This is a genomic window from Shewanella sp. 5_MG-2023 (genome assembly GCF_030547465.1).
In the GTDB taxonomy this organism is placed as follows: Bacteria; Pseudomonadota; Gammaproteobacteria; order Enterobacterales; family Shewanellaceae; genus Shewanella.
Genome location: NZ_JAUORC010000029.1, coordinates 1 through 57671, shown reverse-complemented (window position 1 = coordinate 57671; position 57671 = coordinate 1). Strand labels below are relative to the sequence as shown.

General features: G+C 41.5%; 52 protein-coding genes and 1 pseudogene (1 of these 53 running past the window's edge). 42 read left to right on the top strand and 11 right to left on the bottom strand.

Annotated elements, in window-relative coordinates:
* On the top strand, window positions 1–282 hold the 3' end of the coding sequence (locus Q4557_RS16400; protein ID WP_303413999.1) for a DUF2982 domain-containing protein. The gene continues 411 nt to the left of window position 1, outside the view; only the last 282 of its 693 coding nucleotides appear in the window; its start codon lies off the left edge, out of view; the stop codon is at window positions 280–282.
* A gap of 170 nt (window positions 283–452) precedes the next feature.
* Here Q4557_RS16400 and Q4557_RS16395 read toward each other — a convergent pair whose 3' ends face one another.
* From Q4557_RS16395 to galE, 3 genes are all read right to left on the bottom strand, one after another.
* The gene (locus Q4557_RS16395) at window positions 453–881 is read right to left on the bottom strand and encodes a polymer-forming cytoskeletal protein (RefSeq protein ID WP_102437747.1); all 429 of its coding nucleotides are present in this window, start codon (window positions 879–881) and stop codon (window positions 453–455) included.
* 196 nt (window positions 882–1077) lie between these two features.
* Window positions 1078–1572, bottom strand: a complete 495-nt coding sequence (gene napF, locus Q4557_RS16390) for a ferredoxin-type protein NapF (RefSeq protein WP_102437745.1) — start codon at window positions 1570–1572, stop codon at window positions 1078–1080.
* Between the two features lie 119 nt (window positions 1573–1691).
* Entirely contained in the window at window positions 1692–2705 is a 1014-nt protein-coding gene (galE, locus tag Q4557_RS16385; RefSeq protein WP_303413993.1) for a UDP-glucose 4-epimerase GalE, read from the bottom strand.
* A gap of 407 nt (window positions 2706–3112) precedes the next feature.
* Between galE and phhA the strand changes: the two genes are divergently transcribed.
* The 6 genes from phhA (at window position 3113) to Q4557_RS16355 (ending at window position 8758) form a co-directional block, all read left to right on the top strand.
* The gene (phhA, locus tag Q4557_RS16380; protein ID WP_102437741.1) at window positions 3113–3916 is read left to right on the top strand and encodes a phenylalanine 4-monooxygenase; all 804 of its coding nucleotides are present in this window, start codon (window positions 3113–3115) and stop codon (window positions 3914–3916) included.
* A gap of 82 nt (window positions 3917–3998) precedes the next feature.
* Entirely contained in the window at window positions 3999–4337 is a 339-nt protein-coding gene (locus Q4557_RS16375; protein ID WP_102475682.1) for a 4a-hydroxytetrahydrobiopterin dehydratase, read from the top strand.
* A gap of 203 nt (window positions 4338–4540) precedes the next feature.
* Entirely contained in the window at window positions 4541–6079 is a 1539-nt protein-coding gene (tyrR, locus tag Q4557_RS16370; RefSeq protein WP_303413989.1) for a transcriptional regulator TyrR, read from the top strand.
* Window positions 6080–6441: 362 nt separating this feature from the next.
* Window positions 6442–7428: a fumarylacetoacetate hydrolase family protein gene (locus Q4557_RS16365; protein ID WP_076539825.1), complete on the top strand. Its 987-nt coding sequence runs from the start codon at window positions 6442–6444 to the stop codon at window positions 7426–7428.
* A 95-nt stretch (window positions 7429–7523) separates the two neighbouring features.
* The gene (gene maiA, locus Q4557_RS16360; RefSeq protein ID WP_303413987.1) at window positions 7524–8174 is read left to right on the top strand and encodes a maleylacetoacetate isomerase; all 651 of its coding nucleotides are present in this window, start codon (window positions 7524–7526) and stop codon (window positions 8172–8174) included.
* Window positions 8175–8206: 32 nt separating this feature from the next.
* Window positions 8207–8758: a nucleotidyltransferase family protein gene (locus tag Q4557_RS16355; RefSeq protein WP_102437731.1), complete on the top strand. Its 552-nt coding sequence runs from the start codon at window positions 8207–8209 to the stop codon at window positions 8756–8758.
* Window positions 8759–8858: 100 nt separating this feature from the next.
* On the opposite strand, the gene Q4557_RS16350 is transcribed toward Q4557_RS16355, so the two are convergent.
* Both Q4557_RS16350 and Q4557_RS16345 read right to left on the bottom strand, forming a co-directional pair.
* Window positions 8859–9104 carry a hypothetical protein gene (locus tag Q4557_RS16350; RefSeq protein ID WP_241903501.1) on the bottom strand — a complete coding sequence of 82 codons (246 nt, stop codon included), beginning with the start codon at window positions 9102–9104 and terminating at the stop codon, window positions 8859–8861.
* 39 nt (window positions 9105–9143) lie between these two features.
* Window positions 9144–10244, bottom strand: a complete 1101-nt coding sequence (locus Q4557_RS16345) for a hypothetical protein (protein ID WP_303413984.1) — start codon at window positions 10242–10244, stop codon at window positions 9144–9146.
* Window positions 10245–10685: 441 nt separating this feature from the next.
* Between Q4557_RS16345 and ompW the strand changes: the two genes are divergently transcribed.
* Window positions 10686–11330 carry an outer membrane protein OmpW gene (gene ompW, locus Q4557_RS16340; protein ID WP_102437727.1) on the top strand — a complete coding sequence of 215 codons (645 nt, stop codon included), beginning with the start codon at window positions 10686–10688 and terminating at the stop codon, window positions 11328–11330.
* Window positions 11331–11405: 75 nt separating this feature from the next.
* Here the strand turns inward: ompW and Q4557_RS16335 are convergent, their stop codons facing one another.
* Window positions 11406–12146, bottom strand: a complete 741-nt coding sequence (locus Q4557_RS16335) for an SDR family oxidoreductase (RefSeq protein ID WP_102532226.1) — start codon at window positions 12144–12146, stop codon at window positions 11406–11408.
* A gap of 126 nt (window positions 12147–12272) precedes the next feature.
* On the opposite strand from Q4557_RS16335, the gene Q4557_RS16330 reads away from it, so the two are divergent.
* From Q4557_RS16330 to Q4557_RS16240, 19 genes are all read left to right on the top strand, one after another.
* Window positions 12273–12683: a YbaY family lipoprotein gene (locus tag Q4557_RS16330; protein WP_102475679.1), complete on the top strand. Its 411-nt coding sequence runs from the start codon at window positions 12273–12275 to the stop codon at window positions 12681–12683.
* A gap of 49 nt (window positions 12684–12732) precedes the next feature.
* Window positions 12733–13677 carry a homoserine O-succinyltransferase gene (gene metA / locus Q4557_RS16325; protein WP_102532228.1) on the top strand — a complete coding sequence of 315 codons (945 nt, stop codon included), beginning with the start codon at window positions 12733–12735 and terminating at the stop codon, window positions 13675–13677.
* Window positions 13678–14062: 385 nt separating this feature from the next.
* Entirely contained in the window at window positions 14063–15265 is a 1203-nt protein-coding gene (locus Q4557_RS16320) for a thiolase family protein (protein ID WP_303413979.1), read from the top strand.
* 210 nt (window positions 15266–15475) lie between these two features.
* Entirely contained in the window at window positions 15476–16969 is a 1494-nt protein-coding gene (locus Q4557_RS16315; protein WP_102519013.1) for a CoA-acylating methylmalonate-semialdehyde dehydrogenase, read from the top strand.
* A gap of 242 nt (window positions 16970–17211) precedes the next feature.
* Window positions 17212–18369, top strand: a complete 1158-nt coding sequence (locus tag Q4557_RS16310; RefSeq protein ID WP_303413973.1) for an acyl-CoA dehydrogenase family protein — start codon at window positions 17212–17214, stop codon at window positions 18367–18369.
* A 141-nt stretch (window positions 18370–18510) separates the two neighbouring features.
* Window positions 18511–19626 carry an enoyl-CoA hydratase/isomerase family protein gene (locus Q4557_RS16305; protein WP_102532230.1) on the top strand — a complete coding sequence of 372 codons (1116 nt, stop codon included), beginning with the start codon at window positions 18511–18513 and terminating at the stop codon, window positions 19624–19626.
* A 42-nt stretch (window positions 19627–19668) separates the two neighbouring features.
* The gene (gene mmsB, locus Q4557_RS16300) at window positions 19669–20577 is read left to right on the top strand and encodes a 3-hydroxyisobutyrate dehydrogenase (protein ID WP_303413969.1); all 909 of its coding nucleotides are present in this window, start codon (window positions 19669–19671) and stop codon (window positions 20575–20577) included.
* 87 nt (window positions 20578–20664) lie between these two features.
* The gene (locus Q4557_RS16295) at window positions 20665–21423 is read left to right on the top strand and encodes an SDR family oxidoreductase (protein WP_076539852.1); all 759 of its coding nucleotides are present in this window, start codon (window positions 20665–20667) and stop codon (window positions 21421–21423) included.
* Window positions 21424–21847: 424 nt separating this feature from the next.
* Window positions 21848–22048, top strand: a complete 201-nt coding sequence (locus tag Q4557_RS16290; RefSeq protein ID WP_102437762.1) for a hypothetical protein — start codon at window positions 21848–21850, stop codon at window positions 22046–22048.
* 190 nt (window positions 22049–22238) lie between these two features.
* Window positions 22239–23189, top strand: coding sequence for a M14 family metallocarboxypeptidase (locus tag Q4557_RS16285; RefSeq protein ID WP_241904128.1), 951 nt, complete (start codon window positions 22239–22241; stop codon window positions 23187–23189).
* A 121-nt stretch (window positions 23190–23310) separates the two neighbouring features.
* On the top strand, window positions 23311–23655 hold the full coding sequence (locus Q4557_RS16280) for a hypothetical protein (RefSeq protein WP_102437760.1): 345 nt from the start codon (window positions 23311–23313) through the stop codon (window positions 23653–23655).
* Window positions 23656–23821: 166 nt separating this feature from the next.
* On the top strand, window positions 23822–25414 hold the full coding sequence (locus Q4557_RS16275; protein ID WP_102437707.1) for an ABC-F family ATPase: 1593 nt from the start codon (window positions 23822–23824) through the stop codon (window positions 25412–25414).
* Between the two features lie 283 nt (window positions 25415–25697).
* Window positions 25698–27593 (top strand): methyl-accepting chemotaxis protein, encoded by a 1896-nt coding sequence (locus Q4557_RS16270; protein WP_368506497.1) that lies wholly within the window; start codon window positions 25698–25700, stop codon window positions 27591–27593.
* A 199-nt stretch (window positions 27594–27792) separates the two neighbouring features.
* Window positions 27793–28623 carry a class I SAM-dependent methyltransferase gene (locus Q4557_RS16265; protein WP_102475671.1) on the top strand — a complete coding sequence of 277 codons (831 nt, stop codon included), beginning with the start codon at window positions 27793–27795 and terminating at the stop codon, window positions 28621–28623.
* Entirely contained in the window at window positions 28624–29025 is a 402-nt protein-coding gene (locus Q4557_RS16260) for a hypothetical protein (RefSeq protein ID WP_102475670.1), read from the top strand. It abuts the gene before it with no gap.
* Between the two features lie 311 nt (window positions 29026–29336).
* Window positions 29337–30233: a virulence protein gene (locus tag Q4557_RS16255; protein ID WP_241900939.1), complete on the top strand. Its 897-nt coding sequence runs from the start codon at window positions 29337–29339 to the stop codon at window positions 30231–30233.
* 5 nt (window positions 30234–30238) lie between these two features.
* Window positions 30239–31153 carry an alpha/beta fold hydrolase gene (locus tag Q4557_RS16250; protein WP_102437699.1) on the top strand — a complete coding sequence of 305 codons (915 nt, stop codon included), beginning with the start codon at window positions 30239–30241 and terminating at the stop codon, window positions 31151–31153.
* Entirely contained in the window at window positions 31150–32565 is a 1416-nt protein-coding gene (locus Q4557_RS16245) for a DUF4056 domain-containing protein (RefSeq protein ID WP_198589253.1), read from the top strand. The genes Q4557_RS16250 and Q4557_RS16245 overlap by 4 nt, the downstream gene beginning before the upstream one ends.
* Complete coding sequence (locus tag Q4557_RS16240; protein ID WP_303413966.1) at window positions 32552–33859, top strand: BamA/TamA family outer membrane protein; 1308 nt, start codon at window positions 32552–32554, stop codon at window positions 33857–33859. The genes Q4557_RS16245 and Q4557_RS16240 overlap by 14 nt, the downstream gene beginning before the upstream one ends.
* A 15-nt stretch (window positions 33860–33874) precedes the next feature.
* Here Q4557_RS16240 and Q4557_RS16235 read toward each other — a convergent pair whose 3' ends face one another.
* Window positions 33875–34423 carry a DUF1415 domain-containing protein gene (locus Q4557_RS16235; protein ID WP_102437695.1) on the bottom strand — a complete coding sequence of 183 codons (549 nt, stop codon included), beginning with the start codon at window positions 34421–34423 and terminating at the stop codon, window positions 33875–33877.
* A gap of 24 nt (window positions 34424–34447) precedes the next feature.
* Entirely contained in the window at window positions 34448–35047 is a 600-nt protein-coding gene (locus Q4557_RS16230; protein ID WP_102437693.1) for a LysE family translocator, read from the bottom strand.
* Window positions 35048–35392: 345 nt separating this feature from the next.
* Between Q4557_RS16230 and Q4557_RS16225 the strand changes: the two genes are divergently transcribed.
* Window positions 35393–35974, top strand: a complete 582-nt coding sequence (locus Q4557_RS16225; protein ID WP_303413963.1) for a DUF4136 domain-containing protein — start codon at window positions 35393–35395, stop codon at window positions 35972–35974.
* A gap of 153 nt (window positions 35975–36127) precedes the next feature.
* Here Q4557_RS16225 and Q4557_RS16220 read toward each other — a convergent pair whose 3' ends face one another.
* Window positions 36128–36946: a DUF2797 domain-containing protein gene (locus tag Q4557_RS16220; protein ID WP_303413961.1), complete on the bottom strand. Its 819-nt coding sequence runs from the start codon at window positions 36944–36946 to the stop codon at window positions 36128–36130.
* 229 nt (window positions 36947–37175) lie between these two features.
* A complete protein-coding gene (locus Q4557_RS16215; RefSeq protein WP_303413959.1) occupies window positions 37176–37682 on the bottom strand; it encodes a glycine cleavage system protein R in 507 nt (168 codons plus the stop codon).
* A 253-nt stretch (window positions 37683–37935) separates the two neighbouring features.
* Between Q4557_RS16215 and Q4557_RS16210 the strand changes: the two genes are divergently transcribed.
* The 7 genes and pseudogenes from Q4557_RS16210 (at window position 37936) to Q4557_RS16180 (ending at window position 47187) form a co-directional block, all read left to right on the top strand.
* Window positions 37936–40191, top strand: a complete 2256-nt coding sequence (locus Q4557_RS16210) for an ABC transporter permease subunit (RefSeq protein WP_102475668.1) — start codon at window positions 37936–37938, stop codon at window positions 40189–40191.
* Between the two features lie 58 nt (window positions 40192–40249).
* Complete coding sequence (gene pstA, locus Q4557_RS16205; RefSeq protein ID WP_102437683.1) at window positions 40250–41908, top strand: phosphate ABC transporter permease PstA; 1659 nt, start codon at window positions 40250–40252, stop codon at window positions 41906–41908.
* Window positions 41909–41936: 28 nt separating this feature from the next.
* The gene (pstB, locus tag Q4557_RS16200) at window positions 41937–42755 is read left to right on the top strand and encodes a phosphate ABC transporter ATP-binding protein PstB (RefSeq protein ID WP_102437681.1); all 819 of its coding nucleotides are present in this window, start codon (window positions 41937–41939) and stop codon (window positions 42753–42755) included.
* A 77-nt stretch (window positions 42756–42832) separates the two neighbouring features.
* Window positions 42833–43543 carry a phosphate signaling complex protein PhoU gene (gene phoU / locus Q4557_RS16195; protein WP_102437679.1) on the top strand — a complete coding sequence of 237 codons (711 nt, stop codon included), beginning with the start codon at window positions 42833–42835 and terminating at the stop codon, window positions 43541–43543.
* A 208-nt stretch (window positions 43544–43751) separates the two neighbouring features.
* A pseudogene (locus tag Q4557_RS16190) lies at window positions 43752–44315 on the top strand (DUF502 domain-containing protein); the annotation flags it as partial.
* 370 nt (window positions 44316–44685) lie between these two features.
* Complete coding sequence (locus Q4557_RS16185) at window positions 44686–46656, top strand: BCCT family transporter (RefSeq protein WP_102437675.1); 1971 nt, start codon at window positions 44686–44688, stop codon at window positions 46654–46656.
* 174 nt (window positions 46657–46830) lie between these two features.
* The gene (locus tag Q4557_RS16180) at window positions 46831–47187 is read left to right on the top strand and encodes a YajD family HNH nuclease (RefSeq protein WP_076539886.1); all 357 of its coding nucleotides are present in this window, start codon (window positions 46831–46833) and stop codon (window positions 47185–47187) included.
* Window positions 47188–47273: 86 nt separating this feature from the next.
* On the opposite strand, the gene Q4557_RS16175 is transcribed toward Q4557_RS16180, so the two are convergent.
* On the bottom strand, window positions 47274–47504 hold the full coding sequence (locus Q4557_RS16175; protein ID WP_102437673.1) for a DUF1289 domain-containing protein: 231 nt from the start codon (window positions 47502–47504) through the stop codon (window positions 47274–47276).
* 229 nt (window positions 47505–47733) lie between these two features.
* On the opposite strand from Q4557_RS16175, the gene Q4557_RS16170 reads away from it, so the two are divergent.
* The 7 genes from Q4557_RS16170 (at window position 47734) to megL (ending at window position 57090) form a co-directional block, all read left to right on the top strand.
* On the top strand, window positions 47734–49020 hold the full coding sequence (locus tag Q4557_RS16170) for a chemotaxis protein (RefSeq protein WP_368506496.1): 1287 nt from the start codon (window positions 47734–47736) through the stop codon (window positions 49018–49020).
* Window positions 49021–49096: 76 nt separating this feature from the next.
* Window positions 49097–50407 (top strand): methyltransferase, encoded by a 1311-nt coding sequence (locus Q4557_RS16165; RefSeq protein WP_102476875.1) that lies wholly within the window; start codon window positions 49097–49099, stop codon window positions 50405–50407.
* 253 nt (window positions 50408–50660) lie between these two features.
* Window positions 50661–51710: a 3-oxoacyl-ACP synthase III gene (locus Q4557_RS16160; RefSeq protein WP_076539890.1), complete on the top strand. Its 1050-nt coding sequence runs from the start codon at window positions 50661–50663 to the stop codon at window positions 51708–51710.
* Window positions 51711–51758: 48 nt separating this feature from the next.
* On the top strand, window positions 51759–52643 hold the full coding sequence (locus Q4557_RS16155; RefSeq protein ID WP_102437671.1) for an alpha/beta fold hydrolase: 885 nt from the start codon (window positions 51759–51761) through the stop codon (window positions 52641–52643).
* Window positions 52644–52712: 69 nt separating this feature from the next.
* Complete coding sequence (gene oleC, locus Q4557_RS16150) at window positions 52713–54428, top strand: olefin beta-lactone synthetase (RefSeq protein WP_303413950.1); 1716 nt, start codon at window positions 52713–52715, stop codon at window positions 54426–54428.
* A 66-nt stretch (window positions 54429–54494) separates the two neighbouring features.
* Complete coding sequence (oleD, locus tag Q4557_RS16145; protein ID WP_303413948.1) at window positions 54495–55544, top strand: 2-alkyl-3-oxoalkanoate reductase; 1050 nt, start codon at window positions 54495–54497, stop codon at window positions 55542–55544.
* Between the two features lie 376 nt (window positions 55545–55920).
* Window positions 55921–57090, top strand: a complete 1170-nt coding sequence (megL, locus tag Q4557_RS16140) for a methionine gamma-lyase (RefSeq protein WP_102437665.1) — start codon at window positions 55921–55923, stop codon at window positions 57088–57090.
* Window positions 57091–57671: the final 581 nt, after the last annotated feature.

The following is a 57671-nucleotide window of genomic DNA, read 5'->3' as shown; positions in this document are numbered from 1 at the left end:
GCCACCGGGTTATTGACTGAGCAGCGGCCGTTACTCATGACAGCAGCGACTCAAGATGAAGACTTACAAAGCCTTGAAACCTATGTCGGCGCTGAATTTACCCCATTAGTGGTTAATGGTGAGCGTTATCGTGGCGTATTAGCCATGTTTGGCCATCGCTGCCAAACCTTAGATGCTCAACTCGGGTTTCACCTGTATTTATCTATTGATAGCCTAGATAGAGCGCCAGTGGAGTTTGTCAGCTTACTGCGGCAATGGCAGCAGCAATCTATTAAGCCCTAAAGCGATTATTTGTAGATATTGCTAACTTATAGCCAAAGCGCTAATTAAAAGTGCTTACAAAAAGAGATGTGTTTAATTATTAAATAATAACTTATTGAACGAATGCCAAACGTCGATGTTTGGCATTCGTTTTAAATATTCATGAAGGATAAGCCAAACGCTGAAATTGACTATGCCGATACAGCAGCAGTGAGTTGAGGCTTTTCTTTTTCAGTTTCAACAGTGGAAACCAATTTTTCATTATTTTCTAATGCTTTGCTTTGTTTATCGTAAGCTTTTCGATAACCAAGGAACTGACCGTTATCTAAAATTTCCATACGCTTACTGTACACTTCACCATCAAAAGTTCCGGTATTGGTAATGGTGAGTTTTTCGCAATTAATATTACCTGTCATTAAGCCAGAAACCGTCGCTTCCACACAAACAACACCACCGGTGACAACCCCAGTAGCTTCAACCGTTATGTTACCAGAAGCGCGAATTTCGCCATCAACTTTCCCTGCAATAAGTACGTCGCCGTTAACTTTGATATTACCGCTTAATTCACAATCATTGGCAATAAAACTCAGGTTACTTGTGGGACTTTTTTTACTAAACATATTCGCTCTCTTTATGCATTTTTGACCGCAATGACCAGGATAATTATGCGGTTAAATTTATTTTGTTGTTAGTATTTAACATTTAATATAGCGACAATTAATCGCAAAAAAAACAATTAAATTTTGACTATTAAGACTTTTCTGACTACCAAGACTTATTGACACAGTTTATTGATACAGCTTAGCTAAAACAGCATTAACTCGTAACGTTAAGCTCAATGACACTGATAGAAGCTGATGGGCAGGGGGCAACACAAGCGCCGCAGCCTGTACAAGCCTCAAGATCAATCATAGGTTTGGGGACTTGGCCAATGGCCATCTTAAAGCTTATTGCTGCGGGATCGCAGGCATCTTTACAGCTTTGACACCATACGCCTTGATAGGTTAAACAGCTGTCATTGACGCCGGCTTTTATGTTCCAAGGCGTGAGTTGAGAAAGATCAAAAATGGGCTCTTTGCATACTGTGGCGCATTGCTGACAGAATGTGCACTCGTCGTTTGTGAATGATATTTCAGGAAAACCACCATCACCTTTAATGATTACCTTAGTTTCGCAGGCATCGATGCAAGCATTACAGCGAGTACATTCGTCAGTGAACTCAATATCAGACTTAACCCAAGGCGGTCTTTGGGCATCAATTTTACGTCTGCGAAATAGGTTTCTGCGGCTGTGATTGACTGACTGACTCATACTTCTTCCACTATTTTTGGCTAACAATAACAAGGCTAACATTAATGAGACTAAAGTTAGCCAGTAAATATCTACAGGGCTTAAATAAATAGGCTCAAAAAGCTATGTCAACTAACCCCTTAACTTCGGTAGCCGTCAGGATTTTTAGATTGCCAATGCCAGCTAGATTCAACCATGGTTTCAAGGGACAGCTCAGCGTGCCAATCTAATGCCGTTTTCGCCTGAGACACGTCAGCAAAGTATGCCGCAAGATCGCCCTCTCTACGAGCACTAAAGCAATAGGGTATCGCTTTACCGGTTATTTGCTCAAAGGTATTAATAATTTCGATAACGCTGTACCCACGGCCTGTGCCTAAATTGTAGGTGGCAATGCCTGAATTACTGTTGAGCTTAGCTAATGCTTTTAGGTGGCCTTGGGCTAAATCAACCACATGGATGTAATCTCGTACACCTGTGCCGTCAGGGGTAAGATAATCATTACCAAACACCTGTAATTCTTTTAGCTTGCCCACAGCCACTTGGCATATATAAGGCATAAGATTATTCGGAATATCGCTAGGATCTTCACCGATCAGTCCGCTTGGGTGAGCACCAACTGGGTTGAAGTAGCGTAAAATAGTGATATCCCATTGATTATCAGCAGTATGTAAGTCAGCCAGTAGTTGTTCCACCATCAGCTTTGACTGACCATAAGGGTTCGTGGCTCCGGTTGAATCGGTTTCTTTAATAGGCAAGCCATCAGGGATGCCGTATACCGTAGCTGAAGAGCTAAAAACTAACTTTTTCACCTGATGTTCCGCCATGACTTGGCACAAAATTATTGTGCCGGTGACATTAGTTTCATAATACTGCAATGGCTTACACACTGAATCAGCCACCGCTTTTAAACCAGCAAAATGAATTACTGATTCAATGACATGATCAGTAAATATTTTATGTAATAGCGCTTTATTTAGCACACTGCCTTGATAAAAAATGCAGCTTTTACCGGTAATTTGTTCAATGCGAGATAAGGCGATGACATTGGCGTTGGATAAATTATCGACAATGATAACCTGTTGATTAGCATTTAACAGTTCAACTACAGTGTGGCTTCCTATATATCCGGCTCCGCCAGTGACTAAAATTGCCATGAAATGTCCTTAACTGTGGATGACATAAAATTGAATGCAAAAATGACAGTCTACTTAAAAGTTTAACTATAGCGCCAAAGTAAAGCGAGTTAATTGCTTGGATTTTATTCTACTTAAGTTATCAAGCTCACTAAAAAAGGTATCAAGCTTTAACCTGTTTAAAGCTTAAAAGTTTTATCCATTGACTTAAGACAGAATCGGGAGATGAGTTGTTGGCCACTTTGTCATTTAAAGGTGGCAGTTTATATGACTAATTTTATTAAGTTAAGTTTAGTAGAAACTGCTAATGTAGCGTTTTGTTTACGAATTGTACTGTCAAATCACTGAAGAATAAAACCCCAAGCAGTTAACAAAATGTGATCCTTAGCACACTATGAAGGGAGTGAAGTTTACGTAAAGTGGCACTTATGAGCAAAGTAACAAATTACACCGCGAAGATCCCTGATAGTCAGGGTTACATCCAATATACCGATGAAGAACATGACATTTGGCATCAGTTATATCAGCGCCAAGTGAACAATATGCCAGGCAGAGCTTGCGAGGCATATATGCATGGCCTTGATGCTTTAGCTATGCCCACGAATCGGGTACCGCAATTAAAAGAAATCGATAAGGTGTTACTTGCATCTACAGGCTGGCAAACTTCAGGAGTGCCGGCACTTATTTCATTCGGTAAATTTTTTGAATTGTTGGCCAATAAGCAGTTTCCTGTGGCGACCTTTATTCGCTCAAAAGAAGAGTTCGACTACCTACAAGAACCTGATATTTTTCATGAAATATTTGGTCATTGCCCGTTATTAACCAATCCGTCATTTGCACATTTTTCGCATATTTATGGCCAATTAGGTTTGGCGGCATCTAAAGAAGAACGGGTGTTTTTAGCGAGATTATATTGGTTTACGGTCGAGTTTGGTTTAATGAAAGCCAAAGATGATCAACTTAATATCTATGGTGGCGGTATATTAAGCTCGCCAGGTGAAACCTTATACGCATTAAGTGATAAACCGGAGCGTAAGCCTTTTGAGCTACTGGATGTGCTGAGAACCCCATATCGAATAGATATTATGCAGCCGATTTATTACGTTATCGACAATATCGACTTTTTAGATGAAATCACTCGAATGGATATTATGGCTGAAGTCGCTAAAGCACGGCAGCTAGGTTTGTTTGCGGCTAAATTTGCCCCAAAACCCAACCCAATAGCCGTTTAGGGACTCGTTAAAACTAGTCATTCATTTATACATTAATAATATAAACACCAGATTAAACTAGTGTGATAATACAGGAGCTGTTATGTCAGATTTATCCGAACTAAAATGTGAGGCTTGCCAAATAGATGCCCCAAAAGTAACCGAGCAAGAGCTGGTTGAATTTAGTCAAATGGTACCCCAGTGGACCGTTAAAAACCGTGATGGTATTAATCAATTAGAGCGAGTTTTTAAGTTTAAAAACTTCAAACTGGCGATGGAATTCACCAATAAACTCGCTGATGTTGCTGAAGCTGATTTTCACCATCCGGGGATCTTAACTGAATGGGGCAAAGTGACAGTGACTTGGTGGTCACATTCCATTAAAGGTCTTCATAAGAATGATTTCATTATGGCGGCGAAAACCGACCAGTTAATTAACTAAAATCTTAGTTAATTATATCAGCAGGTTACGTTAACGTAACCTGTTTTAGCACGTCCTCTGTTACAATTATGCTGTAAACAACACTTGCCACGCGCCCGATAACCTTTTAACGTATCGCTCACAAATTAAGAAGGGCACCCTGACATGGTCAGAATCGAGTCCTCGGATATTCCAGAAAACAATATAATAGGGAATAGTTGTTTATGCGTTTGGAAGTCAGTTGTTTAGATCGTATCGGCCTTGCGAAAGATATTCTAGAAGTGCTAGAAAACTATGGCATTAACTTAATTGCAATTGATGCCAGCAATAGAGGCTTTTTGTACCTACAGTTTGCCGAAATTGGCTTTGAAACCTTAAGTGAATTAATGCCTTTAATTCGCAAAGTAGAAAGCGTCCATGATGTTCGTACCGTATCGTTTATGCCCTCCGAGCAAGAACATTACGCGCTCAAAACCTTATTACAAACCCTGCCAGACTCCGTTTTTTCAATTAATGCTAAAGGCCGTATTCGTATTGTTAATGAATCCGCATTATTAACCTTTAATATGCAAGAGCATGAAGTGATTGATGAATCGCTTAATCATTGGGTGCAAGGATTTAACTTTTCTCGCTGGTTAACTGAAGCCCCTGTATTAGCGCAAGCCACTCGGGTGCAAATTGGTAATAATGAATATTTAGCCGAAATGCTGCCTATCTATTTACCTGATGAAAACAATGCCAGTATTTTAGCGGGCGCGGTGGTGTCGCTAAAATCACCAGCCCGTGTCGGTAAGCAATTTAATGCGCTGCAAAATCAAACCACAGGCTTTGATAATGTGTTGGCCGTTAGCGATAAAATGAAAGATGTGCTTAAACAAGCCAAACGTATGGCCCAACTGGATGCACCGTTATTAATAACTGGTGAAACGGGTACTGGTAAAGAGTTGATGGCCAAAGCGAGCCATGATGCCAGTATGCGCCGAGAGCACGCCTTTATTGCTATTAACTGCGCTGCATTACCAGATAGCGTGGCAGAAGAAGAATTGTTTGGCTTTGTGTCAAATGGCCAAGTGGTAAAACGTGGCTTGTTTGAAGAGGCGAAAGGTGGCACTGTTTTCTTAGATGAAATTGCCGAAATGTCAAAAGCTGCTCAAGTAAAACTATTGCGTTTACTACAAGATGGCACTTTTAGACGCATTGGCGGCGATGAAGAAGTGCGCGCTGATGTACGTATAATTTGTTCTACCCAAAAGAACTTGGCAGAACTGTGCCAATCAGGTGAATTCAGAGAAGATCTTTACTATCGCATTCATGTACTTAGTTATCACATGCCGTCGCTCCGTGAACGTAAAGTGGATGTTATTCCGCTCACTGAAATGTTTTTAGAGCATTATAGCCAGCAGTTATCGAGTCCATTACGACGTATTTCAGCATCATGTCGGGACTACTTGTTCACCTATGCCTGGCCAGGTAATGTGCGTCAGCTTAAAAACGCTATTTTTAGAGCTGTATCGATGTGGGATGGCTCGGCAGAACTAACCGTTGAGCAACTTAAGTTACCTTCTTATGCTGAAGGCTTTGGCTACTTTGATGAAGAGTTTGAAGGCAGCTTAGATCAAGCCATGAAAGAATATGAGGCAAGCTTATTAAGGCGCTTATATCCAGCTTATCCAAGTACCCGTCAATTAGCTAAAAAGCTGGGGGTTTCTCATACCGCTATTGCTAACAAGCTGCGCGACTACAAAATATCTAAAAAACGTTAATTAATCGTAGCGGTTATTTTTAGTGTAACGATTTCATGCCATCAAAATGTCAGTAAGCCACTGGCATTTTGAGGTTTACCAGCCTGAGATCCGCATTTTGATACTGGGATCTCATTCTGTATTGAAACCTTTACAATTTAACTCTCAAGCAAACAAAGTGTGATTTATCTCACGCTATATTAATTCGGTTAAGCTTAGGGTATTTGTATCGTTAACAACGCTATTTTAGTTGTTATTACTCAGCATAGGCGCTTTACAGGTAGCATATTTGATTTAATCGAATTGCCAAGCCAGTTAGCACGTCTTGTAATCACATTGTCTTGAGTAGTAGCAACATTATTTGTACCCATCTAGGAGTCAAAATGAAACTTGCAAGTTATAACAACGGTCGCCGTGATGGCCAACTGATGTTGGTCAGTAAAGATTTAACCAAAGCCGTTGCCGTACCTGCTATTGCGCATACTATGCAGCAATTATTAGATGCTTGGGATTTATTAAACCCGCAATTACAAGAATTATATGAAGCATTAAATGCCGGTATGATGGACAACGCCGTTGATTTTGATGAAGCTAAATGTTTATCGCCATTGCCTCGTGCATATCAATGGGCTGATGGCAGTGCATACGTCAACCACGTTGAATTGGTTCGTAAAGCGCGCGGCGCAGAAATGCCAGCAACGTTTTGGACTGATCCATTAGTATATCAAGGTGGCTCAGATTGCTTTATCGCGCCAAAAGCCGATATTGAAATGGCCAGTGAAGAGTACGGTATTGATTTCGAGTCAGAAATCGCAGTGGTCACTGACGACGTTAAAATGGGCGTAGATGCAGATAACGCTGCCCAGCACATCAAATTATTGATGCTAGTGAATGACGTATCGTTACGTAATCTTATACCTGGGGAGTTAGCGAAAGGGTTTGGCTTTTTCCAATCAAAGCCTTCAAGTGCGTTTTCGCCAGTGGCGATTACCCCTGATGAATTAGGTGACAGATGGCAAGATAGCAAAGTGCACTTACCATTGGTAACTCATTTAAATGGTGATTTATTTGGTCGTCCTAATGCGGGCGTAGATATGACGTTTAACTTTAGTCAATTGGTCGCTCATGTTGCTAAGACCCGTCCATTGGCAGCGGGAGCTGTGATTGGTTCTGGTACTATTTCAAATTATGATCGCAGTGCCGGTTCTAGCTGTTTAGCTGAAAAACGCATGCTAGAAATCATTGCAGACGGTAAAGCTTCAACGCCATTTATGCGTTTTGGCGATACAGTAAGAATTGAAATGTTTGATGATCAAGATAACTCAATCTTTGGTTCTATCGATCAAAAAGTGGTTGAATACAAAGCTTAAATAAGTGTTTGCTGTGATAAAAAGCAATAGCGTCTAACGTTATTGCTTTTTTTATATCATCAATGCTAACTCAGTTAATTTGATAAGGATATACAATGAAATTATATGGTTATTGGCGCTCCAGTGCGGCATATCGGGTGCGTATCGCGCTTAATCTTAAGCAGCTGGATGCAGAGCAAATTTCAGTGCATTTAGTCAAAAATGGCGGTGAGCAGCATAGTGATATGTTTGCCCAATTGAACCCACAGCATTTGGTTCCGGCATTGGTTGATGAAGATGACCATGGAGAGTTTAATTTAACCCAGTCATTGGCAATTATTGAGTATTTAGAAGAGCAATATCCGCAATATAGTTTATTGCCACAAGGCGCTAAAAATAGAGCCGTAGTGCGTGCCATGGCGCAATTGATCGCTTGTGAAGTTCACCCACTGGACAACTTACGGGTATTACAGTATCTCGTTAAAGACATGGGCGTATCTGAAGAAGACAAAATGAACTGGTATCATCATTGGATCCATTTAGGTTTTGCGGCGCTAGAAAAGCAATTAGCTGTTCACTCTGGTAAATTTAGTTTTCGCGACAGTCCAAGCTTGGCAGATATTTGTCTTATCCCTCAGGTTTACAATGCCTATCGCTTCAACGTAGATTTATCTGCATACCCTAATATTGTGCGGATTTGGCACACATGTCAGGCTCACCCAGCCTTTGCTGCAGCTGCGCCTGAGCAGCAAGATGATGCCAGTTAACCCAGCATTTTTTAGATAAGCTCGAGTAAAATATGGACTATGAAGCTCAGTTAAAAAATTGGATTGTAGCAGACAAGATGCGCATTAGTGCCTTGCAGCAAGTTGCAGCGCTTTTTACTGAGCTTAATATTACAGATTGGTACATTGCTGCAGGGTTTGTGCGTAATTTAGTGTGGGATAAACAGCATCAAATAGCGCCCAGTGCGTTAACTGATATTGATGTGATTTATTATTGCAGCAAACAAACCTGTGCCTATCGTGATAAGTTAATCGAAAAAGCATTATCTGAGCGGATAAAACTGCCTTGGTCGGTGAAAAACCAAGCCAGAATGCATAAAAGGAATCATCACCCAGCCTATACATCAACCCTTGATGCGATGTGTTATTGGCCTGAGCAACAAACAGCGGTAGCGGTAAAACTGGATAATGATGGCAAGTTAGTGCTAAAGGCATTATTTGGTTATGAAAACCTATTTAGCCTATCGGTGAGCTATAACCCCAATGCCGATAAACATGTGTTTATGGAGCGTGTTGCCAGTAAACCTTGGTTTAAGCAATATCCTAAGCTTTCACTTGAGCTCTAACCCCCCCGTAACCCCTTGTCATTTATCACTAGTCAATTAGCTCTTGAGTTTAAGTTATAGCCTTTAGCTGCACCTTTTATGTCATTTTTATGTCATTTTTTTATGTCAGCTTTAACACTTGTGAATGTTTTGCAGTGGCATTTTCATGGAAAATATCATCAAGATAACCTGCAAGCTCTGTTTCTTTAAGCTCAGGTGGAATGATGACCTCATGGATGCGCGATCTAAGCCCGGTGCCTGAATCACGAAACAGTAGCCATTGGGGCTGATCACTTTGTCTATCTTGGCGCTTAATTGACAAGGACTTACCAAACACATCAAATTTTATAAATTTTTCATTCATCATCTTGTCCTCTTGGCGGTGGTTTAGCTAATCGGCATAGAGTTAAATATTTTGAAATAAAAACTCTATGGTAAAGGTTAGCATCACTTGATTGATGCGCACTTCATCATCTTCTTTAGTCCAAGTATATTCAGGCGTGATGGCAAAAAACAACCAATCTCGGACAAAGTTTTGTCGGTAAGTTAAGCCAATTTTTGCACTATCAATATATTTATAGGGCTGGTCGACGCCGTGTATGTGGGCTTGATAACTAATGGCTTGTTTATCACTGATATATTGATATAACTGCAGACCTGAGCCTAGCTCCCAACCATTATCGTTAGTTTCATATTGGAACGCAGCACTCCAGCGCAATAAAAAATCATCGTTAAAAGAGTGTTCAATATCGAATTCAGTAGACTCACCAGTGAGATTTTTCTCTTGATACAGCTTTTGGGTGATGCGGCTGATGGTATTTTCTGAAATAGGATAGGTATAGCGATAACGAGCTTCTATTTTAGGCTTAAAACTGAGCTTTATATTAAAACTACTTCTATTTCGAGCTAGCCAGTCATAGCGTAAGCTAAATTCCCTGTCGTTGTTATCGTCAGGGCTGCGTATAAATGAAAATGGATCATCTTCTCCAGTTGAATCAAAAATGAGTTTTAGCTTTTTAGTGACTCCAGGTAAATTTACCCGCGCATTGACGTTAGCATGATATTTAAAACCTTCTTTTTCATAATAGGAAAAATCATTATACCAACGGACAATCGTGCCAGCTCTGGCATCATCTTCAATGCGATCATCGACAAAGAAGCTGTCAAACCAAATGGCCGGTTGGCAGAATTTGGTGTTGAGATAATCAAAAGCCTTATCAATTTTCTCATCAGTTTGTGAACGGCTATAACAAGCTGATGGCTCGACTTCATCATCTGACTGGGTTTCATTCAAAGGTGATTTTTTGTCGGTGATGGTCTTTTCAGAGGTAGGCTTATCATCAGAGATGGGCTCATTATCAAAGATAGCTTTAGCGATGTCCTTGGGCTGTGATGCAGCTAAATCAGCTGCAATAAACAGCGTGAGGCTAAACAGTGATGTTATCCATATTTGTGTCATTGAAAGATAATTACAGCCTATAAACAAAGGTAAAGGTATTTTGTTCAAGGGTAGCACCTTTGTAACAACAATTGAGGGGGTTTATCTTTTAATCATTGGCAGCGGCGTTTATTTTATGAGTCTTTTTATAGACAGGCTTTAATAGGCAGAATTTTTATAGGATTGCTTAACAAGCAATACCGCTATTAAATGTTACAAAAAGGTAAATAGTTATTGCTTAGTTAATATCAGGCTCATGCTTTGCTCATGAAAGTACCTGGTTAAAAAACCAACGTTTTCATCAGTTAAACTGGCATTTTAAAAGCTTCTTAGTAGACAAAGTTCAAGCTAAATGTGATCTAAGTCAATAAAGCGTTATACCTAGTTTGATGTAAATAGCTTTGTTGATCTGGATCAAGATTGTTAAGGGTTTTATCTGGCAGTGTAGCGGCAATTGTTAAAGGTGTTTATCGAAAGCGCTAATTATGTTGTACACATGGAGTTGTCATAATGAATAAAAAAATAGCCCTTAGCCTAGTTGCTGCCAGTTTATTATCTGCAGGTGTTTCTTCAGCTGCGGTTGCTCATCAAGCTGGTGATTTTATCTTTCGTGTTGGTGCGGTAGCGGTTGTGCCAAATGAGTCTAGTCCAGTTGTTGCTAATGTTGCAGAGTTTACAGTCGATGATAATACCCAAGTCGGCTTAAACTTTGGTTACATGCTAACTGATAATTGGGGTTTAGAATTATTGGCAGCAACTCCTTTTAGTCATGATGTTTCTCTTGGTGAGTTAGGTAAAATTGCTGAAACTAAGCATTTACCACCAACCTTAGTGGCGCAGTATTACTTTGGTAATGGCCAATCTAAATTACGTCCTTACATTGGTGTTGGTGTTAACTTTACTAACTTTTTTGATAACGAGTTTACCAATGACTTAGACGGCGCATTAACTGATTTAAGCATGAGTAACTCTTGGGGCTTAGCGGCACAAGTTGGGCTTGATTATCAATTTAATGATAACTGGTTAGTAAATGCATCGGTTTGGTACGCTGATATCTCAACGGATGTTAAATTCAATTTAGGTGAAGATGCTATTTCAGTTGAAACTGATATTGACCCATGGGTATACATGGTCAGCATTGGTTACACCTTCTAATATTTGAAAAATATTTAGAGCAAAAAAACAGGAGCTAGGCTCCTGTTTTTTTATGTGAGCTAATAACGGAATAAGCTACTTTTTCTTTTTAACCTTCCAATGGCGAGTATTATAAATAAACTCAGGTAAAAGTAAGGTTAACCAAGCCACTAAGCGCCAGCGTTTAGTGACATAGACTTTGCGCTTGCCTTTTTGCATCGCGCTGACAATTTGTTTAGCCACTTTTGGCAATGGCGGCAACCACAGTTTACTTTTCTGCATTGCAGCTTTATCCAATAGGCCTAGCTGAATATCGGTAATAGTGATTGGTAACTTTAATCGCTGCGCATGCATGCTTAAGCCTTCAAGGTAATTTTCTGCAAAGGCTTTTGATGCATGATAGGCCACACTTGGGCCGCCACGTAAACCGGCAATAGAGTTGATTGCAGCAATTTGACCATAGCCTTGCTCGCGCATTAATCGAAAGGTGGTATTACAAATTGCGGCAAAACCACGCACATTGACGTCAATGATATCTTGTTCGATTTCCCAAGGCAGTGCTTCACTGTAGCCATTAAGTCCAGTATTCACTAACACTAAATGCGCGCCTTCAAGGCTTAACCATACTTTTTCAAGCTGGCTGATAATGGCTGTTGGATTTTCAATATCTAACGGTAGCACATCAACTTTTGTCGGTAAGCTTGCGGCAAACTCGGCCATGGCATCGGGATCTTGTACAAATAGCACTAGAGAAACTTTCTGCTCGGCTAATTGACGGGCGATTTCTTTACTAAGGTGTGAGCTAGCGCCCACTATTATTGCGTTTGCTGTAGTCATGTGCTTTTAGACGACGAAATGATGGCCTATGATAAAAACAACTGCGAGGGATAACAAGCAAGAATATTATTCAATATGAGACGTATAGACTTCTAGAAGTCTTAATGTATTATAAGGACAGGATATATGAACATCATCAAAGCATTTATCAGCAAAGCATGTATTTCTTTAATGCTGCTAGGCGGATTATTCGGCTGCAGCTCTGTAGATCATTTAGTGTCTATAAGTGGTGATGTGAGTTATCGCGAGCGCATGGCATTGCCAGACAACGCAATACTCACCGTGCAAGTGAAGGATGTGTCTTTGCAAGATACCAAAGCGATTGTTATCGCTGAAAAAGTGTACCAACAAGTGAACGCGCCGCAAGCATTTGAGTTTCAAATAGCTGCAGACCAATTTATTGCTGGTCATAGTTACTCAATTGGGGCGCGAATAGAAGTAAATGGCAAGCTGTGGTTTATCAATACGCAAGCGTATAGCATTGATGTCAATGAGACACAGCCCATAAATGTGATTGTTAATAAAGTCGGTGGCTAGTCGTTTCATGGCTATGCACTGGGTTATTTTGTATTAAAAAGGTGCTCCTATGCCGGTTAGAATTCCAGATGATTTACCTGCAGCTGAAATCTTAGAGTCTGAAAATATCTTTGTAATGTCGGAAACTCGCGCTGCAAATCAAGATATTCGACCTATGCGGGTATTAATTCTAAATTTAATGCCCAATAAAATTGAAACCGAAACCCAGCTATTGCGCTTATTAGGTAATACCCCGCTGCAAGTGGATGTTGACCTATTGCGTATTCATGACAAAGCATCTAAGCATACTTCTGTCGATCATATGAATGCTTTTTATCGGGATTTTGAAGCGGTTAAAACGAACAATTATGATGGGTTAATTATTACCGGTGCGCCACTTGGGCAGCTGGATTTTGAAGATGTGGTGTATTGGGATCACATTAAAGAAATTATTGATTGGTCTCAAGAACATGTTACTTCAGTATTGTTTCTATGCTGGGCGGCGCATGCAGGTTTGTTTCATTTATATGGTATTAATCGCAGTTTACTTGAGCAAAAGCGTTCGGGGGTGTTTAACCATAGTCGTACCAACGAGCCGCATCCATTACTACGCGGTTTTGATGATGAGTTTTTTGCGCCGCATTCACGTTATGCTGAAGTGAATATTAACGATTTACACCAACATTCTGATGTTGAAGTGCTAGCTGAATCTGCTGAAGCTGGGGCCTATATTGTGCTTAGCCGCAATAATCGTAACCTGTTTGTGATGGGGCATCCTGAGTATCAAAAACCTACTTTAAATGATGAATATCAGCGAGATGTTGGCTTAGGTATCAACCCTAATATACCGAGCAACTACTATCGTGATAATGATCCAAGCCAAGAGCCCATTGCTCGCTGGCACAGTCATGGCAGTTTGTTAGTGAGCAACTGGCTTAACTACTATGTTTACCAGCTTACGCCTTATGATTTATCAGATATGAGCGCAAGAACGCCGTGGGAATTGAAAAGCTAATCACAGATTGATTAAGGTGTTTAAACAAAATATGGCGTAAATTCGGCCAAACATCATGCTACAAGTATTAATAAAAAGGGCGATATCGTTTTCGATATCGCCCTTTTTTATGGCAAATCTCCTCAAAAACACCTTGATAATTTAACGCTGGCTATGACTTTTTTAGTGGGATTTATTACATTTTAGCTATTTTAAATCAGGGCTTTACGCTTGATGTAAATCTTCAGTGACACTCATAAAATATTCACTATTGATAATCACATTCAAACCACTTGCTTTACGTTAGCGTAAACGTCAGAGTGTAACTATTATTTTATAGTTGAACTAGATCACATTTTTGCTGATTTTGTCCGCTTACTTACCAGCAGTTTAGACCGGAGAAGTTATGAGTACAGACCAATCACCCCAAGATATTGTCATTGTTGCAGCTAAACGCACCGCAATGGGGGGCTTTCAAGGCGCACTATCAGCCGTACCAGCGCCAACCTTAGCGGCCAATGCAATTAAAGGCTTAGTCAATCAAACTCAAATCAATACTGATTTAATTGATGAAGTGTTTATGGGTTGTGTATTACCGGCAGGCTTAGGTCAAGCGCCAGCAAGACAAGCGACATTGGGCGCTGACCTACCTTTGAGTGTTGGCGCAACAACCGTGAATAAGGTTTGTGGTTCAGGCATGAAAACCGTGATGTTAGCTCATGATGCAATTAAGTCTGGCAGCAGCGAAGTGGTTATTGCTGGTGGTATGGAAAGTATGAGTCAAGCGCCATATTTACTTGATAAAGCGCGCGGCGGTATGCGTATGGGGCATGGCAAAGTGTTAGACCATATGTTTCTTGATGGATTAGAAGATGCCTACACTGGCGGCGCTATGGGCACATTCGCGCAAAAAACTGCAGATGATTTCGGCCTCACCCGAGAGCAAATGGATAACTTTGCCTTAAGCTCACTTGAAAAAGCCAATAAAGCGATTGATTCAGGTGCGTTTAAAGCTGAAATTGTGCCAATTACCATTGCAAATCGCCGTGGAGATGTGACCGTTGATACCGATGAGCAACCTGGCAATGCCCGCCCTGAAAAAATCCCGACATTGCGCCCCGCATTTACTAAAGACGGCACCATTACCGCCGCCAACTCAAGCTCGATTTCTGATGGCGCCGCAGCAGTAATGCTAATGACCCGAGAAAAGGCAGCGTCATTAGGTTTGGAAGTGATGGCCACGATTAAAGGCCATAGCACTCACTCACAAGAGCCATCAATGTTTACCACAGCGCCAGTGGGCGCGATGAACAAATTATTCGACAAGGTTAACTGGGCAAAAACAGATGTTGATTTATTTGAAATCAACGAAGCCTTTGCCATGGTGACCATGTTAGCAATCCAAGAGCTACAACTTGATGCCAATAAAGTGAACATCTATGGCGGAGCGTGTGCATTAGGTCATCCAATTGGTTGTTCTGGCGCCCGTGTATTAGTGACCCTCATCCATGCGCTACAAGCTAAAGGTTTGGCTAAAGGCACCGCTAAAGGTGTGGCGTCATTATGTATTGGCGGCGGCGAAGCAACTGCTATGGCGATTGAAGTTTAACCTCGTTGTAATTGATTAAGATTTAACAAGACTCGTTGTTAATTGCGTCACTTTTGATGTTGGCGTTATTAACAACAAATAAGCACCAGTAAAGGCTATGGCAAATAATCATCATAGAGTGATGCTAACAATAACAGCTTGGTTGGTGCTTATTATTACTCAAGAGCTTTGGGGCTCAACAATAATCTGTAACAGGATTTAGGAAGCAAGATGACCATACAAGTTAAACATTATATTGCCGGTGAATTCACCGAAGGTACAGGTAGTCAAAACATTGATGTTACTAACCCAGCTAACAACAGCGTTATTGCCAATATTAACGCTGCTACGGTTGCAGAAGTTAATCAAGCCATAGACAGTGCAAAACAAGCATTCACTACGTGGAAAGAAGTACCTGTGTCAGAGCGTGCTCGCGTAATGCTCCGTTATCAACACCTTTTAAAAGAGCATCACGATGAAATCGCCACTATTCTGGCCCAAGAAACCGGTAAAACCTTTGAAGATGCAAAAGGTGATGTTTGGCGTGGTATTGAAGTGGCAGAGCATGCTTGTAATATCGCCTCAATGTTAATGGGCGAAACCGTTGAGAATGTGGCGCGTAATATTGATACTTATAGCTACACCCAGCCATTAGGGGTGTGTGCGGGTATTACCCCGTTTAACTTCCCGGCGATGATCCCGTTATGGATGTTCCCGTTAGCGATTGCTTGCGGTAATACCTTTATTTTAAAGCCTTCAGAACAAGATCCAATGACGCCGCAGCGTTTAGTTGAATTGTTTGTTGAAGCGGGCGCGCCCAAAGGCGTGCTGCAGCTTATTCATGGTGATAAAACCGCGGTGGATATTTTGTTGGCAGATCCTGACATTAAAGCGATTTCATTTGTTGGTTCTGTGGCTGTAGGGCAATACATTTACAAAACGGCTACTGATAACTTAAAGCGTGTTCAAGCCTTTGCTGGCGCGAAAAACCACTGCGTGATCATGCCTGATGCTAATAAGCAGCAAGTGATCAATAACATGGTTGGCGCATCAGTTGGCGCTGCTGGTCAACGTTGTATGGCGATTTCAGTGGCAGTATTTGTTGGCGCTGCTAAAGAGTGGATCCCAGAGCTTAAAGAAGCACTAGCAAAAGTACGCCCAGGTTTATGGAATGATGACAATGCCGCCTATGGCCCAGTTATTAGCCCCGCTGCCAAAGAGCGTGTACTTAAGCTTATTGCCCAAGGTAAAGCTGAAGGCGCGGACTGTTTACTCGATGGTAGCGACTTTACGGTTGAGGGCTATGAGTCAGGTAACTGGATTGGTCCAACCATGTTCGACAAAGTCACTACCGATATGAGCATTTATAAAGAAGAGATCTTCGGTCCTGTTTTGTGCTGCATGGAAGCTGACAACCTTGATGACGCCATTGAGTTAGTCAATAACAGTCCATATGGTAACGGCACTTCAATTTTTACCGCATCCGGCGGTGCAGCGCGTAAGTATCAACACCACATCGAAGTGGGCCAAGTGGGCATTAACGTGCCAATTCCTGTGCCATTACCATTCTTCTCATTTACCGGTTGGAAAGGCAGTTTCTATGGCGATCAGCACGCTTACGGTAAACAAGCGGTGCGTTTTTACACTGAAACTAAAACCATCACTTCACGATGGTTTGATGACGAAGTGGTGAGTGGCCCGAATATGAGCATCAATCTTAAGTAAATGTACTGGTCTTCTGATGGGAGAAGACCAGTTAATTATTCAGACAAGCAAACCACAAGACTCACTTAATGATCACTGTGCGTGTAACCAAATAGCGTGTAACTAAAATGCGGTTAGCTATAAGCATTTAGTAAAAATCAGTTTGCAAAAGTCACTCAGTTTTTGCAAACACGCTCACATAAAAGCACAGGATTGTTTAGCCATAAAATGACCTAAAGAGTCATAGTAAAAGGATTAACACCATGGACTTTAATTTAACCGAAGACCAACGCCAATTCGCAGAATTAGCCCGTCAATTTGCCGCAGATGAGCTGGCACCCTTTGCCGCAAAATGGGATGAAGAGCATTACTTTCCAAAGGATGTAATTCACAAGGCTGGCGAGCTAGGTTTTTGCTCTTTGTATTCGCCTGAGTCAGAAGGTGGAATGGGGCTAAGCCGATTAGATTCGTCGATTATTTTTGAAGAGTTATCACAAGGCTGCACAGCAACTACCGCCATGTTGACTATTCATAATATGGCCACATGGATGGTCACCACTTGGGGTAGTGAAACATTGCGCCAGCAGTGGTCTGAAGGTCTAACCACAGGTCGATTACTCGCATCATATTGTCTAACAGAGCCGGGTGCAGGCAGTGACGCTGCATCACTTGCGACTAAAGCGGTTCGTGATGGTGATGATTACATCATTAATGGCTCAAAAGTGTTTATTTCTGGTGCGGGTGAAACTGAGCTATTAGTAGTGATGTGCCGTACAGGCGAAGCGGGCGCAAAAGGTATTTCAGCTATAGCTATTCCAGCAGATACTGCTGGTGTAAGCTATGGTAAAGCCGAAGACAAAATGGGCTGGAATGCCCAGCCAACACGTTCAATAACCTTTGAAAATGTCCGCGTGCCAGTGGCTAATTTACTCGGTGAAGAAGGCCAAGGTTTCACTTTTGCCATGAAGGGCCTCGATGGCGGTCGTATTAATATCGCCACTTGTTCTATCGGTACAGCGCAAGCTGCGCTGAGCCGTGCCACAGAATACATGAATGAACGTAAGCAGTTTGGTAAGCCCATTGCGGCATTTCAAGGATTACAGTTTAAGTTAGCTGATATGGCGACAGAGTTAGTCGCTGCAAGGCAGTTGGTGCGCTTAGCTGCTTTCAAATTAGATTCAAAAGATCCAGAAGCCACAGCTTACTGCGCAATGGCAAAACGATTTGCTACCGACATTGGTTTTCAAGTGTGTGATAACGCCCTGCAACTTCACGGCGGTTATGGCTATATTCGTGAGTACCCATTAGAGCGTCATTTTAGAGATGTGCGGGTACATCAAATTCTTGAAGGCACTAATGAAATCATGCGCTTAATTATTGCTCGTCGTTTGCTAGATGAAAATGCGCACGCTATTTTGTAACAGTTACTAGCCAAGCGCTTTATGTTGGCTAATGAAATTAGCCAACATGGGTATTTACCCTAGTCGCAATGATAGCTTGGATTACCGGAAAATAAGCCTTAATAAGCTGTAAAACAATATACTGAATTGGAATAATAGCTAATGACTCAAGATGTAATATTTCAAACTCTAGGGACCCTGTCTGGTAAATCAATTGGGGTGGTAACCCTTAATATTGAAAAGGCCTTAAATGCCTTGAATTTAGACATGGTCAATGCCATGACCAAGCAGCTGCTTGCTTGGCAGCAAAATGATGATATTGCTTTTGTTGTGCTTGATGGCGCAGGGGATAAAGCCTTTTGCGCTGGCGGTGATGTCAGGGCGATTTACCATGCATCGATTGCTAATCCTAATACCATGACTGCAGAAGCATGCGATTTTTTCACCCAAGAGTATCAATTAGATTATTTACTACATCAGTTTGGTAAACCAGTGCTGGTGTGGGGCGATGGCATTGTTATGGGCGGCGGTTTAGGGCTAATGGCGGGTGGCAGTCACCGAGTGGTGACAGAGCGAAGCCGCATTGCCATGCCTGAAATATCCATAGGTTTGTACCCTGATGTAGGCGGCAGTTATTTCTTAAATCGTATGCCGGGTAAATTAGGCTTATTTTTAGGCTTAACCGCTTATAACATGAACGCCGCCGATGCTTTGCATGTTGGACTGGGCAATCACTTTTTAGCAAGCGATGATAAACAGCCGTTATTTGATGCCCTTGCTGACGTCAGTTGGAGCGATGATGCTGAGTTAAATCATCAGCAGCTAAGTATGGTGTTAAATACCCAGCAACAAAATACCACAGCTAAAATAGGCCAAAGCCCACTTGAGCAATTTCAAACTGAGATTGATCAATTAATGTCGGGTGAAATTGAAGAGGTGCATCATCAACTCACCAGTTTAGACACTGAATTAGATTGGCTTAAACGGGCTCAAAAAACGGCTTTAAAAGGTAGCCCATTAAGTTGGTTTTTAATTTTTGCTCAAGCCAACTTAGGTACGAATAAAACATTAGCAGAGTGCTTTAAGTGGGAGCTAGGTATTAGCGTCAATTGCTGCTCCTATGGCGATTTTTGTGAAGGGGTAAGGGCATTACTCATTGATAAAGATCGCAATCCACAATGGCGATTTAGTCATGCAAGTGAAGTGACCGCAGAAGCAGTGACCCAATTGCTGACATCACCTTGGCAAGCCGATGACCATCCGTTAAAAGGCATCTAAGTAAAAGGCATCTAGCTAAAAGACATCTAAAAGGAACTTATCATGGCAACAGTAGCATTTATTGGTTTAGGTAATATGGGCGGCCCAATGGCAGCCAATTTAATTAAAGCAGGCATGACAGTCACGGTATTTGATTTAGTACCAGCGGCGGTTGAGGCATTAACTAAACAGGGCGCGTTAAGCGCAAAAACCGCTTGCGGCGCAGCGGCAGCAGCAGATTATATCATTACCATGTTGCCTGCAGGTAAGCATGTACACAGTTTATATATTGGCGATGATGACAACAAAGGCTTACTGGATGTGGTCGCTAAAGATGCCATATTAATTGATTGCTCCACCATAGATGCAGGCACGGCGCAAACGGTTGGGGCACAAGCTGCAGCCAAAGGCATTGAGTTTATGGATGCGCCAGTGTCAGGCGGCACAGCGGGCGCAGCCGCTGGCACACTAACATTCATTTGTGGTGGCAGTGATAACGCCTATGATAAAGCGCAAACAGTATTAACGGTTATGGGGGCTAATATTTTTCATGCAGGTGCGGCAGGCGCAGGCCAAATTGCCAAAATCTGTAATAATATGCTGTTATCAGTATTAATGGTCGGCACCAGTGAATCTTTGCAGCTAGGTATTGATAATGGTTTAGACCCTAAAGTGTTATCTGATATCATGAAAGTCAGTAGCGGCGGCAACTGGACCCTCGAAAAATACAACCCGTGCCCTGATGTAATGGTTAATGTGCCTTCTTCAAATGATTATCAGGGCGGCTTTATGGTTGATTTGATGGTGAAAGATTTAGGCTTGTCACAGCAAGCATCGCTGGCATCGAATTCCAGCACTCCTATGGGGGCATTGGCGCGCAGTTTATATGTTAACCATGCCCGTCAAGGCAATGGTCGCCGTGATTTTTCAAGTATTTTTGAACAGTTTGCTAAAGCAGATGAAGATAAATAACAGCTGCTTGAAGGCTGGTTGAGCCATTCAACCGCGCCGGAATGTGAGTATGCAAAACACTAAATAAATAGAGAAAGGATCCAGTTAATGGAAATTAAAGATAAAGTTGTTGTCATTACTGGCGGTGCAGGTGGGTTAGGTCTGGCTATGGCGCAAGAGTTTGCCGCCCAAGGCGCAAGATTAGCACTTATCGATGTTGATCAAGAAAAGCTAGAACGTGCTTGTGCTGATTTAGGTGCAAGTACTGAAGTGCAAGGCTATGCGTTAGATATCACCGATGAAGAAGATGTGGTGGCGGGGTTTAATTTCATCCGTGAAGATTTTGGTCAGGTTAATATTCTTATCAACAACGCTGGGATCTTGCGTGATGGCTTAATGGTTAAGGCAAAAGATGGCAAGGTTACTGACCGTATGTCATATGAGCAATTCCAGTCAGTTATCAATGTCAACTTAACCGGTACTTTCCTGTGTGGCCGTGAAGCTGCGGCTGTGATGATTGAAACCGCGCAGCCTGGGGTGATTATTAATATCTCAAGTGTCGCTAAAGCAGGCAACATGGGTCAGTCTAACTACTCAGCTTCTAAAGCGGGTGTGGCTGCCATGAGCGTAGGTTGGGCGAAAGAACTAGCCCGTTATAATATCCGTAGCGCAGCGGTAGCACCTGGTGTGATTGCCACTGAAATGACCGCAGCAATGAAACCAGAAGCCCTAGAGCGAATGGAGAAAATGGTGCCAGTTGGGCGTTTAGGTCAAGCTGAAGAAATCGCATCAACGGTTAAATTTATCGTTGAGAATGATTACGTTAATGGCCGTGTGTTTGAAATTGATGGCGGTATTCGCCTTTAAGTCGCATTAGCGATAACAATATTAGTCGCAGTAGCGATAATAATATTAGTCGCATTAGCGATAACAATATTAGTCGCATTAGCGATAACAATATTAGTCGCAGTAGCGATAATAATATTGGCTCATTAATAGTATTAATCCCTGCCGGTTTTCTGGTAGGGATTTTTTGTTTTTGAACCGCAAGTATGCGCACACAAGATTATAAGCGTTTATTTATATTGGTTAATTTAGGTGGCGGGTTACAGCTTAGGCGAGCACAAAAGCAAAGAGATAAGTTTTTCTGGGTTTCTAAAAATGTTACCCTGTGGTTATATTTTTTGCCTTAGTTTATTTCAATCGAAATAAAGCTGCATCTCGGCAGTGCTCAATGACAGTAAGGATAGTTGTGAATATTGTACGCTTAGAAAGTTTGATGAAAAAAGTCATGTTAGTGGTGGGCATTATTGGGGTTATCGTCATGTATGGCGGCTTTTTGTATTTCTTTTTTAGTGGCGTACCAACAGCAGCATTACCTTGGTTTTTATTAATTTGCCCATGGGTTTGTATTTACTTTGGCCTAACGAAAACACAGCAAATTGCCAGTCTTAGTTGGCTTAAAAACAAATTTACCTTTACCAATAAATAACTCCTCGCGTTATAACCGCAACAGGCAGATAGCTTATTTTATTGGCGGCAATGGGTATTTAGCCCTAATGGCAGTTTTTCGTTACTGACGTTTGTGGTTATCATTTACCTAGCTGCGAACACCCTGTTATCCGCAAATGAACCACCACTTAAATAGAAATTGTGCTGACATTGCGATAGGATTCAAAGCAATGAATAAGAGAAAGACAGCAAATAAGGTATTTTTTATGTCAAGTTTCCCCATTGGCACCCCAGGCAAACCTTGGAATGCACAAGAAAAGGCCCAGTGGCTTGCCCAAGTAACCATTAAACGTAGCTATCAACAAGAAGTGCTAACAAAATTAGCGCCTTTAGCCTCACGCTTTGAACAAGTGCAATATGGTGCTCTAGCTTATGATGCCGACAAATATCCGCTATTTGCATTTAAATCTAAACATTGGGATAGCAGCAAAAAAACTATCTTAGTAACTGGCGGTGTTCATGGTTATGAAACCAGTGGCGTACATGGCGCGATTCAGTTTTTAGCGACTCAGGCTGAGCATTACAGCCAATACTTTAATATTGCGGTAGCGCCGTGTGTGAGCCCATGGGGTTATGAAACAATTAATCGCTGGAACCCATACGCAGTGGACCCAAACCGTTCTTTTTATGCTGACAGCCCAGCCAATGAATCGGCAGATTTAATGGCATTTGTAGCTAGCCTTGGTGACGTTTATGCCCATATTGATTTGCATGAAACCACAGATACTGACGAGCTAGAATTTCGCCCCGCATTATCAGCTCGTGATGGCAAAGACTATGAAAAAGGCGTTATTCCAGATGGTTTTTATTTGGTTGGTGACTCAGAAAATCCAACTCCTGACTTTCAACAGGCGATTATTGAGTCGGTAGCCAAAGTAACCCATATTGCCCCAGATGATAATGGTCAGTTAATTGGTGTTGATATTGAGCAGTTTGGGGTCATTAACTACCCAACTAAAAAGCTTGGCTTATGTGCGGGGATGACAAACAATCACTATAATACCACCACTGAAGTGTATCCTGATAGCCCATTGGTCAATGACCAAGAATGTAATGATGCCCAAGTGGCAGCAATTACTGGTGGTTTGGATTATATTTTAACCCAGTTAAACTTAATCTAAGTCAGTGATTTATATCTAAGCCTCGAACGAAACTTCGAGGCTTTTTGTTGATTTGGCATTACAGTTAGCGTCATTGCCCTTACTACTCAAGCGAAAAGAAATGATTATTAGCCAAGAAGATATGCGCACAGCATTAAATGAATTAGATTGCCGTACCAATTTCACCATTAGTAATGTTACCGAATACATGCTGCCTAAGCTTAAAGAGCCGGTGTATTTACATATTGACAGCAACACTCCGGTACTCATTATTCGCCCGGCTTTTGAAGTGTTCTCTGGTGAGTTAGCCACATTAGACGGGGTACATGCACAATATGACTATCACCATAATGCGCAGATGACCCGTTTCCCGACTCGTCGCCATAAAAGCTTAAAAGAAAGCCACTATGGTTTAGCTTTTAAGTTTGAAACGGCTGAATCAGTTAAGTTGTTTATTACAAGATTAATCGAAATTGTGAAAGGCTAACGTTAGCTCAGTTTAGATTACATCTTGAGTTAATCATGAGTATAGCTACTGCAACAATCTGACAAATAGGCAAAAATAAATCAATCAATATTCTGGCTGTAAAGCTTGAGTCGAATAATGTATAATCGCGACAATTTTTCGTCCAAAAACTAATGGAATCTCCTACGTGATATACAGCAACAACATCACCATGCAGTTCGGCAGCAAGCCGTTATTTGAAAATATCTCTGTCAAATTCGGTGGCGGTAATCGCTACGGTCTAATTGGTGCAAACGGTTGTGGTAAGTCAACCTTCATGAAGATCCTTACTGGCGATCTTGAGCCAACAAGCGGTAATGTATCAATCGATCCTGGTGAACGTTTTGGTAAATTGAATCAAGATCAATTTGCTTATGAAGAGTTCTCTGTGGTTGATACCGTTATCATGGGCCACAAAGAGTTGTGGGAAGTGAAGCAAGAGCGTGACCGCATTTATTCACTCGCAGAAATGAGTGAAGAAGACGGCATTAAAGTCGCTGAGCTTGAAATGGAATTTGCTGAGATGGACGGTTATACCGCTGAATCTCGTGCTGGTGATTTATTAATGGGCGTAGGTATTGGTGTAGACCAGCACTTTGGCCTAATGAGTGAAATCGCACCAGGTTTTAAACTGCGTGTACTTTTGGCTCAAGCCTTGTTCTCTGATCCAGATATTTTGCTACTTGACGAACCAACCAACAACTTGGACATCGACACCATTCGCTGGTTACAAGAAATGCTTAACCAACGTAACAGTACCATGGTGATTATTTCCCATGACCGTTACTTCTTGAACTCAGTTTGTACCCATATGGCTGACATCGATTACGGTGAACTACGTGTTTACCCAGGTAACTACGATGAATACATGATGGCAGCCCAGCAAGCTCGTGAGCGTTTACAATCTGACAATGCTAAGAAAAAAGCCCAAATTGCTGAGCTACAAGGTTTCGTAGCACGATTCTCTGCTAACGCTTCAAAAGCTAAGCAAGCAACATCTCGTGCTAAGCAAATTGACAAGATTAAGCTTGAGGATATCAAGGCTTCAAGCCGTGTGAATCCGTTCATTCGTTTTGAGCAAGAAAAGAAATTATTCCGTAATGCTTTAGTGGTTGAGCAATTAGCGAAAGGCTTTGATAAGCCATTATTCAGCAAACTTGACCTGATGGTTGAAGTTGGCGAGCGTGTTGCTATCTTAGGTGATAACGGTGTGGGTAAAACCACCTTATTACGTACTTTAGTGCATGACATCCCGCAAGATGCAGGTACGGTTCAATGGTCTGAAAACAGTAACATTGGTTATTACGCGCAGGATCATGAAGCTGATTTTGCTAATGATATGACCTTATTTGACTGGATGAGCCAATGGCGTAAACCTGAAGATGACGACCAATCAGTACGTGGCATCTTAGGCCGCATGTTATTTGGCTCAGACGACATTAAAAAATCAGTTAAAGTGTTATCTGGTGGTGAAAAGGGTCGTATGTACTTTGGTAAGCTCATCATGCAAAAGCCAAATATCTTATTACTTGATGAACCAACTAACCACATGGACATGGAATCAATCGAGTCATTAAACAATGCATTAGAATTGTATGAAGGTACATTAATGTTTGTGTCTCATGACCGTGCATTTGTATCGTCACTAGCAACACGCATCATTGAAATTACTGCTGATGGCATCAATGACTTTAAAGGTACTTATGATGAGTTTCTTGCCAGTAAAGGCGTTGAAGGATAATTAATTAAAGTTTTTTTACATTAAGCCGAAAACCTGTAAAGCGATTTACAGGTTTTTTTTTGCCTAAAAAAGATAATTATAAATTTTAGAATTTTAGAATACATATTTTAGAAAATCCTGTCGCTGTAGTTACATTAATGAATGTAATTTCAATTAGAAACATAACACACTTCTTAAGGGTCACAGCTGTCATGAAATGGATTATCGATCTCAATACTCGACTCAAACTTTCACTATTAATTATTCCTCCACTGTTAATCTGTTTAATTTATGGTGCATGTTTGTGCACAATAAATATGAAATACAAACAGAGCTTAATACGGTACTTTCGTTAAGTGAACTGGCCGTTATCAACAGCGCCCTAGTACATGAATTACAAAAGGAGCGTGGCATGAGTGCAGGTTTTCTGGGCTCTAAAGGTCAATCATTTGCTCAGGATTTACCTCAGCAACGCTCAATGACAGACCAACAAGTGTCTAACTTTTCGAGTATTCCAGCTGCAGATCACTTTCCTGCAAAAATCAGTTCAACATTAAGACAAATAGACTCGCAATTACAACAACTTCAAAGTATCCGCCGCTCAGTAGATAATCTAAGCATCTCAGTGGCTGAAGAAGTGAAATATTATTCAGATTTAAATAAAACCCTATTATCCGTGGTTGATGAAACCGCTATGCAAAGTACCATCAGTGAGTTGTCTTTGAAACTCGCTTCATTCGGGGCGTTTTTACAACTAAAAGAACGTGCGGGTATTGAGCGAGCGGTATTAAGTTCGACCTTTGGACAGCAAGGTTTTAAAGCGGGTGGTTATGCAAAGTTTGTGACCTTAGTGGCTGAGCAAAATACCTATGCTGAACGCTTTAGCACTATGGCGACAGATTTGGCATTAACGCGGTTTGAACAAGATAACCGTTCAAAAGAAGTTAATGCTGTTAATGCCATACGACAAATTGCATTTTCACAAAATGCTAAAGAGATTAAAAATCAACATCCTGAAGTTTGGTTTAAAACATCCACTAACCGAATTAATCTATTGGCTAAATTTGAACAATACCTCGCCACCGAACTCGTAACACTTACCCAGCACAAATTGAGCACGGCTAGTCAACAAATGTGGAGCTCGCTCATTGCATTAACGGTATCGGTATTATTACTAGTTTGGCTAAGTCTATCGGTCTCTAGATATTTAAGTCGCAGTTTAAATCAATTATTTAATAAGGTTAGCCATGCTGGTAATAACTTTGATTTGAGCACGAGAATTGATCACGACTCAACCGATGAGTTTGGTGAGCTAGCGAAAGCCTTCAATGGGATGATGGCAGATTTTGAAACTGTGATTACTCAAGTGAGACACAATGCCAGCCAGCTGGTTAATGTGGTTGAGCAAGTTAATAGCTATGCAAGCAGCATGAGACAAGATATTGAACAAGGCCACTTAGAAGCTGAACAGGTGGCGTCAGCGATGACTGAAATGAGCGCAACCGTTACCCAAATTGCCGCTAATGCTGTACAAGCATCCGATGCATCAAGCTCCGCCAATAAAGAAGCCAATATCGGTAATATTGGCGTATCAAAAACGGCGGTGTCTATTAAGCATCTTGCTGGTGAAATTAATGACGCTTCAACGGCGATAAAGACTTTAGATCAAGATGTGCAATCCATTGCTAGCATTTTAGAAGTGATTAGTGCGATTTCAGAGCAAACTAATTTGCTAGCGTTAAATGCCGCTATTGAAGCGGCAAGGGCGGGTGAGCAAGGCCGAGGTTTTGCGGTGGTAGCCGATGAAGTGAGAACCCTCGCCCAAAGAACACAGTCTTCAACAGACGATATTAAACGCATGACTGAACGTTTAAAATCTGGCGCTCAATTAGCGGTGCAAACCATGGAACGTGGTATGGTTAGTGCTGATGAGAGTGTTATTGAAGTTGAACAAGCGGGTAATGAATTACAGCAAATAGTGGCAGAGATAGATACCATTGACAGTATGAATCAGCAAATTGCATCAGCAACACATGAACAAGCGGCAGTGGCCGAAGAGGTAAATCGCAATGCCATGCAAATTAGTGAAATATACAGTCAAACTCAAAACGTTGCGACTGCTTTAAGTCAGCTCAATGAAACCTTATTAGAAGACGCAGCGGCAATGTCTGAGCAAGTACAAAAGTTTACCTTAAGCTAGAAATACGCAGATATTCCCTCGAGCCGACAATTTTTATTGTCGGCTTTTTTTTATATCCGTAAGATACATTTTTCGGCATAATGTTTATCATTTGTTTGCTAACTGTGTCCTATTTGGTCGCAGGTTAAGCAGGCGCTAATTATAAAATTGTATATTTATAAAATACACAATATTAATAATGACTTACAAGGCTTTGATGATGGATTATGTTTCAGTTAATAAGCATGCTTGGAATGAAAGAGCAAAAGTGCATTTTGATTCATCATTTTATGATGTGGCTGGTTTTTTGAAGGGAAAATCTTCATTAACCGAAATTGAAACAGCTGAACTTACTGATGTTAATGGAAAATCTTTATTACACCTGCAATGCCATTTTGGTCTTGATAGCTTATCTTGGGTTCGTAAAGGTGCAATTGTCACTGCAGTTGATTTATCGGATGTTGCCATTGCTAAAGCTAATGAGCTGGCATTGCAATGTGAGCTAAAAGCCGAGTTTATTTGCGCCGATGTGTATCAATTTGGCGATCAAAGTTTGCCCCAATTTACCGATAAGCAAGTCACTGATTTTGACATTGTATTTACCTCATACGGCACCATTTGTTGGCTGCCTTGTCTTGATCGTTGGGCAAACATCATTGCCAAGAGTTTAAAGCAGGGTGGCTGTTTTTATATGGCTGAGTTTCATCCACTACAGGATGTTTTAGAAGGTTATAGTTATTTTCATAAAACTGAGGCTGATGTGGTCGTTGAGGGTAGTTATACCGAATCACACGGTAATTTCGAGTCTGCATCTTCACCGCAATCAACAGCTTCGACACCACAAACTATGCTGACTTGGCCGCATTCATTAAGTAATGTTATTAATGCGCTAATCAAAGCAGGGATCAGAATTGATAGTCTTAACGAGTATCCATTTAGCCCCTATAACTGCTTTGAAAATTTGATAGAGCAAGCGCCTAATCAGTTTCATTCTATTGTTAAAGGTAACTCAGTGCCTTTAGTGTTTACAGTGAAAGGAACCAAAGTCTAAATGGTTTTTACAAAGGGTAATAAACTTAAGGTCGTGACTGGCTGGAGGGCACTATTTGCCAAAGTGTCGATATTATTATGCGGGCTTATTTTATTAATATATTGGTCGTACTTATATCTCAGTCCCAGTTTGACCATCAGTAATCAATCAGCTCAAGGTGTTGAATCAGCGGTGGTAAAACTTCCCCATAGCCGCTTAGACTTTGGTGACATCGCCGCCATGCATACTAACACCCTGTATTATGATTTAGCGCAGTTAGATGGCGCATATCGTTATCACATAGAGCTTGATAGTGGCGAGATCATCGCAGGTGAGTGCGGTTATATTACTAATTTTGAAATTCATAAAAGAGTGGTAATTACGATTTCAGAGGCTGCGACAATGAGTTGCAGCGTTAATTAATAACCATTTCTAACAATCGCGTCTCAACAAGGTTATTAGGTTTGTTATAGATTTGTTTGTTTTTATATTCAAAAACATTATGACTGTAAACCTGATGGAGAAATTGCGTATTAAGTGCTTATGTTTAAATGAATTTATTTTTATATTGACGGCTTTTAATATAAATTCAGCTTCCGTCTCTACTATGCGCAGCTTGGTATTTTTTGTACAAAATATCAACGCTTTATTGTCAGTACACTATAATAGCTAAAGTTGAATTTATTCAGTTTATAGCCTATTAAAGAATCATGGTTATTCAAGGATATCCCTACATGATGTTAAGAGTTTTATCAGGTATTTTTTTAGGTTTTACTGCTTTTGCCACTCAAGCAAACGTGAATGCGTCCGTTAACGAGTCGGTTACAGAAGCTGCGGATGAAGCTATCGAAGTTCAGCCTAAATATGACCGAGTTTTTCCTATTTGGGCACAAGATGCCATTGATTTAGGCTATGAGTTACCTAAGCCGTATGGCATAGGGGTGACCTATATGAATATGGATCAGCCATTGGTGGTAGAAAATGTCAGTTTCTCGGGATTAGGTCTGCTTGATGAAATTGTCTCAATTAAAGGCAGTGAAGCGATTCAAGAGTCAGAAACAATTACCTTTCGTGCTGATATGTGGGTGCTGCCTTTTTTAAATTTATACGGCATTATTGGTAAAACCTCAGGTAGTAGTATTGCAAATGTCACGGTCAACTTAGATCTTCCTCCTCCATTTAAGCCGGTAGAAACCGCTCCTTTTGACTTTGCCTTAAATTTTGAAGGCTTAACCTATGGCGCCGGTGGCACCATTGTTGGCGGTATTGGTAACTGGTTTGCCTTGCTCGATGTTAATTATACCAATACAGATTTAGATATTTTAGAAGGTGAAATCAGTTCAATTGTTGTTTCACCAAGAGTTGGCTACCGTTTTGATATCCGTGGTCACGATACCCAAATTTGGATTGGCGGAATGTACCAAAATGTTGAGCAAACCTTCAGTGGTTTTTTACAGGATATTGGCGTGCCTATTCCTGGTGCTAAATTCGAAGTTAACCAACATTTAGCCGATAAATGGAATGGTTTAATTGGTGGCCAAATTGAGTTGGGTAAAGGGTTTGATTTACTGCTTGAGGGCGGTATTGGTACTCGTACTAGTTTTATGGCAGGTATTGGATATAGGTTTTAATATTGATGAGACTCATAATCCTTAGTTTTTTTGCGCTATTGCTTAGTGGCTGCAGCATTGTTGCCATGGTTGATGATCACCAACAAAACAATTTGCTCAAAAACGGTTTTGAGCGTCATCAAATGTCATTGACTGAGGGAGGCGAGTTACATTACTGGCAAGGGGGCGATAGCGCTAAACCCACTTTATTATTACTACACGGTTTTGGTGGTAATGGCATGACCAGCTGGTATGAAATGATGCTCGACTTGAGTGAGGATTATCAAGTGATAGTGCCGGATTTACTGTGGTTTGGTGAGTCCTATAGCGCTGCACCTGCCACTATCAGTAGTGAAACCCAAGCTATGCAACAGTTGATAAGCCAATTAGCGTTAAGCAGCGTTAACCTGGTGGGTATTTCTTTTGGTGGTTTTGTCACTTTTGATTTAATGATCCACGAGCCCAAAGTGGATAAGGTGGTGATGCTAGCAAGTCCTGGACTGATATTTTCAGATGAGGATATGCTAGCAATGACTAAGCGTTTTGGTGCCGATGTGCCTGAAGCGGTGTTTGTGCCTAAAAATGGCCCTGAAGTAAGACGTTTACTTGAAAAAACTTTCGTTGATTATCCATGGATGCCAGCGTTCATCGACCAGCAGGTTTATGAATATTACTTTGCCGACTCTCTGCCACAAAAAGAATCTCTTATTACCACCTTGCCGGCTTATCGGGATCAATTAAACCCCGACGAATTTGCCGACTCTTTACCGTCAACCATCTTAATCTGGGGGGAAAAGGATGTGGTGTTCCCATTAGATAACGGTCGTCGTTTTGCTGAGTTTTTAAATGCACCTATCATAGTTATACCTGACGGTGTTCACGGATTGAGTAATGACTTTCCTAAACAAATTAATAAAGAAATCAGGGCTTTTATTCAATGAAAATCATAAAAATTCCCGTAGCGATATCATTTTTAGGCTTAGTTATGACCTTAGGCGCTTGCTCTAGTAATGAGTGGCAAGTGCGCGCATTACCCACAGATATTGCGGTCAGTGCCGCTTTAGATGATATACCTGATAATGCCTTAGTCAGAGATATTACCCTTCCTGAAAATGCAGCACTTTCAATGCCCGCCAGTGTCAGACCTTGTTGTGCTTTTGGTTTTGACCAAAAAGTCGCTATGGGGTTATTACCGATCCCTTTTTATCGTCACGCTAACACAGTAGCGCTTGAGGATATTGGCGCACATGCATTTGATGCCGGTACATTTAGTTATGAAAAAGGCTCACCTGATAGCGGTAAGAGCATGGAAAACAATGGCATGCTTTATACCCGTAAAGGCGGCTTTATTGATTTAGCCCATGTGCGTGATACCGCTGATAATGCTATTGCCCTGTTTTATCTTATTCAGCCTAAACTGGGTCAGGCACAGTCAATTGAATTACCATTAGAAATTGGCCATAGAACCTTTGAACTTGCCGCTTTTGATGTGAGTTATTTATCGGCAGATGACCGTTGGGAGTTAGCGGCGGCCATGGCGGTACGCTTAGCCTTTACTATGGCTGAAGCCCATGAAATATCCCAGTGGCATGGTTATCGCAGTTTTGCCTTATGGACAGAAGCGGTATCGGCTTATTCGTTAGAAGATTTATATTCAAACATGCTGGGAGCCAAAATTGCGTTAGCAATCCTGACCAACAATTTAGCCATGACCAAGCAGCAATATGATTATCATATGACGGGTTGGTTAGCGGCCACATTGGCTTGGTTGGAGCCTTTATCTAAAGAGCAAACCAATGCGCTCTTTAGGGCAATCGATGGTGACTGGTGGGACTCAAACGAGCCACTACCAAATAAATTCGTATTACTTAAACGTCATTACCTACTCGGCGACAAACAATCACCTTATTTGGTCAGTAAAGAGCAAGCTCAGGCGAGTGATCAATGGGACAAGGTAGCAGCAGTTTACGACGCGCCTGCATCACCACAACACTTATCATTAGCCGTTGAGCTTTTTGGGATTAACTTTGATGAAGTGGCTGTGCAGCACATTAGTGTAGATAAAAAGTTTGCAGGTTCATTTAGCCACGTACCAGAAGAATTATGGCTTGATGGCTTTACCCATTTGCAGTTTGTAGAGATTGCTAAATATGATGAACGTGAGGATTATAAGTTGTTAAAGCAGCATTTAGCTGAAAACCCTCATTTGACCCATCAACAAACGCCGCTAGATGACTTGCCAGACACTCGCGAACAAACAGAGCCTCAAAATGCTGCAGACACTGGTGCAGCTATTAATGACGCTGCCACAATTGAACCAGCAATAGGTGCGCTGTTAAATGAAAATAATTAGTCCGTTTGTTACTCGCCTACTGATTGTAAATTGTGCCAGCTTTTTTGCCATCAATGCCGCTATTGCTGCCTCATTAACGGAGGCGAATGCGGCTATTTCTGCCAACGCAGAAATAAATTCACAAGTAAATTCAACAATAAAGCCAGAAACGTCAGCGCCAATAACAACAAGCGAAGGAGAGGCGGTATTGGTTGGCGCTGATCAGCTTGAAACCATAACCGATGAAGCTGAAGATCAAGGCTGGTTTGAAAACCTACTGACTAACCTCGGTGCCGATGGTGAGTTTGATCCAGATAAGGGCATTGATTTTAGCTATTTACCTGGGCCATTTTATAACCCTGAAATGAGTTTAGGTGTTGGGATATCTGTGGTTGGGCTATATCAAGTCGACCCAGAGGATACTGTAAGTGATTTATCTTCTTTGGTTATTAATGGTTTAGCCTCAATCAATGGCGCGCTAGGGGTCGGGATTGAAAATAAAACCTTTTTTAATGGCGATAACCAACGTCTTTATTTAAATGCCAATGTGTATGACATACCGGATGTGTACTACGGCGTAGGTTATGAATTTAACCAGCAAGACTTAAATCGGGTTGAATTTAATAGTCAAACATTTCAAGTTAACCCTATGTTCCTGCAGCGCATATCCGCCCATAGTTTTGTGGGAGCAGGTTTTGATTTTACCTATGCAAAGGCCACGGATGTTGATGTGGTCTCAATTGATGTGGATGTTGACCCTTTACAAGAAGTTTCTCGTAATGTTGGGGTCAATTTATTAATTAACTATGATACCCGCGATCATGTGCTTAACCCGCAGCAGGGGAGCATTAGCCAGTTTGAGATTGGCGTGTATCGCGAAGATTTTGGCGGCAAGCACGACTTTGAAGTCTATAACGCTTTATACAGTGCCTATTATCCAATCCTTGATGATGACACCATAGCATGGCAAGTACGCGGACGCTTCACCCACGGCGATGTACCTTGGGATCAGCTATCTAAAATCGGTGGAGGTAATTCATTACGGGGCTACACCACTGGTCGCTATCGTGACAAACAAATGCTGCTGGCTCAGGTGGAGTATCGACAACATTTAACTGGCAGGCACGGCATGGTTTATTGGGTTGGTGCAGGCAGTATTGCAGACAAAGTGGGCGAACTGTCCTTTGATGAGTTACTGCCTAATATTGGTATCGGTTATCGTTTAGAGGTTAAGCCTAAAGTCAATTTGCGCCTAGATTTAGCGTTTGGTGATGGTGACAGCGGCTTTTACTTTAACGTCAATGAAGCCTTCTAGCGGCCCTTAGCAGTGCTAACTCTGTTTGCACTGCTTTAATAACGCTTCAAAAAAGTCGCTGCCTTTTCTTTCTGCAAAAGCAATATTACGCTCTGGTATGGTTTCAGGTTCGTTATATTCGGCTAAGGCGGCTTCCATACTGGCTTCGCGAATAATATGGATGGTTGGATAAGGCGCACGATTGGTATAGTTTGCTGCGCTGTCTTGGGGCTCTCCCTCAAAACAATAGTCAGGGTGAAAACTTGCTAACTGATATACCCCTTCATAGTCATGCTCAAGTAACTTGTCATTGGCCAAGTCAACAATATCAAGATAGCTGTAAAACCCTTCAAAGCCACGAGGCAAGATAAACAGTGTGGTTTCTGCTTGTGGATTTTCATCCAAATACTGACATTCAGTTAAAAAATCCTTCATTACCTGCTTTACTTTGGTTTGTTCACAAGTGAAATAGCGAATGCTATTGCGTTCGATTTCACGGCGGGCAAAAGGACAAATATTGTATTTCATAATCACTTTAGAAACCCAGTTGGCAGTTTCTAATTCGACTTGGCTAATTTCAGACATATAAACCTATTGTTACTACTTGGGTTAACTATTGGGTAGGATCATCGGAATGATCGACAGCACTAATAACACTGCCATCGAAACATTGAAAATGCGTTGCTGTCGTTGATTTTTTAATAACTTTTTCAGCCCAACCCCAAAACTTAGCCACACAGAGCCACAGGGCAGTGCGATACATAAAAAGACCATGGCAATAGTGAGCACTTGAGGTGTTAACGGTTGCTCAATGTTCGTGAAAGTCGCAATGGTACCAATTGCAATTATCCAGCCTTTAGGATTGACCCATTGAAAGGCTGCAGCTTGTATAAAGCTAAAGGGTTTACTGGTTTGTTTACCTTCTAAATTACTGTTGTTGTTAGCAATTAGCCAAGAAAGGTAAAGTAAGTAAGTGATCCCAACGACTTTTATAATTTGGTGCATGATGGGGTAGGTTTGAAATAAGCTACTTAACCCCAGACCAATGGCCAGTATCATGGTCGGAAAGCCCAAAGAAATACCCATCAAGTGGGGAATACTACGTTTAACACCAAAGTTCACTCCTGAGGTCATCAACATAATATTGTTTGGCCCAGGGGTTATACCGGCTGAAAAGGCGAATAATGCAATAGTAAAAATTAATTCCATATAAGGTTTTGTTTTGGGGGTTAGGATAAAAGATTTTTGAACTGCATATTAGCCTTAATTTAAACAGTAACCTAGTGAAAATTAATCCCTGAATGATGCGAATGACAATGCCAGCATTTTTTGTGAGTTACATTGGTTTGCTAAATGATGGGTTTGAGTGGCGCTGGTGTTACGCCTGTGTTTTGTTTTATAAGTGCTTGGATGGTGAATACTGGCTATTAAGTTTGTGATCTCGTTGAATTTCAGTCAGGTTAGGTTATGGTTTATATGGTAGATTTATATTAATAAGAGGTTTTGTAACCTTCTAAACTACCAATCTGGTTGAAATAGATAGTTGAGGCGTAAATGATAAAGAAACAACATTTTTTATGGGTGAGTTTATTATTGATTTTCTTAACTGGCTGCACCAGTAAAGAGGCCACAGAAGTCCATGTGCCAACAAGTGTTACTATGGTTACCACTGGTGATTTAGGCGCAATATCGCCTTATGGCAAAACCTTTGCTTGGCATCCAACGATGTTTAGTGTTCATACTGCTAATAAGCTTGATGATGAAGAGCTTATTAAACATATGCGCCAATCTATTACTAAAATTATGGATAAAAAAGGCTATTCATTGGTGAGTGAAGCGCAGTCGCCAAGTATGGTCATAGGTTTTGGCATGGCGTTAGAGTCTGAAATGAGCGATAAAGAAATTATGGACAAGGCTGGCTTAGTCGCTGGACTATCAACAGCAGGGATAGATGACGAGTTTGAAAAGGGTTCTGTACTTGTAGCGATATTTATTCCTAATAGTCAACAACCTATTTGGCGTGTACTTGCTCAAGGTTTCACTGAAACAGATAAACCGGTTCAAAATCGAGAACAACGCTTTGATAAATTAACCACCATGATGCTAAGAGCTATCCCACATAATGACAGCTACTGAATTATTTAATAATTAACAAGGCTTTAATTAAGCAATTGCGTCCAAAAACTAAAAACCGCCGACAGTGATGTCGGCGGCTTTTTTGTTAAAGCAAGCTGTTAGTATTAATCTAAACAATCACATTTATATGAAGAATTAACGCAAGGTGACTGGCTATTGCGCGATTTCTACTTCGTAAGATGAAAACTTTCTGATGTTAACCACCCCAGTGTCAAAGATTAAGTACTGGCCTTTGATACCTTGTAAAACCCCGGTGACCTCAGGTGTTTTATCAAAGTTATGCGACTTAACTTTTTTAGGAAATTCAGTGATAGGGAAATGAATGCTTTGTATCGAATTATCGAGCCTTTCGATAACAAAATCAGGGTTTTCTTGCTGCAGTTCAACGAGTCTCTGCTCTACTTCAGGCATTAATTGCTGAGCCATTTCTACTAAATCAACATCATCAGCATTGCCCTTTAACATGGCTTGCCAATTAGTTTTATCATTGATGAGTTTAGCAAACTCAACTTCCACTAAACCTGACAATTGGCGAGTTGAGACCTTGAAAATAGGTAGCCCTTGGGTGGCACCTTGGTCAATCCAACGCGTGGGGATTTGGGTGTAACGGGTAATGCCGACTTTGATGCCTGAAGTATTTGATAGGTAAACAAAGTGAGGCACAAAACAATGAGTTTGCGCCCATTCTGGCTCACGGCAAGTACCTTGATCAAAATGGCAGGTTTCAGGTTTCATGATGCATAAATCACAGCTTGCCAGCTTTTGCATGCACACATAGCAGTGGCCCTGAGAGTAGCTCTTCTTGGTTTTTTTACCGCAATTACAACAGAAAATATTGCCTGTATGGCTAAGGGTTAGGGTTTTACCAATTAATGGGTTTAGCGCAACGCTATTATCGCCAACCGGCAGTTCGTACTGCACTTCATCTTGTTCATTAAGGTGAGTGCGCATTTTTGATAAGGTGCCTAACATCGGTATTCTCTTATATTGTGGTGTTATTGTTGATTATGTCATGCAGTCTACCAGATGAATGCCCGTTAGATTAACCGCTTTTTTAGATTGGCTTTAGGGAGAAATACTCCTTAAATACGCTCAAGTAGGGGATAAAAAGTCATGGACTTGGCCATGACTGATTATTTTGCATCTCAAGCTTTCAATACTTCTGAATATGCTGTTCAAGTGCCTTGAAAAATATTGACTATTAAGCACTTTTACTGAGCTTATCTAATACCACATCATCACCTAACTCATACAAAGAGTCAGTAAGTTGCTCTTCTTGGCATGGTTCTGATAACCCCAAGCCCATTGTAGCCCTGAACAAGGCGATGCCTGTGTGGCCAGCAGTTTCTTGTTTGCTACTAAATTGCTCGATGTTGATCCCAAGGGCATTGATCTTATTTGAGATTTCCAGCACTAAGCCTTCACGGTCATAAGCGACTAAATTGAAGCTGAGACGTTTTATTGGTACAGGGGTTTGGCTGGTTTTATTAAAGCTGCAGGTTAGGCCGTCAATGCACTCTAAAGCATCTAATAATGCGTCCCATTTAAGGGCTGATACTTCTAACTGTAATATTGCCGCAAAAATGCCATCAATATGACGCATTTCTGAGTCCAGCCAGTTACCGTTATGACGACTTATTACATTGGCGATTTGTTCAACTAATCCTTTTCTATCAGGTGCTTGAAGGGTTATCAGGTAATGAAGCATAAAATAAACTCCCAAAATTTTAACAAATAAATCTGCTGTAACACTACTGTCATAAAGACGTCATATAATTCAGCTCAATAAAATATGGCATTTATAGTCTGCCATAAACACAAGCTAAATAGCTGTTTTAAAACTGGCAATTTGCTTAAAGAAAAAACAGTTCGCTTAAGTAAAAAGCACCGTTTAGTTAGTAACACAGCGAATCAAACAATCATAGCGAAATATCGTTAACGATTAATTATAGAGGTTCTTAATGGAAAGTCAGGTAAGTCAGCCTGGTTCTGCGGCGAAGAGTTTGTTAGTAAACAGACAAACCAGCCGTAGAGCGTTTATGGATAAGGCAGCTGAAGTGGGTGTCACTGTGGGTGGCACCATGGTATTTGTCGCTTTGTTGCTGATTTTCTTTTATTTATTGTATGTGATTAAACCTATATTTGATGGCGCCGATGTTGAGCCTATTTCAACCATCAGCTATCAACAAACTGAGGTCGCGACCTTAATGGTCGGCAGTGATGAGCAAAATGAAATTGCTTATCGGGTATTAGTCGATGGCCAAGTTGATTTTTATTCAGTTGCAGGGCGTCAGTTAATCACCAGCTTCAAACCTAAGCTTCCTAAGGGCGCAACGGTTGTTAGTAGCGCTAAAGCTAAACCTAACGAGCAACGTTTTGCCTTAGGCTTAAGCACTGGTGAAGCATTAATCGTCGGGGTGGATTTTGGAGTAACTTACCCAGATAACAAGCGCACCATTACCCCAAGATTACGTTATCCACTGGGTGAAACACCGATTATGGTGGATGAAGGCCAAGCCCTTAACAATCTGGTTTTTGATTATATCGATAATCGTGTTGGTTTTGCTTATCAAGATGACAATGGCTCGTGGAAGCTAAGTCGCCTTGAAGGCGAAGAAAACATGATGACTGAAGAAATCGAATGGTATTCAGATTTAACCTATATCAAAGATGCACCCAATAATGCCTTTACGGCCTTAATGACACCGGATCATCGTCAATTGATCCTGCCAACATCGAATAAACTGTTTATTTATGATATTCGCAATAGTGACGAACCTAGCTTGTTGCAAGTTATCGATGTGAAAAATGGTAAGTCAGTGGTGTCGAAAGTGATGCTGCTAGCAGGTGCTAGTTCAATTTTAGTCAGTTATGATAATGGCTTAATTGACCAGTATTTCCAAGTCAGTGGTCGCAGTGGTCGTTTGTATCAAAAAATAAGACACTTTGACAATGACGCTAAAGTCGGAGCCATGACGACAGAGTTTTACCGTAAAAGTTTTGCGGTAGTCAGCCCTGAAGGTGAGCTATCACTGCTTTATACCACCAGTCAGCGCAACTTATTCACTGAAACATTTGATATCGCCAACCCGGGCGCGATGGCATTTAGCCCTCGTTCAAACGCCTTAGTGGTTGAAGCTAATAATAAGCTCAACATTTTCGCGGTTGATAATGCTCACCCTGAAGTGTCTTGGAGTGCTTTGTGGGAAAAGGTCTGGTACGAAGGTTACCCAGAGCCACAATATGTATGGCAGTCAACCTCGGGGTCAGATGATTTTGAAGCAAAATTAAGCTTAATGCCGTTAGCTTTTGGCACCATGAAAGCGGCATTTTATGCAATGTTATTTGCCGTGCCACTGGCCATTGCAGGGGCGATTTATACCGCCTACTTTATGTCGCCAAAAGTGCGCGGCGTGGTTAAGCCGACCATTGAAATCATGGAAGCACTGCCGACAGTAATTTTAGGCTTCTTAGCTGGCCTTTGGTTAGCGCCATTGATTGAAGATCACTTACCGGGCATTTTAGTGTTACTCACATTACTGCCCACCAGTATTTTAGTCAGTGCATTTACCTGGAGTAAATTGCCAGCGAAATGGAAGCAACGCCTACCTGAAACCTATCAAGAGATCATGTTAATTCCAGTGATTTTGTTTGTGGGTTGGTTCTCATTTGAGATTAGCCCTGTAATCGAAATCGCCTTCTTTGATGGTAATACCCGTCAGTTCATTACCAATGATTTAGGCATTACATTCGATCAACGCAACGCCTTTGTTGTGGGTATTGCGATGGGTTTTGCGGTTATTCCAACAATTTTCTCCATTGCTGAAGATGCGATTTTCTCAGTGCCACGTCATTTATCAAATGGTTCACTGGCACTGGGCGCGACTAACTGGCAGACCTTAACCCGCGTGGTGCTGCTTACTGCAAGCCCAGGTATTTTCTCTGCCATCATGATGGGTTTAGGCCGCGCAGTGGGGGAGACCATGATTGTATTAATGGCAACAGGTAACACCGCAATCCTTGAGTGGAGTGTGTTTGAAGGGATGCGTACTCTAGCGGCAAATATCGCCGTCGAGATGCCAGAGTCTGCCATTGGTAGTTCCCATTACCGTGTGCTATTCCTTGCGGCATTTGTGTTGTTTGTATTCACCTTTGTCTTTAACACCATTGCTGAAGTGGTACGCCAACGTCTACGTGAACGTTATAGCTCACTTTAAGGAATGAAGATGAACAGAGTTTTTAATATTTCGCCAATCGCCTTGAGAGGTTTGTGCAATGGGTAAGTGGTTTAAATCAGGTTCTCCATGGATTTGGATGACTGGCGGTGCGGTGAGCATTTGTTTGATTGCAGTACTGGGTTTGTTGTTATTGATTGCGTGGCGCGGCTTAAGTTACTTCTGGCCTGCCGATATTTATCAGTGGCAGCTAGAAGACAATAATGGCGTTAAAACAACCCTAATTGGTGAAATCTACGACCGTGAAGAAGTGCCCACTGAACGTTTAATTGCAGCGGGTCATCAGTTTGATGAACATCCTGGCGAGTTTGTGACTCGTTACTTAGTTAAAACCGGTAACCGTGAATTCGTTGGCTTAGATTTTCGCTGGATCCTCGGCACCGATATCGTCAGCCGTGAAAAGCCAGCTGATGTGGCCATGCTCGAAAGGGCTAAAAATGGTAACTTTTACGGTTATCCAATTGCGGTCATTGAAGACGGTAAGCGCTTAAATATTACCGGCGAGGCCATTGAAACTTCGTTAGTAGCACATATCAAGCGTGCAGTTGATATTGCTGATGAGGCGCTGGCACTGCAAAAGTCTGAAATTGGTTCAGTGAACTATGCCTTAGAGCGTTTGCGCCTAAAAGAGCGTAAATATGAACTGGATGGCAAACTCACTCCAGCGATTAAAGCTGAGATGGACGCCCAAGCAGAGCAGTTAAACCAAGACTACTTAGTCATGGAAAAAGACTTATTTGCCCTGCGCGACAAAGCGGCGCGAGATTCAGTGGTTGTGCGTGATATGCGCGGTGAAGAGGTCACCTTAAAACTTGATAGCGTGCTTGATGTTAGCTATGTCAATCACATGAACATCGTCGATAAACTCGGTCATTGGTTTGTGGGCATGGGGCGTTTTATTAGCCAAGACCCACGTGAAGCTAACACCGAAGGCGGCGTGTTCCCTGCTATTTTTGGTACGGTATTTATGGTGATGCTCATGGCGGTTATCGTGACCCCATTTGGCGTAATCGCGGCAATTTATTTACATGAGTACGCCAAAAAAGGGCCAATTACTAAGATGATCCGTATTGCGGTGATTAACTTAGCCGGTGTGCCATCAATCGTTTATGGTGTATTTGGTTTGGGCTTCTTTGTGTATATGCTTGGTGGTTCGTTAGATCAGCTGTTTTACCCTGAAGCATTGCCTGCGCCAACGTTTGGTTCACCAGGGGTGATTTGGTCAGCCTTAACCTTGGCTATCTTAACTTTACCTGTGGTGATTGTATCTACGGAAGAGGGCTTAAGCCGTATTCCAAGTGCCGTGCGTCAAGGCAGCTTAGCCTTAGGGGCAACCAAATTTGAAACCTTATGGCGCATTGTTATTCCAATGGCAAGCCCTGCGATTATGACCGGACTTATTCTTGCGGTCGCCCGAGCAGCAGGTGAGGTAGCACCACTGATGTTAGTGGGCGTGGTAAAACTGGCGCCGACATTACCGATTGATATGAACTTCCCGTTTGTGCATTTAGAACGTAAGTTTATGCATCTTGGGTTCCATATTTATGACGTTGGCTTTCAAAGCCCTAACGTTGAAGCGGCGAGACCATTGGTTTACGCGACTTCATTCTTATTAGTATCTGTGATTGTGACACTTAACTTAACAGCAATTAGTGTACGTAATCACTTACGTGAAAAATTCCGTTCGCTAGAACATTAATTAGCGATATCCTGAGGAAAATACAAAAATGATTTCAATTGATCAACGCGCAACTAAATCTAACATTATTGATTTAGCAAACTTACCCGCACAGGATACTGCCCTAGAAATTCGTAACCTTGATTTACGTTATGGTGATAAGCAGGCGTTATATAACGTTGGAATGAAAATTCCTAAAAAACAAGTCACCGCCTTTATTGGCCCAAGTGGTTGTGGTAAATCAACCTTACTGCGTTGTATTAACCGCATGAATGACTTGGTTGAAACCTGTAAAATCAGTGGTGAAATCTTACTGAACGGGCAAAATATTTATGACAAAAATGTTGATGTCGCTCAGTTGCGTCGAAATGTCGGTATGGTTTTCCAGCGCCCAAACCCATTTCCTAAATCAATTTATGAGAATGTGGTTTATGGCTTACGCCTACAAGGGGTGAGTAATCGCCGCGAACTAGACGAAGCTGCTGAAATGTCATTACGTGGCGCTGCGATTTGGGATGAAGTGAAAGATCGCTTACACGATAATGCTTTTGGCCTATCGGGTGGTCAGCAACAACGTTTGGTTATTGCTCGCGCTATTGCTATTGAGCCTGAAGTGTTATTGCTTGATGAGCCCACATCAGCACTGGATCCTATTTCAACCTTAACCATCGAAGAGCTGATCACTGAGCTTAAATCGAAATACACAGTAGTGATAGTGACCCATAACATGCAACAAGCGGCGCGGGTTTCTGATCAAACCGCCTTTATGTACATGGGCGAGTTGATTGAATATGCGGATACCAATACCATTTTCACCACGCCGCAAAAGCGTAAAACCGAAGATTACATCACAGGTCGTTACGGTTAATAATAACGAAGTGAGTAAGCTGGCGCTTATGGCAAGTCATTGGTGAGAAAGTCAGAGATAATTAAGGTAATAAAGTAATGGAAAACAAAAGTTTAAATAAGCATATTTCTGGACAGTTTAATGCTGAATTAGAAGATATTCGTAACCGTGTTTTGGCCATGGGCGGTTTAGTTGAGCGCCAACTTGAACAAGCCCTTGATGCTCTTGGTAGCTTAGATGCCGAGCTTGCCCAAAAAGTGATTAATGGCGATCACCGCGTAAATGGCATGGAAGTGTCAATTGATGAAGAATGCACCCGCATTATTGCTAAGCGCCAACCAGCGGCAAGTGACTTACGTTTAATTATCACCATAACTAAAACTATTACAGATTTAGAGCGTATTGGTGATGCTTGTGTACGTATCGCAAAAGCAGCATTAGATAAACGTTTAAACAATCAACAGCCATTATTGGTGAGTATTGAAAACATGGGTCGCCATGCAACCCGTACCTTGCATTCGACACTGGACGCGCTTGCACGTATGGATGCTGATAATGCCTTAGAGTTACACAAAGAAGATGCCAAACTAGACAAAGAATATGAAGGGATTATTCGTCAGTTAATGACCTATATGATGGAAGATCCTCGCTCAATTCCTGGTGTGTTAGATGTACTTTGGGCTGCGCGGGCGGTTGAGCGTGTGGGGGACCGCTGTAAAAACATTTGTGAGTACATTATCTATTTCGTTAAAGGTAAAGATGTTCGCCATACTTCCTATGAAGAGATGGAAAAAGATCTAAATATGTAAGCTATGTTTGCCTGCAAGCAAAAAATAACAGTCTCATTATGGTTAATGGGACTTTTTTATTGCTGTCACTTTTATGCTGGTAGTGCTAATGCTGTGAGCCAACTCACAAAAGTTAATTAGCCTTTGCTCAACAAGGGGGCTAAATAGGCTGGAGCATTAGCAAACTGTGTTAAAATTTCTGTAATTCCTCGTTCGTTTTGTAGGCTCAATGAAAAACACCCTTTCTCGTGGTTTAACTAACTTACTGCCAATGGCACTGAGTCTGTGGTTATTCTGGTCATTATTTATTTCTTTAGATGGTTTAGGCCATTTACTGCTGGATATTGTTAATTTAGAAAACAGCTTTGTCGGCGCCGGGTTTATTTTGGTGGCAGTGTTAGTGTTTATTTCAGGGCTGTTATTTTCATTTAGCCCATTTGCTTGGTTATACGCTTGGCTTGAGCGTCAATTAATGAAGTTCCCGCTGTTTAAATCTGTCTATGGCAGTATTCGTGATATTGCGAACTTAATGAAACGAGACGGTAAGCCAAAGAATCAAAAAACCGTATTGATCAAGCAAGCCAATGGCGGTTATGTGGTTGGCTTTATCATGAATCAACAGGCGCCTAAACCGCTTACTGAAGCCCTACCTGAAGGTGATTGGGTGCCAGTATTGTTTCAGCTTAGCTACCAAATGGCTGGGGTGACGAGTTTAGTCAAGCGTGAAGATTTAATTGAAGTCGATTGGTCATTTGAAGATGCCATGCGCTTTAACTTAACTGCGGGGATCTCGATTGCTAATGCCAATACAAACGCTAATGCCAATACTAATACTAATACTAATACTAATACTAATACTAATACAAATACAAACGCTAATGCCAATAGTGATATAAACGCTAATGCCAATAGTGATATAAACGCTAATGCTAGCGGCAATGCAACTAGCGATGAAGCGTCAGCTAATGAAACTTTGGCGTCAGATAATAGCACTTCAGCAACTAAGAAATAGTGCTTTTTAATCCCAATGCGCGCGAGTACAAATTTACCCCTCAATGATTACGTTAAACGCAATCCAATAGAACCAGCCTATACTTATGCAATTGTCAGCGCAATTGTTACCTATGTAGCTGTGTTCATTATCCTATTTACAGGTCTCAATCATGTTTAAGAAAGCGAGTGTTAACCCTCCGGTTTTCTTCCCTTCAGTATTGCTTATTTTTGTCATGGTATTTATTTGTGCCGTTTGGCCAAATGAAGCTAGCCAATTTTTTAAAGCCATTCAAAGTTGGTTAGAAGTTAAAGCGGGCTGGTTGTATATTGTTGGGGTGGCTATTTTTCTCATCTTTATTATTTTTGTCATGATGAGCCGTTTTGGTGACATCAAACTAGGCCCAGATCATTCCGTGCCTGACTACAGCTTTAAAAGCTGGGTATCTATGCTGTTTTCTGCAGGGATGGGTATTGGATTAATGTTCTTTGGCGTGGCAGAGCCAGTGATGCATTATTTAGCCCCACCTGATGCAACGCCTGAGTCACTGGAGGCTGCAAAAGATGCCATGAAGATTACTTTTTACCATTATGGCATCCATATTTGGTCAATCTATGCCGTAGTGGCTTTAAGCTTAGCGTATTTCTCATATCGTCATAAACTGCCTTTACTGCCACGTTCTGCCTTATATCCACTCATTGGCGAGCGTATCTATGGCCCTATAGGGCACGCGGTTGATACGTTTGCGGTGATCGGCACCATGTTTGGCGTAGCAACCTCATTGGGCTTTGGGGTGCTACAGGTCAATTCAGGCTTAAGTTATTTAATTGATGGTTTGCCAAATAACATCACTGTGCAAATTATTATCATTATGGCGATTACCGCGATAGCAACGGTTTCTGTTTTTGCAGGCTTAGATAGAGGCGTTAAACGTTTAAGTGAGCTTAACCTTGCGTTAGCACTGCTATTGCTTGTGGCAGTTTTAGTTCTTGGACCAACAGTGCTGTTACTGCAAGCATTTGTTCAAAATACCGGTGGTTATTTAAGTGATATTGTGGGTAAAACCTTTAACTTATACGCCTACGAGCAAAAAGATGATTGGCTTGGTGGCTGGACATTATTGTATTGGGGCTGGTGGATCTCATGGTCGCCATTTGTAGGTACTTTTATTGCTCGTGTCAGTCGTGGGCGCACTATTCGAGAATTCTTAGTCGGGGTGTTATTTTTCCCAACTGGCATCACTTTCCTATGGATGACAGTATTTGGTAATAGCGCCATTGATATGATTAGAAACCATGGGGCGAGTTATCTATCGGATGCGGTTTCTAATGATGTATCGGTGGCCTTGTTTCGATTTTTTGAGCATCTACCATTTTCATCAGTATTGTCCATCATTGCCATATTCTTAGTGGTAACATTTTTTGTTACTTCATCAGATTCCGGCTCGTTAGTGATTGATAACTTGACCTCAGGCGGTAATGAACAAGCGCCAGTAGGCCAGCGAGTTTTTTGGGCGATACTGCAAGGTGTTGTCGCGAGCGTATTATTACTCGCTGGTGGCTTACAAGCGTTACAAACAGCAGCGATTGCCAGTGCAATGCCAATCATGATTGTGATGCTATTGATGTGCCTTGGCTTGTATAAAGCCTTACAAGATGATCGCTTGAAATTAGAAAGTGTGCAGCAACACAATACCAGTGTGCAATTTGCTAAAGCCAACATGAGCTGGGAAGATCGTATTGATGTACTGGTCTCTCACCCCAGTCAAGAAGATGCGCAGCGATTTTTAGATAACATCGCCAAACCGGGACTTGAACAAGTCAGACAAATATTTTTAGCTAAAAATATGCCTGCTGTCATCACCCAAGATGATGAAAGGGTACGTTTATTGATCGGTAACAACGAAACCCTGCAGTTTGCTTATGGGCTGCGTATTCGAGCATTTACCATGAATGGTGCCGATGTCGAAGGCTTTGCTAGTGAGCAAGACTATTATCGGGTGGAAGTGTTCTTAGAGCACGGCGGTCAGCATTACGATGTGATGGGTTATACTCAAGAGCAAATTATTGCAGATATCGTTAATCAATATGAACGCTATTTACACTACCAGCATTTGTCTAATTCAGAGTTAGTGACTTACTAGCGGCTGCTTGTTTTAAGCGGTGCTTGTTTTAAGTGGTGCTTGTTTTAAGTGGTGCTTGTTTTAAGTGATGTTAGTATTACTCGAGCAGTGCAATTGTGATAGAAAACATTGCCCCAACCGATAACAGCGCTTATCCTTGGGGTAATTTTGTAATGAAAGTAAATTGGAAAGTCGATGTCAGCTACTCAAAGTAAATTAGATAAAGTATTAGCAGAAGCCAGAGATTACAAAGCCACTCGTGAAAAAGGCTACCGTGAACAAGCCTTAAAACTCTATCCTTGGATATGTGGCCGTTGTACACGTGAGTTTACTCATAAGAATTTATCTGAGCTGACGGTACACCATGTTGATCATAACCATGATAACAACCCGTCAGATGGCTCGAACTGGGAATTGTTATGCTTGTATTGCCACGATAATGAACATTCTCGATTTGAAGAGTTGATCCGTTATGGCAATACCACTGAAACCAAGCAAGAAGCCGCTACCTATAATCCATTTGCAGATTTAAAAGCAATGATGAAAAAGTAGCTTTGTTTACTGATACTCAGATGAAAAGCCCATATTTATGGGCTTTTTTGTGCTTGGCTGAAAGCTTTATTGCTCAGCTTTACAATTCAAGGCTGTTCAATTTCCGCTTGGGCTTTTAACCACTTCTCACGGCTGATGATCTGGCTATTATTACCGCCTTTCATTCGTTCTTTTCGTTGTGGCAGTTGTTGCCATACCGCTTGTTTTTTCTCTTCACTGGCTTGTCCCCAGCCAACAATTTCATTGATGTGGCGAAAACAGCCCATGCAGTAATCTGCTTCATTTAAGCCGCATTTGGCGACGCAAGGTGAGTGCATTGTTAATCCTTTACCGTTCTAAAGTCTTGGCATTTATTGATTAAACCATATAGACAAATTAAATAAATAAAACTAGGCTGCGACTAGCTATAGTTTATTGAATTAATTAAGTTATTTGCAAGTTTAATTGGTTGTAACTATGGCTTTGTTGTCAGTGTTTCGTTGGTTTTTTGCTATAATAAATAGCCAACTTGCTGCTTTATTGTGTCGCTATTGCGTGGAGAGTACCATGAAATCATGGTTTAATTTAGCTGTAAAAAATCTTGCTAGCCTGAGTAGTCGTTGCTGGTTTGCTCAGTTTCACCCCCTTATTATCACCTGTAAAAAACTGCTTAGCCTTATGAGTATCGGCTTGTTATCTTTAAGTTTAACGGCTTGTTCACTGCTAGAAGTTAAGCTTGAAAGTGGCGTTGAACCCTTACCTAAAGAGCAGATAAACATGCGTATGTTTAGCCGTGAATTTAGTTATAGCTTTTATGCTGAAATTGAAGCCACCGCAGACCGCATTGCAGCTAATAGCGATGATGACAACGTTAGAGCTAACACCTTAATGTGGAAAATTTACGCTGAGCAAAGCCTGCAGCGGGCTATATTCCAAGCCTCTCCAGTAGCGGCAATGCTCGATACTTGGGTGTTGACCGAGCAAATGAAGCAGTTTTATGAAACTGGTGCTGGCAGTGAGTTATTCGGTGAACAACAGCAGCTCGCGATAGATAGCAGTGAAAAATTAGCGGATCAATTCGTCTCGACAGTAAAAGGCTTTATTAGCAACCAAAAGTTCAAAAATAATCAAGCGTTTGTGAGCCAATATGTGGCTGAAAATCAGCTTGAGGATATTACCTTTACCCGCACTACTGCCTTTAATGCTTGGTTGGCCTTTAGCAATATTTCAGAGTTTGAAGCCATTACCACTTTTGGTTCAATGCCTGAGGTGATGAGTGATATGTCTGATCGTATGGCGATGACCACTGAGCAGATGCCAAAAATTCTTGGCTGGAAAGCCGAGTTATATGCACTTCATGCTGATGTTAGCGCCGCTGATATAGAATTAGCCCTTAAAAATATCAGTGAAACCACCAAAAAATTTCAGCAGTTAATGCAGCAAACCCCTGAAATGATGACCATGCTTGCCGGTGATATGCGAGTGGAGCTGGCGCCATTATTAGATCAACTGAGTGATGTCACAGATGATAAACTGCAGCAGTTATCAAAAGAGCGTGAATCACTAGCCTTAATTATTGTTCACGAGCGAGAAGCGTTAGCGCAAATGATTGCTGATGAACGCAGCGCTGCTATTCAAGATTTAGATGCACTAACCCAAAAAACCGTTGAATTAGTGTTTGCCCAAGTGATTGAGTTAATAAAAAGTGTGATTGTGTATTTCATTTTATTCTTAATTGCGATATTTTTTGCGCCTCTAGCTATGGGGGTTTGGTTAGGTAAACGCATGGCGGTTCGAAAGTCTGAACCCAAATCTAACCCTAAATCAGCTATCAAAGTCGCAGGTAGTGAGTAGTGAGAGTGCTTAATGATGGTGTAAACCATCAATCACACCAATAAACCATAGGATGCCAATGAGCACACAGATTGCCATGAACTGCGCGACAGACGCTAACAATTGTAGCGACAATAGCGCCAAGCTAGGCCAGCTTAGCGAGTGCTTACTAAAGCTAAATAGTTTGTGGCAAGTGAAAGCCTTTGATTGTCAGCAATTACCTTGGTCTGAGCAGTTTCCTTGCTTAGCCGCAAAGGTTTGGGCCATTGCTGATACTGACATAGAGGCACTAGATGTAGCTCAAGGGGCATTGGTATCGGCGTTACTGCCGTCATTGATGCAAGATATGCAGCAGTTGGGGATGAAAATTGATGGCTTAGCCGCGATGTTAAGCACATCGACAAATGGTGATGTATCGTTAACGAGACCAGAACCCAAATCGTTTGAAGCACACGCTGTAGAAATAGGCCTGTCTGACACTGAGCTTAGCCATTTCAGCGCCCATATCAAAGGCCGAAAGTGGCAGCAAATTACTGCTTTTTCAGCGCATATTCCTAAAGGAAACCCGATTGTTGAATGGTGTGCAGGTAAAGGCCATTTGGGACGTTATATTGCTAAAACCCATCAAGTTAAGGTTAGCAGTTTAGAGTGGCAACAAAGCTTGTGTGAGCAAGGCCAGCAGTTTGCAGACAAGTGGCAATTGTCGCAGCAGTTTCATTGTGTTGATGTGTTTAACTTAGCCAATAGTACATTAGGGGCCAACCCGCTAAGTTCAGAGCAACATGCCATTGCGTTACATGCCTGTGGTGATTTACATGTTAGGCTGCTGGAGTTAGCCGCTCAAGCAAACACCAAACAAATCTCGTTTTCACCTTGTTGTTATCATCTTATTCAAGCTAATTACTATCAGCCGCTATCCCATGCTGCAAAAAACAGTGGCCTTAAGCTATCGCGACATGATTTACAGTTGCCGCTGCAGCAAAGTGTGATTGCCAATGACAAGCAGCAAGCATTACGACATCAAGAAATTGCTTGGCGCTTAGGCTTTGATAGCTTGCAGCGAGATATTAGCGGTAATGATCGCTATCTGCCGATCCCCAGTGTTAAACGAAGCCAGTTATCGGCATCATTTAGTGATTTTTGTTATTGGGCTGGGGCGCAAAAACAAGTCAATATCGGCGCTGTAACCGACTTTGATGCCTATCTTGCTCAAGGGGTAGCTAGGCAAAGGCTAACTCAGCGTATCGATCTAGTCGCGCACCTGTTTAGGCACGCTTTAGAGCAGTGGTTATTACTGGATAGAATGTGCTTTTTACAACAGCAGGGTTATCAAGTTACCATGGTTGAATTTTGTGCAAACGAAATCACACCAAGGAATTGGTTAATTCAAGCTGAAAAATTAACCTAATTAAATAATTCTGTTCGAATAGTTTTCTAAGGTACTGTTTAATAGTTTTTATTTTAAATCCTCTTGATTAACCCCTTTAGTGATACAGTTAATACCCCAGCGATAAACTGCGGCTTTGGTAGATTTATATATTACTAATTGTGGTTTTGTATTGAATATTGAAGCTTTTCTTGTTCAAATGGCGGGTTAGTAGCAAATACCAATAAATTCGGTTGCCTAAGGCGGCCTTAAAGTGAGCGATTGATACGGTTTCATGAAATATTCCCGCGTTTTTATTAATAGTATGGCCTATGAGTTAGCACCCCAAGTGGTGTCTAGTCTAGACCTAGAATCTCGTCTTGCGCCGCTTTATCAAAAGTTTCGTATTCCAATGGGGCAATTAGCCGCTTTAACCGGTATTAAGGAACGTCGCTGGTGGCCAAAAGGTTATCGTTTATCTGACGGCGCTATCAGTGCTGCCCGTAAAGCGGTTGCTGAAACAGGTATCAATGTCAGTGATTTAGGGGCAGTTGTTTACACAGGCGTGTGCCGTGACCAACATGAGCCCGCAACCGCGTGCCGCGTGGCTGCAGAGCTTGGTGTGTCTAAAGATACCGCGATTTACGATATCAGTAACGCTTGTTTAGGTGTGCTTTCTGGCATTTTAGATATCGCTAACCGTATTGAGCTTGGACAAATTAAAGCCGGTATGGTGGTATCTTGTGAATCGGCGCGCGATATTGTTGAAGTCACTATCGACAATATGCTCAATGAGCCGACAATGCAGAATTTTGCCCAATCGCTAGCGACCTTAACCGGTGGCTCTGGTGCGATTGCGGTTATCTTAACTGACGGTAGCTTACCGCTTAAAAATACTCGTAATCATCAGCTATTAGGTGCCAGCCACTTATCGGCGCCTGAGCATCACGAGTTATGTCAGTGGGGCCTACAAGAAACCAGTCAAAAGTTATATCGTGAGTTTATGCGTACCGATGCCGTCACCTTACTTAAAGAAGGGGTTGATCTGGCTAAGCATACTTGGGAACACTTCTTAACTCAGCGTGAGTGGTTAGTGGATCAAGTTGATAAAGTGATTTGTCATCAAGTGGGCGCATCAAACCGCAAACAAGTGTTAAATGCTCTCAATATTCCTCATGAAAAAGAATTTCCAACTTATGAAACCTTGGGCAATATGGGCACGGTTTCGCTGCCAGTAACAGCGGCGATGGCCCACGACCAAGGCTTTTTAAAATTAGGCGATCAAGTGAGCTTTCTAGGCATAGGCAGCGGGTTGAACTGTATGATGCTAGGCATCAAGTGGTAATCATTTCGCTGGTTATAGAATAAGTATTATAAAATTGTAGGAAGCATCATGTTAGAAAATCTGTTGCCTTTTGATAGCCATTATTTAGACCGCAGTGGTAACAAACTGCATTATGTTAATGAAGGCCAGGGTGAGCCAGTGGTTATGGTTCATGGAAATCCAAGCTGGAGTTATTACTACCGTAACTTAGTCAGTGCATTAAGCACCAATTATCAGTGTATTGTGCCTGATCATATTGGTTGTGGTTTATCGGATAAACCTGATGACCCACAATACGATTACACATTAGAAAATCGTATTGATGATTTAGAAGCGCTGTTAGATCATTTAGATGTCAAAGAAAACATCACCTTAGTGGTTCATGACTGGGGCGGAATGATTGGTATGGGCTATGCTGCCCGTTATCCTGAGCGCATTAAGCGCTTAGTATTTTTAAACACAGCAGCATTTCACTTACCTGAATCTAAGCCTTTTCCTTGGGCATTATGGGTTTGCCGCGAAACTATTTTAGGGACGTTTTTGGTCAGAGGCTTTAATGCCTTTTCATCCATTGCATCCTATGTGGGTGTTAAACGTCAGCCAATGGCCAAAGCAGTGCGCGAAGCCTACGTTGCGCCATTTAATAGCTGGAAAAACCGTATTTCAACCTTACGTTTTGTGCAGGATATTCCGTTAAAGCCTGAAGATCGTAACTATGAGTTAGTTTCAAATATTGCTGATAGTTTATCTAAATTCTCTGAAGTGCCAACACTGATTTGTTGGGGACTACAGGATTTTGTATTTGATAAGCACTTTTTAGCAAAGTGGCGTCAATATATGCCCCATGCGCAAGTAAGAGAGTTTGATGACTGTGGTCATTATATTCTTGAAGATGCTAGCGAAGATGTCATCGGGCTTATTCAGAACTTTATGGCTAACAACCAGCAAAGCTAAACAGCGACCTTGGGCGTGATGAAATACTCATTATTCACGCCCAAGTTATAAACCAATGACATCAGGCTTATGACATTAAAAACGGCTAACATCTGTCGGCATTTACAAGATGCGGCAAATAACTTTCCTTCTCAATTAGCTGTCGCGGTGCAAACAGCGACATCTGCCAATCAAGCCTCTCACGCTTTAACTTATCAAGACGTCGATTTTGGCTCCCTAAACCAACAATCTGATGATATTGCCTATCGTTTAAATGCCTTTGGCCTTCAAGCTGGCATGAAAGCTGTGTTGATGGTGACCCCAAGCATTGATTTTTTCGTGCTAACGTTTGCGTTATTTAAAGCGGGCGTAATTCCTATTCTGGTCGATCCCGGTATGGGGGTTAAAAACTTAAAACAATGTTTTGAAGAGTCACAACCCGATGTGTTTATTGGTATCCCTAAAGCCCATATTGCCAGAAGAATATTAGGTTGGGGTAAATCTTCGGTTAAGCTTTGCTTAAATGTGGGCGGCAGTAGTATTCAGCGTTGGTTATCAGGCGCAGTGAGTATTGACGCCTTGCCACAGGTTAGTGGATCATTTGCCAAAGCTTACCCCATGGTCACACTGTGTGATGATCAAATGGCGGCAATTTTATTTACCAGTGGCAGTACAGGCACCCCAAAAGGTGTGGTGTATTCCCATGGCATGTTTGAAGCGCAAATTAGCGCCCTTAAACATGATTACGGCATTAAGCCCGGTGAGCGCGACTTAGCGACTTTTCCATTATTTTCATTATTTGGCCCTGCACTGGGTATGGCATCTATTGTGCCAGCGATGGACGCCAGTAAACCCATAACCGCTAATCCTGAGTATTTATTCGCAGCGATTGAGAAATATCAATGTACTAATATGTTTGTTAATCCGGCATTGCTGGAGCGCTTAGGCGCCGCTGCTGAAACTAAAACCGCAGCCCAAAACCAAGCATTTACATTACCAAGCGTGCAAAGAGTTATTTCAGCAGGGGCGCCAGCAACCATCTCATCAATAAAGCGTTTTAGCAAAATGTTAGCAACAGGAGTTGAGGTGCTCAACTCTTATGGGGCGACAGAGTCTTTGCCGATTAGCATGATGCCAAGCAGCGAGCTGTTTGATACCACCGCCGCAACTGATGCTGGTAAAGGTATTTGTGTGGGTAAAGCCATTGATGGTGTTGAGATTAGCATTATCGATATTACTGAGTCAGTTATCAGCCATTGGGATGAAGCCGATATTTTACCTGTAGGAAAGATTGGTGAAATCGTCGTAAAAGGGCCGATGGTAAGTCGTGAGTATTATCATCGCGATAGTGCAACTAAGCTGGCCAAAATTACTGATGCTGACGGTATTCGACACCGCATGGGTGATGTCGGTTACTTGGATGAATTAGGGCAATTATGGATGTGTGGCCGCAAGGCCCATCGAGTTGATCAAACTCTAAAAGGTAGCCTTAGTAAACGTTATTTTTCAATTCCCTGTGAGCGGGTATTTAACACCCATAAACAAGTAAAACGTTCAGCACTGGTGAATATTGTCATTAATGGCAATATTGAACCACTGTTATGTGTCGAACTTGATAAAGCCATGACTTGCTCAAACAGTAAAGCGCTATACCAAGAGTTAGTTGATATCGCTGAAAAACATACACATACAATGGGTATTTCACGTTTTTTAATTCATCCAGATTTTCCTGTGGATGTCAGACACAACGCGAAAATATTCAGAGAAAAATTAGCTGTTTGGGCTCAAAAACAGTGGAAAGAATAGTGCAAATCGTTGCTGAAATGTTTGCCAACAATCAATTTTTATTAGCGTTCTCAATTAGGTAAATACATGCTTGAACTCGAAATGTTATTAAAGCCAGAACAGGCAGCCTTAGCTGCGCTTAAAAGTCGGGTTAACAAAGTATTTGTCACCGGGGCAGGTGGTTTTTTAGGTAAAGCGATTTGTACTCGTCTGCGAGCAGCAGGCATTGAAGTTAATGGTTTTGCTCGTGGTGAATATCCTGCATTAACGGCGATGGGCGTTAACATGTATCAAGGTGATATTAGCGATTCAGATGCGCTAGCAGCGGCGATGCAAGATTGTGATTTAGTGTTTCATGTGGCGTCAAAAGCGGGTGTTTGGGGCGATAGAGATAGCTATTTTGCCCCTAACGTTAATGGAACCGCTAATATCCTGCGTGCGTGTAAAGCATTAAAGATCAATCATGTGGTTTACACCAGTACTCCAAGTGTCACCTTTGCGGGTGAAGATGAAGCCGGTATTGATGAATCTTCCCCTTATGCCGCTAGCTTTTTAAACTTTTATGGTCACTCTAAAGCCATTGCCGAAAAAATGGTGCTAGAAAGTAATAGCGCACAATTAAAAACCACCGCGTTAAGACCGCATTTAATTTGGGGACCAGAAGATCCGCACTTGGTTCCTCGAGTGATTGAGCGAGCGAAATTGGGTAAGTTAAAGCTTGTTGGTAAAGAAGATAAGCTGGTTGATACCATCTATGTCGATAATGCCGCTTATGCTCATATTCTTGCCGCGCTAGATTTGTCACAAGATAAGAAGTGCGCTGGTAAAGCGTATTTTTTAAGTAATGATGAACCCATCACTATGGCTGCGATGCTCAATAACATTTTGGCCTGTGTTGATATTGATCCTGTTACTAAGCGGGTACCAGCAGGTGTGGCGTATAGTGCGGGAGTGGTATTAGAAACCATCTATAAAATACTTGGTAAGCAGCAAGAGCCTATTATGACAAGGTTTGTCGCGAGACAACTATCTACCTGTCACTACTTTAATATTAGCGCAGCTAAAAAAGATTTAGGTTATGAAGCACTGATCAGTATTGACGAAGGGATGCAGCGTTTAAAAGCATCACTAAATTAAGTGGATCAAGTAAGTCGATAAAAAAGGGATTACCAGTATACATATTGTTGCTGGTGATCTTGTTTCATCACATCAGTTGTATGTTATCTGTCATTATTATTAAAGCACTGTGCAAATCACTAATCACTAATCACTATAACCACTAGAATCCTCGTTGACTCATTGTTTATAACCGCAGTCACAATCTAAAACTTTAAATATGTAAAAACAACATCTTGCGCGCCATTCTTGGTTGCGATGTAACATTGTGTTTACAATGTGTTCAATATGAATAATCGCTAAACTATTGGTTAAAATTTTCAGCGCGCTATCTTAAATTCCTGTCCACACACATAGTAAAATAATTTAAATTCATATGTGGGCCTGGGAGAGCGAGATGCCAGATCAATGGAAACCAGCCACAGTAGCGATTCATGGTGGTCATATAAAGGAAGCGTTTGGCGCATTAGTCACGCCACTTTATCAAAGTGCCACCTTCGTGTTTGACAATGCCCAGCAGGGCGGAGCCAGGTTTGCCGGTGACGAACAAGGCTACATTTATACGCGTCTTGGTAACCCTACTACCGCAGAGTTAGAACGTAAAATGGCCTTACTTGAAGGGGCAGAATCTGCCGCTGCATGTGCCTCAGGCATGGCTGCTGTTTCAGCGGCGTTAATGACTCATCTGGAGGCTGGCGATCATTTAATTTCATCAAATGCGGTGTATGGTTGCACTTTTGCTTTGTTGAGTAGCCAACTAAAAAGGTATGGCGTGGATACAACATTTGTAGACTTTTCTGATCCCTTAGCAATTGAAGCGGCAATTCAGCCTAATACTAAATTGGTATTTTGTGAGAGCCCTGTCAATCCGCATTTACAAGTATTTGATTTAACCGCAATAGCAGCTATTGCAAAGCGCAATAATTTGATAAGTATTGTTGATAACACCTTTATGACGCCTTTATTGCAACAGCCGCTGACTTTGGGTATTGATATGGTGATCCACAGTGCAACCAAATACTTAAATGGTCATGGGGATGTCATTGCAGGCATTGTTTGTGGAAGTGAAGCGCATATTCATCAATTAAAATACCAAATTCTTAAAGACTTTGGCGGTGTTATTTCGCCCCATGATGCATGGCTAATTTTAAGAGGATTAAAAACCTTAGATGTCAGGTTAAGCCGTCATTGTGACAATGCTGAAAAGTTGGCTGTTTACCTTAATCAACATACAAAAGTAAGCAGTGTTTTTTATCCCGGGCTTGAAAATCATCAAGGCTTTAAATATGTCGGCAAACAAATGCGTCGAGCGGGTGGGGTAATCGCCTTTGAATTAATAGGGTCCGAACAAGATGCGATTAACTTTGTAAATAAATTAAAACTGTTCACGATAGCCGTGAGTTTGGGCGATGCGGAGTCACTTATTCAGCATCCTGCATCAATGACTCATTCACCCTACACCCCCGAAGCGAGAGCAGAAGCGGGGATAACCGATAATTTATTACGGATTTCAGTTGGGTTAGAAAACGTAGAAGATTTGATTATCGATATTGAACAAGCACTTTAGGTAATAAAACTTTTGAAAGCGATTTAAATACGGCTTTAGCAAGTAAAATTATTAGAAGTTTTTTGAAATTTAATGAGGATATTTGGAAGTTTAAGAAGGATATTTTGAAATTGAAGAAGAGTATTACTATTTGAAAGTGATTTAAATTGGTTGCGGGAGCTGGATTTGAACCGACGACCTTTGCAGATTTATTAGGGTTGAGCCCGAACTGAGGATCTAAAAATCGACGCAATACACTTGAGCTTGAAAAATGATGTAGAATATTTTGAAATTAAGAAGGATATTTTGAAATTCAAGAAAAGTATTACTATTTGAAAGTGATTTAAATTGGTTGCGGGAGCTGGATTTGAACCAACGACCTTTGCAGATTTATAAGAGTTGAGCCCGAACTGAGGATCTAAAAATCGGTGCAATACACTTGAGCTTGAAAAGTGATGAAGAATATTTTGAAATTAAGAAGGGTATTTTTAAATTTAAGAAGAGTATTAATAATTTTAAATAATTTAAATTGGTTGCGGGAGCTGGATTTGAACCAACGACCTTCGGGTTATGAGCCCGACGAGCTACCAAACTGCTCCATC

What these genes read in the sequence shown, in the direction of transcription:
- Q4557_RS16280 (WP_102437760.1), top strand. Translation starts at nt 23,311, where the DNA reads ATGCGCACAGCATTAAATGAATTAGATTGCCGTACCAATTTCACCATT.
- megL (WP_102437665.1), top strand. Translation starts at nt 55,921, where the DNA reads ATGCCAGATCAATGGAAACCAGCCACAGTAGCGATTCATGGTGGTCAT.
- mmsB (WP_303413969.1), top strand. Translation starts at nt 19,669, where the DNA reads ATGGCAACAGTAGCATTTATTGGTTTAGGTAATATGGGCGGCCCAATG.
- Q4557_RS16260 (WP_102475670.1), top strand. Translation starts at nt 28,624, where the DNA reads ATGGTTTTTACAAAGGGTAATAAACTTAAGGTCGTGACTGGCTGGAGG.
- phoU (WP_102437679.1), top strand. Translation starts at nt 42,833, where the DNA reads ATGGAAAACAAAAGTTTAAATAAGCATATTTCTGGACAGTTTAATGCT.
- pstB (WP_102437681.1), top strand. Translation starts at nt 41,937, where the DNA reads ATGATTTCAATTGATCAACGCGCAACTAAATCTAACATTATTGATTTA.
- Q4557_RS16265 (WP_102475671.1), top strand. Translation starts at nt 27,793, where the DNA reads ATGGATTATGTTTCAGTTAATAAGCATGCTTGGAATGAAAGAGCAAAA.
- phhA (WP_102437741.1), top strand. Translation starts at nt 3,113, where the DNA reads ATGAGCAAAGTAACAAATTACACCGCGAAGATCCCTGATAGTCAGGGT.
- tyrR (WP_303413989.1), top strand. Translation starts at nt 4,541, where the DNA reads ATGCGTTTGGAAGTCAGTTGTTTAGATCGTATCGGCCTTGCGAAAGAT.
- Q4557_RS16165 (WP_102476875.1), top strand. Translation starts at nt 49,097, where the DNA reads ATGAACTGCGCGACAGACGCTAACAATTGTAGCGACAATAGCGCCAAG.
- Q4557_RS16350 (WP_241903501.1), bottom strand. Translation starts at nt 9,104, where the DNA reads ATGATGAATGAAAAATTTATAAAATTTGATGTGTTTGGTAAGTCCTTG.
- ompW (WP_102437727.1), top strand. Translation starts at nt 10,686, where the DNA reads ATGAATAAAAAAATAGCCCTTAGCCTAGTTGCTGCCAGTTTATTATCT.
- Q4557_RS16240 (WP_303413966.1), top strand. Translation starts at nt 32,552, where the DNA reads ATGAAAATAATTAGTCCGTTTGTTACTCGCCTACTGATTGTAAATTGT.
- galE (WP_303413993.1), bottom strand. Translation starts at nt 2,705, where the DNA reads ATGGCAATTTTAGTCACTGGCGGAGCCGGATATATAGGAAGCCACACT.
- Q4557_RS16365 (WP_076539825.1), top strand. Translation starts at nt 6,442, where the DNA reads ATGAAACTTGCAAGTTATAACAACGGTCGCCGTGATGGCCAACTGATG.
- Q4557_RS16320 (WP_303413979.1), top strand. Translation starts at nt 14,063, where the DNA reads ATGAGTACAGACCAATCACCCCAAGATATTGTCATTGTTGCAGCTAAA.
- Q4557_RS16235 (WP_102437695.1), bottom strand. Translation starts at nt 34,423, where the DNA reads ATGTCTGAAATTAGCCAAGTCGAATTAGAAACTGCCAACTGGGTTTCT.
- Q4557_RS16285 (WP_241904128.1), top strand. Translation starts at nt 22,239, where the DNA reads ATGAATAAGAGAAAGACAGCAAATAAGGTATTTTTTATGTCAAGTTTC.
- Q4557_RS16155 (WP_102437671.1), top strand. Translation starts at nt 51,759, where the DNA reads ATGTTAGAAAATCTGTTGCCTTTTGATAGCCATTATTTAGACCGCAGT.
- Q4557_RS16215 (WP_303413959.1), bottom strand. Translation starts at nt 37,682, where the DNA reads ATGCTTCATTACCTGATAACCCTTCAAGCACCTGATAGAAAAGGATTA.
- Q4557_RS16375 (WP_102475682.1), top strand. Translation starts at nt 3,999, where the DNA reads ATGTCAGATTTATCCGAACTAAAATGTGAGGCTTGCCAAATAGATGCC.
- Q4557_RS16180 (WP_076539886.1), top strand. Translation starts at nt 46,831, where the DNA reads ATGTCAGCTACTCAAAGTAAATTAGATAAAGTATTAGCAGAAGCCAGA.
- Q4557_RS16315 (WP_102519013.1), top strand. Translation starts at nt 15,476, where the DNA reads ATGACCATACAAGTTAAACATTATATTGCCGGTGAATTCACCGAAGGT.
- Q4557_RS16355 (WP_102437731.1), top strand. Translation starts at nt 8,207, where the DNA reads ATGGACTATGAAGCTCAGTTAAAAAATTGGATTGTAGCAGACAAGATG.
- Q4557_RS16330 (WP_102475679.1), top strand. Translation starts at nt 12,273, where the DNA reads ATGAACATCATCAAAGCATTTATCAGCAAAGCATGTATTTCTTTAATG.
- Q4557_RS16175 (WP_102437673.1), bottom strand. Translation starts at nt 47,504, where the DNA reads ATGCACTCACCTTGCGTCGCCAAATGCGGCTTAAATGAAGCAGATTAC.
- Q4557_RS16210 (WP_102475668.1), top strand. Translation starts at nt 37,936, where the DNA reads ATGGAAAGTCAGGTAAGTCAGCCTGGTTCTGCGGCGAAGAGTTTGTTA.
- Q4557_RS16295 (WP_076539852.1), top strand. Translation starts at nt 20,665, where the DNA reads ATGGAAATTAAAGATAAAGTTGTTGTCATTACTGGCGGTGCAGGTGGG.
- Q4557_RS16225 (WP_303413963.1), top strand. Translation starts at nt 35,393, where the DNA reads ATGATAAAGAAACAACATTTTTTATGGGTGAGTTTATTATTGATTTTC.
- Q4557_RS16220 (WP_303413961.1), bottom strand. Translation starts at nt 36,946, where the DNA reads ATGTTAGGCACCTTATCAAAAATGCGCACTCACCTTAATGAACAAGAT.
- Q4557_RS16185 (WP_102437675.1), top strand. Translation starts at nt 44,686, where the DNA reads ATGTTTAAGAAAGCGAGTGTTAACCCTCCGGTTTTCTTCCCTTCAGTA.
- Q4557_RS16290 (WP_102437762.1), top strand. Translation starts at nt 21,848, where the DNA reads ATGTTAGTGGTGGGCATTATTGGGGTTATCGTCATGTATGGCGGCTTT.
- oleD (WP_303413948.1), top strand. Translation starts at nt 54,495, where the DNA reads ATGCTTGAACTCGAAATGTTATTAAAGCCAGAACAGGCAGCCTTAGCT.
- Q4557_RS16230 (WP_102437693.1), bottom strand. Translation starts at nt 35,047, where the DNA reads ATGGAATTAATTTTTACTATTGCATTATTCGCCTTTTCAGCCGGTATA.
- maiA (WP_303413987.1), top strand. Translation starts at nt 7,524, where the DNA reads ATGAAATTATATGGTTATTGGCGCTCCAGTGCGGCATATCGGGTGCGT.
- pstA (WP_102437683.1), top strand. Translation starts at nt 40,250, where the DNA reads ATGGGTAAGTGGTTTAAATCAGGTTCTCCATGGATTTGGATGACTGGC.
- Q4557_RS16395 (WP_102437747.1), bottom strand. Translation starts at nt 881, where the DNA reads ATGTTTAGTAAAAAAAGTCCCACAAGTAACCTGAGTTTTATTGCCAAT.
- Q4557_RS16170 (WP_368506496.1), top strand. Translation starts at nt 47,734, where the DNA reads ATGAAATCATGGTTTAATTTAGCTGTAAAAAATCTTGCTAGCCTGAGT.
- Q4557_RS16305 (WP_102532230.1), top strand. Translation starts at nt 18,511, where the DNA reads ATGACTCAAGATGTAATATTTCAAACTCTAGGGACCCTGTCTGGTAAA.
- Q4557_RS16310 (WP_303413973.1), top strand. Translation starts at nt 17,212, where the DNA reads ATGGACTTTAATTTAACCGAAGACCAACGCCAATTCGCAGAATTAGCC.
- metA (WP_102532228.1), top strand. Translation starts at nt 12,733, where the DNA reads ATGCCGGTTAGAATTCCAGATGATTTACCTGCAGCTGAAATCTTAGAG.
- Q4557_RS16250 (WP_102437699.1), top strand. Translation starts at nt 30,239, where the DNA reads ATGAGACTCATAATCCTTAGTTTTTTTGCGCTATTGCTTAGTGGCTGC.
- Q4557_RS16245 (WP_198589253.1), top strand. Translation starts at nt 31,150, where the DNA reads ATGAAAATCATAAAAATTCCCGTAGCGATATCATTTTTAGGCTTAGTT.
- Q4557_RS16255 (WP_241900939.1), top strand. Translation starts at nt 29,337, where the DNA reads ATGATGTTAAGAGTTTTATCAGGTATTTTTTTAGGTTTTACTGCTTTT.
- Q4557_RS16160 (WP_076539890.1), top strand. Translation starts at nt 50,661, where the DNA reads ATGAAATATTCCCGCGTTTTTATTAATAGTATGGCCTATGAGTTAGCA.
- Q4557_RS16335 (WP_102532226.1), bottom strand. Translation starts at nt 12,146, where the DNA reads ATGACTACAGCAAACGCAATAATAGTGGGCGCTAGCTCACACCTTAGT.
- napF (WP_102437745.1), bottom strand. Translation starts at nt 1,572, where the DNA reads ATGAGTCAGTCAGTCAATCACAGCCGCAGAAACCTATTTCGCAGACGT.
- oleC (WP_303413950.1), top strand. Translation starts at nt 52,713, where the DNA reads ATGACATTAAAAACGGCTAACATCTGTCGGCATTTACAAGATGCGGCA.